At 71.2% G+C, this 55,491-nt stretch carries 58 protein-coding genes (2 of these 58 cut by a window edge); 37 read left to right on the top strand and 21 right to left on the bottom strand.

The window, feature by feature from the left end:
• The 13 genes from ABZ956_RS02630 to ABZ956_RS02690 all read left to right on the top strand — a co-directional run.
• Positions 1 to 234 carry the final stretch of a protein-tyrosine-phosphatase gene (locus ABZ956_RS02630; RefSeq protein WP_361885782.1) on the top strand. The gene continues 420 nt to the left of window position 1, outside the view, so the window shows 234 of its 654 coding nt (coding positions 421–654); its start codon lies off the left edge, out of view; its stop codon occupies positions 232 to 234.
• 73 nt (positions 235 to 307) lie between these two features.
• The gene (glyA, locus tag ABZ956_RS02635; RefSeq protein WP_361885785.1) at positions 308 to 1,633 is read left to right on the top strand and encodes a serine hydroxymethyltransferase; all 1,326 of its coding nucleotides are present in this window, start codon (positions 308 to 310) and stop codon (positions 1,631 to 1,633) included.
• Between the two features lie 112 nt (positions 1,634 to 1,745).
• Complete coding sequence (locus ABZ956_RS02640; protein ID WP_361885788.1) at positions 1,746 to 3,062, top strand: MraY family glycosyltransferase; 1,317 nt, start codon at positions 1,746 to 1,748, stop codon at positions 3,060 to 3,062.
• A 432-nt stretch (positions 3,063 to 3,494) separates the two neighbouring features.
• Positions 3,495 to 3,932, top strand: a complete 438-nt coding sequence (locus ABZ956_RS02645; RefSeq protein ID WP_361885790.1) for a hypothetical protein — start codon at positions 3,495 to 3,497, stop codon at positions 3,930 to 3,932.
• Between the two features lie 264 nt (positions 3,933 to 4,196).
• Entirely contained in the window at positions 4,197 to 5,009 is an 813-nt protein-coding gene (gene atpB, locus ABZ956_RS02650; RefSeq protein ID WP_361885793.1) for a F0F1 ATP synthase subunit A, read from the top strand.
• Between the two features lie 81 nt (positions 5,010 to 5,090).
• Complete coding sequence (locus ABZ956_RS02655; RefSeq protein WP_071964963.1) at positions 5,091 to 5,333, top strand: F0F1 ATP synthase subunit C; 243 nt, start codon at positions 5,091 to 5,093, stop codon at positions 5,331 to 5,333.
• Positions 5,334 to 5,372: 39 nt separating this feature from the next.
• The gene (locus tag ABZ956_RS02660) at positions 5,373 to 5,936 is read left to right on the top strand and encodes a F0F1 ATP synthase subunit B (protein WP_361885796.1); all 564 of its coding nucleotides are present in this window, start codon (positions 5,373 to 5,375) and stop codon (positions 5,934 to 5,936) included.
• Entirely contained in the window at positions 5,933 to 6,748 is an 816-nt protein-coding gene (locus tag ABZ956_RS02665; protein ID WP_361885799.1) for a F0F1 ATP synthase subunit delta, read from the top strand. Before ABZ956_RS02660 ends, ABZ956_RS02665 begins: the two co-directional genes overlap by 4 nt.
• A 144-nt stretch (positions 6,749 to 6,892) precedes the next feature.
• Positions 6,893 to 8,464, top strand: a complete 1,572-nt coding sequence (gene atpA, locus ABZ956_RS02670) for a F0F1 ATP synthase subunit alpha (protein WP_361885802.1) — start codon at positions 6,893 to 6,895, stop codon at positions 8,462 to 8,464.
• A gap of 2 nt (positions 8,465 to 8,466) precedes the next feature.
• Positions 8,467 to 9,387 carry a F0F1 ATP synthase subunit gamma gene (locus ABZ956_RS02675; RefSeq protein ID WP_361885805.1) on the top strand — a complete coding sequence of 307 codons (921 nt, stop codon included), beginning with the start codon at positions 8,467 to 8,469 and terminating at the stop codon, positions 9,385 to 9,387.
• Entirely contained in the window at positions 9,388 to 10,830 is a 1,443-nt protein-coding gene (gene atpD, locus ABZ956_RS02680) for a F0F1 ATP synthase subunit beta (RefSeq protein WP_361885808.1), read from the top strand.
• Between the two features lie 129 nt (positions 10,831 to 10,959).
• A complete protein-coding gene (locus ABZ956_RS02685) occupies positions 10,960 to 11,337 on the top strand; it encodes a F0F1 ATP synthase subunit epsilon (protein ID WP_360907030.1) in 378 nt (125 codons plus the stop codon).
• A 116-nt stretch (positions 11,338 to 11,453) separates the two neighbouring features.
• The gene (locus ABZ956_RS02690) at positions 11,454 to 11,918 is read left to right on the top strand and encodes a DUF2550 domain-containing protein (RefSeq protein WP_361885811.1); all 465 of its coding nucleotides are present in this window, start codon (positions 11,454 to 11,456) and stop codon (positions 11,916 to 11,918) included.
• A gap of 51 nt (positions 11,919 to 11,969) precedes the next feature.
• Here ABZ956_RS02690 and ABZ956_RS02695 read toward each other — a convergent pair whose 3' ends face one another.
• On the bottom strand, positions 11,970 to 12,548 hold the full coding sequence (locus ABZ956_RS02695; RefSeq protein ID WP_361885814.1) for a hypothetical protein: 579 nt from the start codon (positions 12,546 to 12,548) through the stop codon (positions 11,970 to 11,972).
• Between the two features lie 158 nt (positions 12,549 to 12,706).
• On the opposite strand from ABZ956_RS02695, the gene ABZ956_RS02700 reads away from it, so the two are divergent.
• From ABZ956_RS02700 to ABZ956_RS02710, 3 genes are all read left to right on the top strand, one after another.
• Positions 12,707 to 13,909, top strand: coding sequence for a histidine kinase (locus ABZ956_RS02700; protein WP_361885817.1), 1,203 nt, complete (start codon positions 12,707 to 12,709; stop codon positions 13,907 to 13,909).
• Entirely contained in the window at positions 13,906 to 14,568 is a 663-nt protein-coding gene (locus ABZ956_RS02705; RefSeq protein WP_361885820.1) for a response regulator transcription factor, read from the top strand. The genes ABZ956_RS02700 and ABZ956_RS02705 overlap by 4 nt, the downstream gene beginning before the upstream one ends.
• 144 nt (positions 14,569 to 14,712) lie before the next feature.
• The gene (locus tag ABZ956_RS02710) at positions 14,713 to 16,704 is read left to right on the top strand and encodes a glycoside hydrolase family 18 chitinase (RefSeq protein ID WP_361886660.1); all 1,992 of its coding nucleotides are present in this window, start codon (positions 14,713 to 14,715) and stop codon (positions 16,702 to 16,704) included.
• A gap of 59 nt (positions 16,705 to 16,763) precedes the next feature.
• Here ABZ956_RS02710 and ABZ956_RS02715 read toward each other — a convergent pair whose 3' ends face one another.
• Positions 16,764 to 17,336: a cob(I)yrinic acid a,c-diamide adenosyltransferase gene (locus ABZ956_RS02715; RefSeq protein WP_361885823.1), complete on the bottom strand. Its 573-nt coding sequence runs from the start codon at positions 17,334 to 17,336 to the stop codon at positions 16,764 to 16,766.
• A gap of 13 nt (positions 17,337 to 17,349) precedes the next feature.
• On the bottom strand, positions 17,350 to 17,514 hold the full coding sequence (locus ABZ956_RS02720) for a hypothetical protein (protein WP_361885826.1): 165 nt from the start codon (positions 17,512 to 17,514) through the stop codon (positions 17,350 to 17,352).
• A 64-nt stretch (positions 17,515 to 17,578) separates the two neighbouring features.
• On the opposite strand from ABZ956_RS02720, the gene ABZ956_RS02725 reads away from it, so the two are divergent.
• The 5 genes from ABZ956_RS02725 to ABZ956_RS02745 all read left to right on the top strand — a co-directional run bounded on the left by ABZ956_RS02725 (position 17,579) and on the right by ABZ956_RS02745 (position 24,070).
• Entirely contained in the window at positions 17,579 to 18,979 is a 1,401-nt protein-coding gene (locus ABZ956_RS02725; RefSeq protein ID WP_361885828.1) for a transposase, read from the top strand.
• Between the two features lie 33 nt (positions 18,980 to 19,012).
• A complete protein-coding gene (locus ABZ956_RS02730; RefSeq protein ID WP_361885831.1) occupies positions 19,013 to 19,525 on the top strand; it encodes a TetR/AcrR family transcriptional regulator in 513 nt (170 codons plus the stop codon).
• Positions 19,526 to 19,707: 182 nt separating this feature from the next.
• Positions 19,708 to 20,556: a 3-hydroxyacyl-CoA dehydrogenase family protein gene (locus ABZ956_RS02735; RefSeq protein ID WP_361885834.1), complete on the top strand. Its 849-nt coding sequence runs from the start codon at positions 19,708 to 19,710 to the stop codon at positions 20,554 to 20,556.
• Positions 20,557 to 20,693: 137 nt separating this feature from the next.
• Positions 20,694 to 21,047 (top strand): STAS domain-containing protein, encoded by a 354-nt coding sequence (locus ABZ956_RS02740; RefSeq protein WP_361885837.1) that lies wholly within the window; start codon positions 20,694 to 20,696, stop codon positions 21,045 to 21,047.
• Positions 21,048 to 21,358: 311 nt separating this feature from the next.
• A complete protein-coding gene (locus ABZ956_RS02745; RefSeq protein WP_361885840.1) occupies positions 21,359 to 24,070 on the top strand; it encodes an ATP-binding protein in 2,712 nt (903 codons plus the stop codon).
• 70 nt (positions 24,071 to 24,140) lie between these two features.
• On the opposite strand, the gene nucS is transcribed toward ABZ956_RS02745, so the two are convergent.
• Positions 24,141 to 24,812, bottom strand: coding sequence for an endonuclease NucS (gene nucS / locus ABZ956_RS02750; protein WP_360908791.1), 672 nt, complete (start codon positions 24,810 to 24,812; stop codon positions 24,141 to 24,143).
• Between the two features lie 206 nt (positions 24,813 to 25,018).
• Here nucS and ABZ956_RS02755 point away from each other — a divergent pair, with 206 nt between their 5' ends.
• The gene (locus ABZ956_RS02755; protein ID WP_361885842.1) at positions 25,019 to 25,411 is read left to right on the top strand and encodes an SCO5389 family protein; all 393 of its coding nucleotides are present in this window, start codon (positions 25,019 to 25,021) and stop codon (positions 25,409 to 25,411) included.
• An 86-nt stretch (positions 25,412 to 25,497) separates the two neighbouring features.
• Here the strand turns inward: ABZ956_RS02755 and ABZ956_RS02760 are convergent, their stop codons facing one another.
• A complete protein-coding gene (locus tag ABZ956_RS02760; protein WP_361885845.1) occupies positions 25,498 to 26,523 on the bottom strand; it encodes an LLM class flavin-dependent oxidoreductase in 1,026 nt (341 codons plus the stop codon).
• 203 nt (positions 26,524 to 26,726) lie between these two features.
• Between ABZ956_RS02760 and ABZ956_RS02765 the strand changes: the two genes are divergently transcribed.
• Positions 26,727 to 27,059 carry an ATP/GTP-binding protein gene (locus ABZ956_RS02765; RefSeq protein WP_361885848.1) on the top strand — a complete coding sequence of 111 codons (333 nt, stop codon included), beginning with the start codon at positions 26,727 to 26,729 and terminating at the stop codon, positions 27,057 to 27,059.
• A 13-nt stretch (positions 27,060 to 27,072) separates the two neighbouring features.
• On the opposite strand, the gene ABZ956_RS02770 is transcribed toward ABZ956_RS02765, so the two are convergent.
• The 8 genes from ABZ956_RS02770 to mce all read right to left on the bottom strand — a co-directional run bounded on the left by ABZ956_RS02770 (position 27,073) and on the right by mce (position 38,902).
• Positions 27,073 to 28,023 (bottom strand): ABC transporter permease subunit, encoded by a 951-nt coding sequence (locus tag ABZ956_RS02770; RefSeq protein ID WP_361885850.1) that lies wholly within the window; start codon positions 28,021 to 28,023, stop codon positions 27,073 to 27,075.
• A complete protein-coding gene (locus ABZ956_RS02775; protein WP_361885853.1) occupies positions 28,020 to 29,168 on the bottom strand; it encodes an ATP-binding cassette domain-containing protein in 1,149 nt (382 codons plus the stop codon). The genes ABZ956_RS02770 and ABZ956_RS02775 overlap by 4 nt, the downstream gene beginning before the upstream one ends.
• Positions 29,169 to 29,258: 90 nt before the next feature.
• The gene (locus tag ABZ956_RS02780; protein ID WP_361885856.1) at positions 29,259 to 30,125 is read right to left on the bottom strand and encodes a hypothetical protein; all 867 of its coding nucleotides are present in this window, start codon (positions 30,123 to 30,125) and stop codon (positions 29,259 to 29,261) included.
• Between the two features lie 72 nt (positions 30,126 to 30,197).
• Positions 30,198 to 30,968, bottom strand: a complete 771-nt coding sequence (locus ABZ956_RS02785) for an ABC transporter permease (RefSeq protein ID WP_361885859.1) — start codon at positions 30,966 to 30,968, stop codon at positions 30,198 to 30,200.
• Positions 30,969 to 30,970: 2 nt separating this feature from the next.
• On the bottom strand, positions 30,971 to 31,966 hold the full coding sequence (locus tag ABZ956_RS02790) for an ATP-binding cassette domain-containing protein (protein WP_361885862.1): 996 nt from the start codon (positions 31,964 to 31,966) through the stop codon (positions 30,971 to 30,973).
• Positions 31,967 to 32,132: 166 nt separating this feature from the next.
• Entirely contained in the window at positions 32,133 to 33,071 is a 939-nt protein-coding gene (locus ABZ956_RS02795; RefSeq protein ID WP_086568306.1) for a cellulose-binding protein, read from the bottom strand.
• Positions 33,072 to 33,194: 123 nt separating this feature from the next.
• Complete coding sequence (scy, locus tag ABZ956_RS02800; protein ID WP_361885865.1) at positions 33,195 to 38,300, bottom strand: polarized growth protein Scy; 5,106 nt, start codon at positions 38,298 to 38,300, stop codon at positions 33,195 to 33,197.
• 161 nt (positions 38,301 to 38,461) lie between these two features.
• Positions 38,462 to 38,902, bottom strand: a complete 441-nt coding sequence (gene mce / locus ABZ956_RS02805) for a methylmalonyl-CoA epimerase (protein WP_361885868.1) — start codon at positions 38,900 to 38,902, stop codon at positions 38,462 to 38,464.
• Between the two features lie 138 nt (positions 38,903 to 39,040).
• Between mce and ABZ956_RS02810 the strand changes: the two genes are divergently transcribed.
• Together ABZ956_RS02810 and meaB are read left to right on the top strand one after the other, a co-directional pair.
• Positions 39,041 to 40,252 carry an acetyl-CoA C-acetyltransferase gene (locus ABZ956_RS02810; protein ID WP_361885871.1) on the top strand — a complete coding sequence of 404 codons (1,212 nt, stop codon included), beginning with the start codon at positions 39,041 to 39,043 and terminating at the stop codon, positions 40,250 to 40,252.
• Between the two features lie 56 nt (positions 40,253 to 40,308).
• On the top strand, positions 40,309 to 41,277 hold the full coding sequence (meaB, locus tag ABZ956_RS02815; protein ID WP_361885874.1) for a methylmalonyl Co-A mutase-associated GTPase MeaB: 969 nt from the start codon (positions 40,309 to 40,311) through the stop codon (positions 41,275 to 41,277).
• Positions 41,278 to 41,350: 73 nt separating this feature from the next.
• Here meaB and ABZ956_RS02820 read toward each other — a convergent pair whose 3' ends face one another.
• The 4 genes from ABZ956_RS02820 to ABZ956_RS02835 all read right to left on the bottom strand — a co-directional run bounded on the left by ABZ956_RS02820 (position 41,351) and on the right by ABZ956_RS02835 (position 43,981).
• The gene (locus ABZ956_RS02820; protein ID WP_361885876.1) at positions 41,351 to 41,827 is read right to left on the bottom strand and encodes a MarR family transcriptional regulator; all 477 of its coding nucleotides are present in this window, start codon (positions 41,825 to 41,827) and stop codon (positions 41,351 to 41,353) included.
• A gap of 101 nt (positions 41,828 to 41,928) precedes the next feature.
• Positions 41,929 to 42,696, bottom strand: a complete 768-nt coding sequence (locus ABZ956_RS02825) for an AIM24 family protein (protein WP_361885879.1) — start codon at positions 42,694 to 42,696, stop codon at positions 41,929 to 41,931.
• Positions 42,693 to 43,343, bottom strand: a complete 651-nt coding sequence (locus ABZ956_RS02830) for an AIM24 family protein (RefSeq protein ID WP_361885882.1) — start codon at positions 43,341 to 43,343, stop codon at positions 42,693 to 42,695. The genes ABZ956_RS02825 and ABZ956_RS02830 overlap by 4 nt, the downstream gene beginning before the upstream one ends.
• Positions 43,343 to 43,981 carry an AIM24 family protein gene (locus ABZ956_RS02835; protein WP_361885884.1) on the bottom strand — a complete coding sequence of 213 codons (639 nt, stop codon included), beginning with the start codon at positions 43,979 to 43,981 and terminating at the stop codon, positions 43,343 to 43,345. Before ABZ956_RS02835 ends, ABZ956_RS02830 begins: the two co-directional genes overlap by 1 nt.
• A 173-nt stretch (positions 43,982 to 44,154) precedes the next feature.
• Between ABZ956_RS02835 and ABZ956_RS02840 the strand changes: the two genes are divergently transcribed.
• From ABZ956_RS02840 to ABZ956_RS02865, 6 genes are all read left to right on the top strand, one after another.
• Positions 44,155 to 44,499, top strand: coding sequence for a DUF3817 domain-containing protein (locus tag ABZ956_RS02840; protein ID WP_361885887.1), 345 nt, complete (start codon positions 44,155 to 44,157; stop codon positions 44,497 to 44,499).
• Complete coding sequence (locus ABZ956_RS02845; RefSeq protein WP_361885890.1) at positions 44,496 to 44,816, top strand: MTH1187 family thiamine-binding protein; 321 nt, start codon at positions 44,496 to 44,498, stop codon at positions 44,814 to 44,816. The genes ABZ956_RS02840 and ABZ956_RS02845 overlap by 4 nt, the downstream gene beginning before the upstream one ends.
• Before the next feature lie 73 nt (positions 44,817 to 44,889).
• Positions 44,890 to 45,258: a hypothetical protein gene (locus ABZ956_RS02850; RefSeq protein WP_361885893.1), complete on the top strand. Its 369-nt coding sequence runs from the start codon at positions 44,890 to 44,892 to the stop codon at positions 45,256 to 45,258.
• A 42-nt stretch (positions 45,259 to 45,300) separates the two neighbouring features.
• On the top strand, positions 45,301 to 45,810 hold the full coding sequence (locus ABZ956_RS02855) for a MarR family transcriptional regulator (RefSeq protein ID WP_361885896.1): 510 nt from the start codon (positions 45,301 to 45,303) through the stop codon (positions 45,808 to 45,810).
• A gap of 43 nt (positions 45,811 to 45,853) precedes the next feature.
• On the top strand, positions 45,854 to 46,186 hold the full coding sequence (locus ABZ956_RS02860; RefSeq protein ID WP_361885899.1) for a DUF3817 domain-containing protein: 333 nt from the start codon (positions 45,854 to 45,856) through the stop codon (positions 46,184 to 46,186).
• 132 nt (positions 46,187 to 46,318) lie between these two features.
• Positions 46,319 to 48,019, top strand: coding sequence for a methylmalonyl-CoA mutase family protein (locus ABZ956_RS02865; protein ID WP_361885902.1), 1,701 nt, complete (start codon positions 46,319 to 46,321; stop codon positions 48,017 to 48,019).
• A gap of 30 nt (positions 48,020 to 48,049) precedes the next feature.
• On the opposite strand, the gene ABZ956_RS02870 is transcribed toward ABZ956_RS02865, so the two are convergent.
• Entirely contained in the window at positions 48,050 to 48,298 is a 249-nt protein-coding gene (locus ABZ956_RS02870) for a hypothetical protein (protein WP_361885904.1), read from the bottom strand.
• On the bottom strand, positions 48,295 to 48,582 hold the full coding sequence (locus ABZ956_RS02875) for a hypothetical protein (RefSeq protein ID WP_361885907.1): 288 nt from the start codon (positions 48,580 to 48,582) through the stop codon (positions 48,295 to 48,297). The genes ABZ956_RS02870 and ABZ956_RS02875 overlap by 4 nt, the downstream gene beginning before the upstream one ends.
• Before the next feature lie 347 nt (positions 48,583 to 48,929).
• On the opposite strand from ABZ956_RS02875, the gene ABZ956_RS02880 reads away from it, so the two are divergent.
• Both ABZ956_RS02880 and ABZ956_RS02885 read left to right on the top strand, forming a co-directional pair.
• On the top strand, positions 48,930 to 49,712 hold the full coding sequence (locus ABZ956_RS02880) for a helix-turn-helix transcriptional regulator (RefSeq protein ID WP_361886663.1): 783 nt from the start codon (positions 48,930 to 48,932) through the stop codon (positions 49,710 to 49,712).
• Positions 49,712 to 49,957 carry a DUF397 domain-containing protein gene (locus tag ABZ956_RS02885; protein ID WP_361885910.1) on the top strand — a complete coding sequence of 82 codons (246 nt, stop codon included), beginning with the start codon at positions 49,712 to 49,714 and terminating at the stop codon, positions 49,955 to 49,957. Before ABZ956_RS02880 ends, ABZ956_RS02885 begins: the two co-directional genes overlap by 1 nt.
• Here ABZ956_RS02885 and ABZ956_RS02890 read toward each other — a convergent pair.
• Entirely contained in the window at positions 49,939 to 50,580 is a 642-nt protein-coding gene (locus tag ABZ956_RS02890; RefSeq protein WP_361885913.1) for a TetR/AcrR family transcriptional regulator, read from the bottom strand. The genes ABZ956_RS02885 and ABZ956_RS02890 overlap by 19 nt on opposite strands.
• A 228-nt stretch (positions 50,581 to 50,808) precedes the next feature.
• On the opposite strand from ABZ956_RS02890, the gene ABZ956_RS02895 reads away from it, so the two are divergent.
• The 4 genes from ABZ956_RS02895 (at position 50,809) to ABZ956_RS02910 (ending at position 54,879) form a co-directional block, all read left to right on the top strand.
• Positions 50,809 to 51,780, top strand: a complete 972-nt coding sequence (locus ABZ956_RS02895; RefSeq protein ID WP_361885916.1) for a tetratricopeptide repeat protein — start codon at positions 50,809 to 50,811, stop codon at positions 51,778 to 51,780.
• Between the two features lie 580 nt (positions 51,781 to 52,360).
• On the top strand, positions 52,361 to 52,993 hold the full coding sequence (locus ABZ956_RS02900; RefSeq protein WP_361885919.1) for a DUF6230 family protein: 633 nt from the start codon (positions 52,361 to 52,363) through the stop codon (positions 52,991 to 52,993).
• 130 nt (positions 52,994 to 53,123) lie between these two features.
• Positions 53,124 to 53,621 (top strand): DUF6114 domain-containing protein, encoded by a 498-nt coding sequence (locus ABZ956_RS02905; protein ID WP_361885922.1) that lies wholly within the window; start codon positions 53,124 to 53,126, stop codon positions 53,619 to 53,621.
• Positions 53,611 to 54,879, top strand: coding sequence for a hypothetical protein (locus ABZ956_RS02910; RefSeq protein WP_361885925.1), 1,269 nt, complete (start codon positions 53,611 to 53,613; stop codon positions 54,877 to 54,879). The genes ABZ956_RS02905 and ABZ956_RS02910 overlap by 11 nt, the downstream gene beginning before the upstream one ends.
• A gap of 87 nt (positions 54,880 to 54,966) precedes the next feature.
• On the opposite strand, the gene ABZ956_RS02915 is transcribed toward ABZ956_RS02910, so the two are convergent.
• Positions 54,967 to 55,491, bottom strand: the 3' portion of a protein-coding gene (locus ABZ956_RS02915; RefSeq protein WP_361885927.1) for a TetR/AcrR family transcriptional regulator. Its footprint extends 75 nt past the window's final position; only the last 525 of its 600 coding nucleotides appear in the window; its start codon lies beyond the right edge, outside the window — the gene reads right to left on this strand; the stop codon is at positions 54,967 to 54,969.

Genomic DNA, 55,491 nt, shown 5'->3' on the forward strand with positions numbered 1-55,491 from the left:
CCCGCGACCCTCCCGGACCCCGAGCGGGCCGGCGGGGTGGTCGACCGCGCCCGCGCCCTGGTGCAGGCCGCCGCCGCCCTGCGCGGCTGGCTGCTGGCGCCCACCGCGGACGCCGACGAGGTCCACGACCCCTACGGCGCCCCGATCACCTTCTTCCGCTCCATCGGCGACGAGATCAACCAGGCCCTGGACCCGGTCGTCACCGCCCTCACGGGAGTCGCGTCCCGCTCCTGAGCAGCGACCCCGCGGGCCCGGGCCTACATTGGGTGGTGAGCCCATCGCACCCGCCCACAGCTCGGAGCCCGCGATGTCCGCGACGCCTCTCACCCCCGCGCCCGCCCGGGCCGCCGGCGCGGCGTATGCCACCGAAGCGGCCGAGCGCGGCGGCCCGCACCCCGCGTGGGGGCACGGCTTCGAGGCCCTGCTGCGGCAGGACCCCGAGCTCGCCGGGCTCCTGCTGGGCGAGAGCGAGCGCCAGGCCACCGGGCTGCAGCTGATCGCCGCCGAGAACTTCACCTCGCCCGCCGTGCTCGCCGCCCTCGGCTCCCCGCTCACCAACAAGTACGCCGAGGGCTACCCCGGCGCCCGCCACCACGGCGGCTGCGAGCTCGTCGACCTCGTCGAGCGCATCGCCACCGACCGCGCCAAGGCCCTCTTCGGCGCCGGGCACGCCAACGTCCAGCCGCACTCCGGCACCGCCGCCGTGCTGGCCGCCTACGCCGCGCTGCTGCGCCCCGGGGACACCGTGCTGGCCATGGGCCTGCGGCACGGCGGCCACCTCACCCACGGCTCCCCGGCGAACTTCTCGGGCCGCTGGTTCGACTTCGTCGGCTACGGCGTCCGCGAGGACACCGGCCTCATCGACTACGCGCAGGTGCGCGCCCTGGCCGAGAAGCACCGGCCCCGGGCCATCGTCTGCGGCTCCATCTCCTACCCCCGCCACCCCGACTACGCCGCCTTCCGCGAGATCGCCGACGAGGTGGGCGCCTACCTCGTCGTCGACGCCGCGCACCCCATCGGGCTGGTCGCCGGGGGAGCGGCGCCCAACCCCGTGCCGTACGCGGACGTGGTGTGCGCCACCACCCACAAGGTGCTGCGCGGGCCGCGCGGCGGGCTGCTCCTGTGCGGGCCCCACCTGGCGGAGCAGGTCGACCGGGCGGTGTTCCCGTTCACCCAGGGCGGTGCCCAGATGCATACGGTCGCCGCGAAGGCCGTCGCCTTCGGGGAGGCCGCGACCCCGGAGTTCACCGCCTACGCCCACCGGGTGGTCGGCAACGCCCGCGCCCTGGCGGCCGCCCTGGCCGCCGAGGGGCTCGGCATCGTCACCGGTGGCACCGACACCCACCTCCTCGTCGCCGACGTCGCACCGCTGGCCCTGGACGCCGCCACGGCCCGCCGCCGGCTCGCCGCCGCCGCGATCGTGCTGGACGTGTGCGGGCTGGCCCCCGGCACCGCCCGCGGGCTGCGCCTGGGCACCGCGGCGCTCACCACCCAGGGCATGGACGAGACGGAGATGGCGCACGTGGGGATGCTGCTGGGGGCTGCGCTGCGCGGGGAGGGACGGGAGGGCCAGGTGCGCGCCCAGGTGGCGGATCTGGCCGGAAGGTTCCCGCCCTACCGGTCCCACATGTGATCATTTGCAACCACTCGGCCACGGCCGGCGTCTTCCCCTGCATTCACGGATCCGGGGCGGACGCGAATATGGTGTGGGGCTGTGATGTCCAGCGCGAACCCTGGGGCAGCCCGTGCGTGAATACCTGCTGACGTTGTGCGTCACCGCGGCGGTCACTTATCTGCTGACGGGCCCGGTGCGAAAGTTCGCGATCATCGCCGGCGCGATGCCGGAGATCCGCGCGCGCGACGTGCACCGGGAACCGACACCCCGGCTCGGCGGTATCGCGATGTTCGGCGGCCTGTGCGCGGGCCTGCTGGTGGCCGCGCACCTGTCGAACCTCAAGCACGTCTTCGCGCTCTCCAACGAGCCGGCCGCGCTGCTCTCGGGCGCGGGCCTGATCTGGCTGCTGGGCGTGCTGGACGACAAGTGGGGCGTGGACGCCCTGGTCAAGCTCGGCGGGCAGATGATCGCCGCCGGTGTGATGGTGCTGCAGGGTCTGACGATCCTGTGGATCCCGGTGCCCGGTGTGGGCACGGTCTCGCTGACGCCCATGCAGGGCACCCTGCTGACGGTCGCCCTGGTGGTGATCACCATCAACGCGGTGAACTTCGTCGACGGCCTGGACGGGCTGGCCTCGGGCATGGTGTGCATCGCGGCCGCCGCGTTCTTCCTGTACGCGTACCGGATGTGGTTCGGGCACGGCCTGGAGGCGGCCGCCCCCGCGACGCTGTTCGCGGCGATCCTGATGGGCATGTGCCTGGGTTTCCTGCCGCACAACATGCACCCCGCGCGGATCTTCATGGGCGACTCCGGCTCGATGCTCATCGGCCTGGTCCTGGCGGCGGGGGCCATCTCCGTCACCGGGCAGGTGGACCCGGACGCGCTCAAGCTGTGGGCCGGTTCGGAGCGGGCGGCCGTGCACACCATGGTGCCGGTCTACATCCCGCTGCTGCTGCCGCTGACGGTGATCGCGGTGCCGGTCGCGGACCTGCTGCTGGCGGTCGTGCGCCGGACGTGGAAGGGCCAGTCGCCGTTCGCCGCCGACCGCGGGCACCTGCACCACCGGCTGCTGGAGATCGGCCATTCGCACAGCCGGGCCGTGCTGATCATGTACTTCTGGTCCGCGCTGATCGCCTTCGGCGCGGTGGCCTATTCCGTGAACTCCGCGAGTGTCTGGATCCTGCTGCTGGTCGTCGTGCTCAGCGCGGTCGGCCTGGTCCTGCTGCTGATGCCGCGCTTCACCCCGCGTGCCCCGCGCTGGGCGGAGCAGTTCGTACCGCCCCGCTACCGCCGCCGGGCGGTGCCCACGGCCGTCGTGGAGCAGGCACAGGCCGGCCCGGAGGGCGGGCAGCAGCGGGAGCCCGTGCCGGCGGGACTGCACGGCGCGACGGCCATCGGGGACCGCTCGCGTTTCACGCACCGGGGAAAGATCGGCAGCAATCACTGAGCGGTGGAAATCGCCGCGCATAGACGATCTTGAACGGCCGAAATCATCCGTCGACGGTGATCGCGAACGGCCGGAATGGGACCCTTCTCATCGGTTGTCTTCGGTCTCCGGCAATCGCCGCCGCCGTCCCCGACGGCCGGTCGGCGGCCATCACCGAAGCGGCCTAAAGAGGGCATGCGGAGCGTTCGCAATAGCAGAGTCCCAGGGCCTCCGTCAGCCCGATGACCTGCGGATTGACCCTTCCGTGTGACATGCGGCACACGATGTAGGTAAAGACCTCATCAAATAGTTTGTGATACCGTTCACGAAACCCGGTGCTAGAGCCGAAGGACCGTAGTGCGGCGGCCCTTCGTCGCGAGCCATGTCTCATCCCCGGGGATACGCTCGTCCACGACGAATCGTTGCTTCCGACCTTCGCCGGAGAAACCCTTCATGCAGTCCAACGACGCCCGAACGCTTTTGCAGTGCGCCGTGCCGACCGCCGTTGCCGGCGTCGTCGCCGTCGTCGTCGGCTCGGTGCTCGCCGGTGGCAAGGGAGGGATCGGAGCCGCCGTCGGCGTGGTCCTCGCCGCTGGAGTGATGGCGACCGGTCTGGTCATCCTGAACCGCACCGCAAAGCACCTGCCCCACCTGTTCCAGATGATGGGCCTGGTCCTCTACCTGACCCAGATCCTGCTGGTGGCGGTCTTTCTCGTGGTCTTCAAGAACACGACGCTCTTCAGCACCAAGGCTTTCGCCTTCTCGCTGCTCGCCGCGACCCTGACCTGGATCGCGGCCCAGACCCGCGCCTACATGAAGGCGAAGATCCTTTACGTGGATCCGGAGTCCGGCGAGGCGCAGAAGTCCGCGCCGGCCGGGTCTCCGTCATGACCGGTAGGGCCGGAATAAATGCCCGAGTGCTCACCTGCTATCGTCCGGTGCCATCTGAGGTGCAGCGGACGCAGGCGGCCGAATCCCCGGGATTCCCGGGTGAGAGTCGGCTTCCCGTGCAGCTGACGCCTGCGATGACTTCCGGCCACAGGCCGACCCGCCGCATCCCCATCCGTAAGTCCAGTCCAGTGCCGTTCCGTGGCCGTGCGCCGCGCCGACACAACGAGGTTGCCGTACCTATGCGCCACGCTGAAGGAGCTCGCGGTGAGTGCTGACCAGACGCTGCTCGCCTTCGAGACCAATTGCCACATCTTTGATGGGTGCGGCTTCCCGGCCCCAGGGCTCCACTCGTTCGTCTTCGAACCGCTCTTCACGATCGGCGGATTCGAGTTCAACAAGCCGATGCTGCTGGCCCTGCTGGGCTCGCTCGTCATCGTGGGGTTCTTCTGGGTCGCGTTCGGCAAGGCCAAGGTGGTCCCGGGCAAGCTCCAGATGATCGGTGAGGCGGGCTACGACTTCGTCCGCCGCGGACTCGTCTACGAGGCGCTCGGCAAGAAGGAGGGCGAGAAGTACGTCCCCTTCATGGTCTCGCTGTTCTTCTTCATCTGGATCATGAACGTCTGGTCGATCATCCCGGTCGCCCAGTTCCCGGTGACGTCGATCATCGCCTACCCCGCCGGTCTCGCCCTGGTCGTCTACGTCCTGTGGGTCGGGCTGACGTTCAAGAAGCACGGCTTCGTCGGCGCCTGGAAGAACATCACCGGCTACGACAAGTCGCTCGGCTGGATCCTGCCGCTGGTCGTCGTGCTCGAGTTCCTCTCGAACCTGATCATCCGGCCCTTCACCCACGCGGTCCGGCTCTTCGCCAACATGTTCGCGGGCCACATGCTGATCGTGATGTTCACGATCGCCAGCTGGTACCTGCTGAACGGGATCGGCATCGCCTACGCGGGTGCCTCGTTCGTGATGACGATCATCATGACCGCCTTCGAGCTCTTCATCCAGGCCGTCCAGGCGTACGTCTTCGTCCTCCTGGCCTGCAACTACGTCCAGGGCGCGCTCTCCGAGCACCACTGAGTCAGCCCGTCTCCGCCCCCAGTCCAACAGACGTCCGGTGGCCAACCCCCACCGGTCCGTGAAAGAGAAGGAAGAACCGGCATGTCCGCTCTCCAGACCCTTGCCGCCACCGACACCGTCAGCGGCAACGTTGCTGCGATCGGCTACGGCCTCGCCGCGATCGGCCCCGGCGTCGGCGTCGGCATCATCTTCGGTAACGGCACCCAGGCCCTGGCCCGCCAGCCCGAGGCCGCGGGCCTGATCCGCGCCAACCAGATCATGGGTTTCGCCTTCTGTGAGGCGCTCGCCCTGATCGGCATCGTCATGGGCTTCGTTTACAAGTAAACCGACCCATCGACCAACTTTTCGACGAAAGGCACTGATGTGTACGCCCTGACGCACCTGGCGTCCGAGGAGATGGAAAACCCGCTCCTCCCGCCGATGCCAGAGCTCGTCATCGGCCTTATCGCCTTCCTCATCGTCTTCCTGTTCCTCGGCAAGAAGCTCCTCCCGAACATCAACAAGGTTCTGGACGAGCGCCGGGTGGCCATCGAGGGCGGCATGGAGAAGGCCGAGGCCGCCCAGGCCGAGGCTCAGCAGGTACTCGAGGACTACCGGGCCCAGCTCGCCGACGCCCGCCACGAGGCCGCGCGTCTGCGCCAGGAGGCGCAGGAGCAGGGCGTCGCGCTGATCGCCGAGATGCGGTCCGAGGGCCAGCGGCAGCGTGAGGAGATCATCGCTGCCGGTCACGCCCAGATCGAGGCCGACCGCAAGGCCGCCGCGGCCGCGCTGCGCCAGGACGTCGGCCAGCTGGCCATCGACCTGGCCGGCCGGATCGTCGGCGAGTCCCTCGCGGACTCCGCCCGCCAGAGCCGGACCATCGACCGCTTCCTCGACGCGCTCGAGAACAAGTCGGTCGACGTGAAGAAGGCCGAGGCGAGCCGATGAGCCTGGCGAGCCGGGAGGCCCTGGCCTCCGCACGCGAGAGCCTCGACGCGCTGGCGGACAACACGTCCGTGGACGCGGCGAAGCTCGCCGCGGATCTCACCGCCGTGACCGCGCTGCTCGACCGCGAGGTCTCGCTGCGTCGGGTCCTCACCGACCCGGCGCAGTCCGGCGAGGCCAAGGCCGAGCTGGTCACGCGCCTGCTGGCCGGGCAGGTCGGCGGCGAGTGCGCCGACCTGGTCGCGGGCATGGTCCGCTCCCGCTGGTCGAACTCGCGCGACCTGGTCGACGCGATCGAGGAGCTGGCCAGCGGCGCCGACCTCGTCGCGGCCGAGCGCGCGGGCGACCTGGACGACGTCGAGGACGAGCTGTTCCGCTTCGGCCGGATCGTCACCTCGAACCCGGAGCTGCGCGCCGCGCTGACGGACAAGGTCGCCGACCGGTCCGCCAAGGCGGCCCTGCTCCGCGAGCTGCTGGGCGGGCGGGCCAACCCCGTCACCGAGCGCCTCGTCGTCCGACTGGTGACCGCGCCGCGTGGCCGTAGCCTGGAAGGTGGGCTCACCGCCCTCTCCAAGCTGGCCGCCGACCGCCGGGACCGCATGGTCGCGGAGGTCGTCTCCGCGGTCCCGCTGAACGAGCAGCAGAAGCAGCGCCTCGGTGACGCGCTGGCCAAGCTGTACGGACGGCGTGTCCACCTCAACCTGGACGTCGACCCCGAGGTCCTCGGCGGCATCCAGGTGCGGATCGGCGACGAGATCGTCAGTGGCACCATCGCGGACCGTCTCGCCGAGGCGGGCCGCCGGATGGCCGGCTGACCAGCCACCAACTCAAGAGCATGTACTGACGGCCCGAGTTGGGTCGACGGTGTCCTCTGGGGGCCCGCAGCGCAGCTGCTGTGGGAGCAAGTCCCCAGACCCCCAGAATTACTTCGGGCCCAACAAGGAGAGCAGGGAACCCAGATGGCGGAGCTCACGATCCGGCCGGAGGAGATCCGGGACGCACTGGAGAACTTTGTCCAGGCGTACAAGCCGGACGCGGCCTCGCGCGAGGAGGTCGGTACGGTCAGCGTTGCCGGCGACGGCATCGCGAAGGTCGAGGGTCTGCCCTCGGCCATGGCGAACGAGCTGCTGCGGTTCGAGGACGGAACCCTCGGTCTCGCCCTCAACCTCGAGGAGCGCGAGATCGGTGCGGTCGTCCTCGGCGAGTTCAGCGGCATCGAGGAGGGCCAGCCGGTGCAGCGCACCGGTGAGGTGCTCTCCGTCGCGGTCGGCGAGGGCTACCTCGGCCGCGTCGTCGACCCGCTGGGCAACCCGATCGACGGCCTCGGCGAGATCGCGACCGAGGGCCGCCGCGCCCTCGAACTGCAGGCCCCCGGCGTCATGGTCCGCAAGTCGGTCCACGAGCCGATGGAGACCGGCTACAAGGCCGTCGACGCCATGACCCCGGTCGGCCGTGGCCAGCGTCAGCTGATCATCGGTGACCGTCAGACCGGCAAGACCGCGCTGGCCGTCGACACGATCATCAACCAGCGCGACAACTGGCGCTCGGGCGACCCGAAGAAGCAGGTCCGCTGCATCTACGTCGCCATCGGCCAGAAGGGCTCCACCATCGCGTCCGTGCGCGGCGCGCTGGAGGAGGCCGGCGCCCTGGAGTACACGACGATCGTCGCGGCTCCGGCGTCCGACCCGGCCGGCTTCAAGTACCTCGCGCCGTACACCGGCTCGGCCATCGGCCAGCACTGGATGTACCAGGGCAAGCACGTCCTGATCGTCTTCGACGACCTGTCGAAGCAGGCCGACGCCTACCGCGCCGTCTCCCTGCTGCTGCGCCGCCCGCCGGGCCGTGAGGCCTACCCGGGTGACGTCTTCTACCTGCACTCCCGTCTGCTGGAGCGCTGCGCCAAGCTCTCCGACGACATGGGCGCGGGTTCGATGACCGGTCTGCCGATCGTCGAGACCAAGGCGAACGACGTGTCGGCGTTCATCCCGACCAACGTCATCTCCATCACCGACGGCCAGTGCTTCCTGGAGTCGGACCTCTTCAACGCCGGTCAGCGCCCCGCGCTGAACGTCGGTATCTCGGTCTCCCGTGTCGGTGGCTCCGCCCAGCACAAGGCCATGAAGCAGGTCTCCGGCCGCCTCCGTGTGGACCTGGCCCAGTACCGCGAGCTCGAGGCGTTCGCCGCCTTCGGTTCCGACCTGGACGCCGCCTCCAAGGCCGCCCTGGAGCGCGGTAAGCGCATGGTCGAGCTGCTGAAGCAGTCGCAGTACGCCCCGTACTCCACCGAGGACCAGGTCGTCTCCATCTGGGCCGGCACCACCGGCAAGATGGACGACGTCCCGGTCGAGGACATCCGCCGCTTCGAGCGCGAGCTGCTGGACTACCTGCACCGCGAGCACAAGGGCCTGATGGACAGCATCCGTGAGGGCGGCAAGATGTCCGACGACACGCTGCAGTCCGTGGCCGACGCGATCACGTCCTTCAAGCAGCAGTTCGAGACCTCGGACGGCAAGCTGCTGGGCGAGGGCTGAGCATGGGTGCCCAGCTCCGGGTCTACAAGAGGCGGATCAAGTCCGTCTCCGCGACCAAGAAGATCACCAAGGCGATGGAGATGATCGCCGCCTCGCGCATCGTCAAGGCACAGCGCAAGGTGGCCGCGTCGACTCCGTACGCCAGTGAGCTCACCCGGGCAGTGACCGCGGTTGCCACCGGCTCCAACACCAAGCACGCCCTGACCACCGAGGTGGAGAACCCGACCCGGGCCGCGATCCTGCTCGTCACGAGCGACCGCGGTCTGGCCGGCGGCTACTCCTCCAACGCGATCAAGGCCGCCGACCAGCTCACCACCCGCCTCAAGGCGGAGGGCAAGGACGTCGTCACGTACATCGTCGGCCGCAAGGGCGTCGCGTACTACGGCTTCCGTGAGCGCCCGGTCGTCGACTCGTGGACGGGCTTCACCGACAGCCCGACCTACGCCGACGCCAAGAAGGTCGCCGGCCCGCTGATCGAGGCCGTCCTCAAGGACACGGCCGAGGGCGGCGTGGACGAGCTGCACATCGTCTTCACGGAGTTCGTGTCGATGATGACGCAGACGCCGGTGGAGAAGCGGCTGCTGCCGCTGAGCCTCGAGGCGACGGCCGAGGAGTCGGAGGTGGCCAAGGACAAGATCCTGCCGCTGTTCGACTTCGAGCCGTCGGACGAAGGCGTGCTCGACGCACTGCTGCCGCGGTATGTCGAGTCCCGGATCTACAACGCTCTGCTGCAGGCCGCCGCTTCCGAGCACGCGGCCCGCCGCCGGGCGATGAAGTCGGCGACCGACAACGCCGAAGAGCTCATCAAGTCGCTCACGCGGCTTGCCAACGCGGCCCGACAGGCCGACATCACCCAGGAAATCAGCGAGATCGTCGGAGGCGCCAGCGCCCTGGCCGACGCGACCGCGGGGAGTGACCGATAAATGACCACCACTGTTGAGACGGCCGCCGCGACGGGCCGCGTCGCCCGGGTCATCGGCCCGGTCGTCGACGTGGAGTTCCCCGTCGACGCGATGCCGGAGATCTACAACGCCCTGACCGTCGAGGTCTCCGACCCGGCCGACGCCGGCAAGAAGAAGACCCTGACGCTCGAGGTCGCGCAGCACCTGGGCGAGGGCCTGGTGCGTTCCATCGCCATGGAGCCCACCGACGGCCTGGTCCGCCAGGCCCCGGTGACCGACACCGGCGACGGCATCACCGTCCCCGTCGGCGACGTGACCAAGGGCCGGGTGTTCAACACCCTGGGCAAGATCCTGAACGACCCCGAGGCCGAGTCCGAGGTCACCGAGCGCTGGTCCATCCACCGCAAGGCCCCGGCGTTCGACCAGCTCGAGTCGAAGACCGAGATGTTCGAGACCGGCCTGAAGGTCGTCGACCTGCTGACCCCGTACGTCAAGGGCGGCAAGATCGGTCTGTTCGGTGGCGCCGGTGTCGGCAAGACCGTGCTGATCCAGGAAATGATCATGCGTGTGGCCAAGCTGCACGAGGGCGTTTCCGTCTTCGCCGGCGTCGGTGAGCGCACCCGTGAGGGCAACGACCTCATCCACGAGATGGCGGACTCCGGCGTTCTGGACAAGACCGCGCTGGTCTTCGGCCAGATGGACGAGCCCCCGGGCACCCGTCTGCGCGTCGCCCTGGCCGGTCTGACCATGGCGGAGTACTTCCGCGATGTGCAGAAGCAGGACGTGCTGTTCTTCATCGACAACATCTTCCGCTTCACCCAGGCCGGCTCCGAGGTCTCGACCCTGCTCGGCCGCATGCCGTCCGCGGTGGGTTACCAGCCGAACCTCGCCGACGAGATGGGCCTCCTCCAGGAGCGCATCACCTCGACCCGTGGTCACTCGATCACCTCGATGCAGGCGATCTACGTCCCCGCGGACGACCTGACCGACCCGGCCCCGGCGACGACCTTCGCCCACCTGGACGCCACGACCGTTCTGTCGCGTCCGATCTCGGAGAAGGGCATCTACCCGGCGGTGGACCCGCTGGACTCGACGTCCCGCATCCTGGACCCGCGCTACATCTCGCAGGACCACTACAACGCGGCCTCCCGCGTCAAGGGCATCCTGCAGAAGTACAAGGACCTGCAGGACATCATCGCGATCCTCGGTATCGACGAGCTGGGCGAAGAGGACAAGCTGGTCGTCCACCGCGCCCGTCGCGTCGAGCGCTTCCTGTCGCAGAACACCCACGCGGCGAAGCAGTTCACCGGTGTCGACGGTTCGGACGTTCCGCTGGACGAGTCCATCGCCGCGTTCAACGCGATCTGCGACGGTGAGTTCGACCACTTCCCGGAGCAGGCCTTCTTCATGTGCGGTGGTCTCGAGGACCTCAAGAAGAACGCCAAGGAGCTGGGCGTCTCCTGATCCACGGGCCCGCAAGGGCCCCGCGATCGGCCGTCCGGGGGCGGGGCACTCCCGCCCCCGGACGTCACGTCCCCTATTCTTTGACCCAACACCCGCCGCGCCCGGCGGGTGGAGACCCGAGGAGCCACGTTGGCTGCTGAGCTGCACGTCGAGCTGGTCGCGGCGGACCGAAGCGTCTGGTCCGGCGAGGCCACCATGGTCATCGCGCGTACCACATCGGGTGACATCGGCGTCATGCCCGGGCACCAGCCGCTGCTCGGTGTGCTGCAGTCCGGCCCGGTGACCATCAAGACCACCGACGGTTCCACCGTCGTCGCGGCGGTGCACGGGGGCTTCATCTCGTTCGCCGACGACAAGCTCTCGCTGCTCGCCGAGATCGCGGAGCTTGCCGACGAGATCGACGTCGAGCGTGCCGAGCGGGCGCTCGAGCGCGCGAAGGCGGAGGCCGACGCGGCCGCCGAGCGTCGCGCGGATGTCCGGCTGAAGGCGGTCACGGGCGTTCGCTAGCCCGACCCGCTTCGAGTACGTCCCTCAGCCGCGGACCGGCCTGGAACAATTCCAGGGCGGTCCGCGGCTGAGGCAATAACGCAGGTGCGATTGCTCTAGATGATGCGAGGAGGTCGGTGGAGATGGTCCTCGCTCTGCTCGTGAGCGGCATCGTCGTGCTGCTGGTGCTTTTGGGGCTCTTCGTCTTCGGGCTGCGCAGGCGGCTCATCCAGCGGTCCGGCGGCACCTTCGACTGCAGCCTGCGCTGGAACGTGGCCCAGGAGCCGGACACCGCCCCCGAGCCGGCCGGCAAGGGCTGGGTGTACGGGGTCGCCCGCTACAACGGTGACCGGATCGAGTGGTTCCGGGTCTTCTCGTACGCGTACCGGCCGCGCCGCACGCTGGAGCGGGACTCCATCGAGGTGCTGCGCCGCCGGACGCCGCAGGGCGAGGAGGAGCTGGCGCTGCTCTCGGATGCCATCGTCCTGGTCTGCGTGCACCGCGGTACGCACCTGGAGCTGGCGATGAGCGAGGACGCCCTGACCGGCTTCCTGGCCTGGCTCGAGGCGGCCCCGCCCGGGCAGAGAGTCAATGTTGCTTGAACAAGGCTTCTCTCTGGATGGGGGTCCCCCCGGACGGAGTCTGGGGGAGGGTCAACGTCGCTTGATCAGGTCCGGTGCGTCGGATTCCGGGCTCTCCACGGCCTTCGGCTCCTTGGGCCAGATCGTGTAGCTCAGCGCGATGACCACGTTGATGCCGATGACCCAGAGCATCTTCGACTGCCAGGTCCGCAGCGAGCTGATGTCGCCCGAGCCCACGTACCAGATGGCCGCCTGCAGCAGGCCCATCGCCACCACCGCCGCCAGCACCCACTTCCCGGCGGTCTTCCACTCGTGCACCGTGCGTGCCGTGCCGTACTTCGGCGGCTGCACCGGCGGCGGGCCCCCGGCGAAGCGGTGGGCGAAGCGCTGGTCGACCCATTTGATCGTGGAGTGACCCAGCCCCACCGAGAAGCCGATGTACACGGCGGCCAGGCCGTGCTTCCAGTCCGCGTGGGCACCGTTCTTCAGGTCCACCGCCGTGGCGATCAACAGGATCAGCTCCAGGACGGGCTCCAGCAGTAGCACCGCGGCCCCCGTGCGGGGCATGCGGGCCAGGTAGCGCAGGCTCAGCCCCCCGGCCAGCAGCACCCAGAAGCCCACTTCGCAGATGACGATCAACGTGACGATCACAGCTCTCTCCTTTCCTCGTCCTCAGCGTGACCGCCGCCACCAGCGGATTCGTCGTCGCGCGTGACGATCTGCGACTGCATCCTTCGATGTACTTCCGCCGCCGCCGAGGAGCGCGGCAGTGGACGACCGCACCCTCGGCCCCGTGCTGAGATGGACCCATGCCCGTCCGCCTCACCCTGAGCCCGCCCGATCGCGTCGCGCTGCTCATCGCCGCCGCCGGACTGGCGGGCGGCGGCCTGCTGTACGCGCTGGGGCTGCGCAGCACCCCCCTCGCGGGACTGCCGGGCCGCCTCGCGCTGGTGGCGCTGGTCGTCATGGCCGGGGCCGAGCTGCTGCGCCGCCGTGCGCCGCTGACCGCCCTGGCCATCGGGACGGCGGCGTTCGCGCTGGACGTCTGCGCGGGCAGCCTCGTCGCCAACGTCGGCATGTACACCGACCTCGTCTACGCGGCGGTGCTCTACGGCCCGCCCGCCGCCTACCGCCGGATCCCGCGCGCCACCGAGGCGATCACCGTGCTGGGGACGCTGCTGGCCGTGGCGCTGATCCGCGACCCCACCTCGCTGCTGGTCGGGATCGCGCTGGCGGTCGTCCTGGTGGCGCCGGCGTGGACGGGCGTGGGGGTGCGGGTGCACCGCGACGCGGCCCGGGCGGCGCGGCTGGCCGCCGAGCGGACCGCGCTGCTGGCGGAGCTGGACCGGCGGGAGGCGGTGGTCGCGGAACGGGCGCGGATGGCCCGGGAGCTGCACGACATGGTCGCCGGGCACCTGTCGGCCATCGCCATACACTCATCGGCCGCCCTGTCGATCGACGAGCCTGAAGCCTCCCGCGAGGCCCTCGGCGTCATCCGGCAGAACAGCGTCCAGGGGCTCGCCGAGATGCGCCGGCTGATCGGTCTGCTGAGGGAGGCGGCCGGTGCGGACGAGCCCGCGCCCACACCCCGGCTCGACGGCCTGGACGCGCTGCTGGAGCGGGCCCGCACCAGCGTGCACGACGACCGTTTCTCGTTCGTCCTGCGCGACGAGCGGGGTGCGGGGAAGCTGCCGGTGCCGGTCGAACTCGCGGCCTACCGCATCGTGCAGGAGTCGCTGACCAACGTGGTCAAGCACGCCGCGCCCGGCCCGGTGCTCGTGGAGCTGACCCGGGACGGGGACGGCGCCGGACCGCTGACCGTACGGGTGGCCAGCGTGCTGGGCGGGGACACCGGGCCGCGTGCCCCGGGGGCCGGGGCGGGCCTGGTCGGGATGCGTGAGCGCGTCGCGCTGCTGGGCGGGACGCTGGCGGCGGGCCCGGTGGCGGACGGCGGCAAGCTGTGGGAAGTACGGGCCGAACTGCCCGTGGAGAGCGAGGAGAAGACCTCATGACGGTCCGTGTTGTCGTTGCCGAGGACCAGGCCGCCGTGCGGTCCGGGCTCGTGCTCATCCTGCGCTCGGCGCCCGGCATCGAGGTCGTCGGGGAGGCGGGCGACGGCGAGGAGGCCGTGCGGCTGGCCCGGGAGCTGCGCCCGGACCTGGTGCTGATGGACGTACAGATGCCGCGTCTGGACGGGGTGTCCGCCACCCGGCTGATCACCGCCGAGCGCCTCGCCGACGTGCTCGTGCTGACCACCTTCGACCTGGACGAATACGTCTTCGGGGCGCTGCGGGCCGGGGCCGCCGGCTTTCTGCTCAAGGACAGCGAGGCCCGTGACCTGGTGGCGGCGGTGCGGACCGTCGCGGGCGGCGAGGGCCTGATCTCCCCGGCGGTCACCCGCCGCCTCATCGCGGAGTTCGCCCGCCCCACGCCCGTACGCTCCCCGAACGGCCCCGACCCGGCCGTGCTGGACGTGCTCACGCGGCGGGAGCGGGAGGTGCTGGCCCGGGTGGGGGAGGGGCTGTCGAACGCGGAGATCGGGGAGCGGCTGGGGATGGCGGAGGCCACCGTGAAGACCCATGTCAGCCGGCTGCTGGGGAAGCTGGAGCTGCGCAGCAGGGTGCAAGCGGCCGTGCTGGCACAGGAGTTGGGTCTGGTCCAGACCTCTTGACCATTGGTACGGACCTTCTTACGCTCCCCTCACAACGCGCACCCCCCACCCTGTCCGACCTCACCAGGGGAGCACCCCTTGAGCACAGGAAACCTGGGACGTTACAGACGCAGCGGACACCTCACCCGCATCACCGCCAGAGCCGTGACGGCCGCCCTCGCGGCGCTGCTGCTCCCGCTCGCCACGCTCGTCGGCCTGGCGGCGCCGGCCCATGCGGCGCCCTCCGCGACGGCGACATTTGTCAAGACCTCCGACTGGGGGACGGGCTTCCAGGGCCAGTGGACGGTCAAGAACACCGGCACCACCGTCCTCGACGGCTGGACCGTGGAGTGGGACTTCCCCGCCACCACCACGGTCGGCTCCTTCTGGGACGCCCTGGTCAGCGGCTCCGGCGGCCACATCACCGCCAAGAACCGCGAATTCAACGGCACCCTCGCCCCCGGCGCCAGCGCCACCTTCGGCTTCGTCGCCTCCGGCGACGGCGAGCCCGCCGGCTGCACGCTCAACCGCGGGCCCTGCGACGGCACCTCCGGCGGCGACAGCGTGCCGGGCGCGCCCGGCACGCCCGTCTCCACCGGCGTGAGCGCGACCAGCGTCTCGCTGAAGTGGGCCGCCGCCACGGACGACAAGGGCGTCAAGAACTACGACGTCCTGCGCGGGGGCGAGAAGGTCGCCACCGTCGCCAAGCTCGCCTACACCGACACCGGCCTGAGCCCCGGCACCGAGTACAGCTACACGGTCGTGGCCCGCGACACCGCCGACCAGACCGGCCCGGCCAGCGCCCCGCTGACCGTACGGACCACCGGCTCGGGAGAGCCCCAGCCGGGCGGCGACTACATCAGGGCCGGCTACTTCGTGCAGTGGGGCATCTACGGCCGCGGCTACACCGTGAAGTCCCTGGACACCACGGGCGCCGCCGCCAAGCTCACCCACATCAACTACTCCTTCTCCAACATCGACCCGAACAACCTCACCTGCCTCAATGGCGTCACCAAGGCCACCACCCCCAACCCGCAGGACCCCAGCCAGGGGGACGGCGCCGGTGACGCCTGGGCCGACTACGAGAAGGGCTTCGGCGCCGGCGAGTCCGTCGACGGCGTGGGCGACACCTGGGACCAGAAGCTGGCCGGCAACTTCAACCAGCTGAGGAAGCTCAAGGCCAAGTACCCCAAGCTCAAGGTCAACATCTCGATCGGCGGCTGGACCTACAGCAAGTACTTCTCGGACGTCGCCAGGACCGACGCCTCGCGCCAGAAGTTCGTGAAGTCCTGCATCGACATGTACATCAAGGGCAACCTGCCGGCGACCGGCGGGCGCGGCGGTACCGGCGTCGCGGCCGGCATCTTCGACGGCTTCGACATCGACTGGGAGTGGCCCGGCGCCGAGGGCCACGCCGGGAACCACGTCTCCAAGGACGACAAGGCCAACAACACGCTGCTCTTCGCGGAGTTCCGCAAGCAGCTCGACGCGCTGAGCGCCACGACCGGCAAGAAGTACCTCCTCACCGCCTTCACCCCGGCCGACCCCGCGAAGATCGACGCCGGCTGGGACATCACCACCAAGGACGGCACGCCCAGCGTCCTGGACTACATGGACTTCGCCAACGTCCAGGGCTACGACTTCCACGGCTCCGGCAGCGACAACAGCTGGGAGCCGAACCGCACCGGCCACCAGGGCAATCTCCACCCCGACCCCAAGGACCCGTACGACACGAAGTTCAGCGTGGACAAGACCGTCCAGACCTACCTCGACGCCGGCGTCGACCCCCGCAAGGTGGTCATCGGCCTCGCCTTCTACGGCCGCGGCTGGCAGCAGGTCGCCGACGGCGGTGCCCGCGGCGTCTGGCAGAGCGCGGGCGGCGCGGCCCCCGGCCAGTTCCCCGAGGAGGCCGGCACCCGCGGTTACGACAACCTGCTGGCCTCCGTGCCCAACCTGACCGTCCACCACGACGAGGCGACGGTCGCGACGTACGGCTACACCGGGAACAACGGCCAGTGGTGGACCTTCGACGACGCGTGGTCCATCGGCAAGAAGACCGCCTGGCTCAAGCCGAAGAAGCTCGGCGGCGTCATGATCTGGGAGATGTCCGGTGACAGCGGCACGCTGATGAAGGCTGTGGACGACGGCCTCCGCTAGCACCCGCCCCCACGGACCGGCCGGGGAGCCGGACGGCCCCCCGACTCCCCGGCCACCCGCTACCGGTTCTCGCCGGGTACCCAGAGGATGTCGCCGAGCTCCTTGTTCGCCGTCCTCGCGAGAATGAACAGCAGGTCCGACAGGCGGTTGAGGTAGGTCGCCGTCAGGGGGTTCATGATGTCGGCGTGCAGCTCCAGCGCCGCCCACGTCGAGCGCTCGGCGCGGCGTACGACCGTGCACGCCTGGTGCAGCAGCGCGGCGCCCGGCGTGCCGCCGGGAAGGATGAAGCTGCGCAGCTTCTCCAGGTCCTCCAGGAACCGGTCGCAGTCCGCCTCCAGCTTGTCGATGTAGGACTGCTCCACGCGCAGCGGCGGGTACTTGGGTTCCTCGACGACGGGAGTGGCGAGGTCGGCTCCCACGTCGAAGAGATCGTTCTGCACTCGTACGAGCACCTTGACGACCTCGGGCGCCAGCTGTCCCAGCGCGATCGCGACCCCGATCGCGGCGTTCGCCTCGTTCGCGTCGGCGTACGCCGCGATACGGGTGTCGGTCTTCACGGTGCGGCTCATGTCGCCGAGGGCGGTGGTGCCGTCGTCACCGGTGCGGGTGTAGATGCGCGTCAGATTGACCATGGTCCGAGCGTAGTCACGCCCCGGCCCGACGGAAGTACCGTGTGCCCGCCGCCACGGACGCCACCATCAGCGCGAGGGCGGCCAGGGTGCCGTGCAGCAGGGCGGGTGCGGCGTAGTCACCGGTGAAGGCGGCCCGTACTGAACGGTACGTCCATCGCTCAGGCGTCCTGCCTGTCACCCGTTCGACTGCTCGTGAGTGAAACCAAGCCTGCGGGCACCTGTGAGACCGGATGCTGTGGTGCATGGGCGATGTCGAACAACCACAGCAGCTACGCACTGGAGAACGCGCCGAGCGTCCTGTTGTGCGGCGCACGGTGAAACTGCGGTTGTATCCGACAGCTGAGCAGGAGCTCCGGCTTGCGGAGCAGGGGCATGCGGCTCGGGCGCTGTGGAACTTGCTGCACGAGTGGTACACGTTCCACGCTCCTCATCGGTGGCCGTCGTTCAAAGAGGCGGACGCGGCGATCCGGCAGGCTCGCCGCGAGGTCGAGTGGCTGGCGGCGCTCCCGGCACAGGCCTGTCAGCAGGTACTGAAGCAGTACATCCATGCCTGGCAGGCCTACTGGAAAGGGACGCGAGGGCGTCCGGGCTTTCATGCGCGGGTTCGTAGGCGGCTGTCGGTGGACATGCCACAGGCTCAAGCACTGAAGGTCGCGCGTCTGAACCACCGATGGGGTGAGACCAATCTGACGCTGGTCGGGCGGGTGCGCTTTCGGTACTCACACGAGCTCCCTGGCCTTGGCAAGCAGGCCCCGGCGGGCAAGATCACGGGGGCTCGCCTGGTACGGGAGGTCAATGGCTGGCACATTGTCTTCCGCTGTGCGTTGTGGCGAGAGCTACCGGCACCGGGGGACCACACGGGGTCCGCAGTGGGCCTGGACAGAGGCGTGGCGGTATCAATCGCCACCTCGGACCCGGACGAGCCGTATCACACTCACAAGCCGTGGTTGAGCCCCAAAGAGACGGAGAGGTTGCGCCGTCTGGAGCGGAAGGCTGCCCGGCAGCGGAGGGCTGCCCGCCCCGGCCAGGCTGTGTCGCGACGGTTGCAGCGCACGTACGCTCAGATTGCAGCCCTACGGGGTCGCGAGAAGCGGCGGCGGGCAGACTGGCAGCACAAGGTCACCACCAAGCTGGCCGCTCGCTGTGCCTTGATCGGGATCGAGCAGCTGAACGTGCGAGCCATGACCGCTTCAGCGCGAGGCACCGAGGAGCGGCCCGGCAAGGGCGTGGCCCAGAAGTCCGGCCTGAACCGGGTGATCTTGAGTGAGGGCTGGTCGCAGCTTGCGACGCTACTGGAGTACAAGTCGGCCGAACGGGGCGGGATGGTCGTTCGGGTTCCGGCTCGCTACACATCGCAGAGGTGTTCCGCTTGCGGAGAGGCGGACCCGCGGAACCGCGAGAGCCAAGCGGTCTTCGTGTGCACGAATCCCGAGTGCGGATATGGGCCGGTCAACGCCGATGTGAATTCCGCCTACAACATCAAGACCGACGCCATCCTCGCAGCCACATGGCCGCGAGGACCGGCGAGCTTGGCCGCCCTGGGAAGCAGGGTGGACGGACGCAGCGTTCCCGCCTGGCGGAAACGCAGGCCACGGCGTTGGCCGAGGCCGAATCGTCAACCGATCTGCCCGGAAGTCGCGTGATATGCGGCATACGAGCAGTGGGAGCCCCGGCGCGTGTGGCCGGGGAGACTTCACAACTACTTCGGCGCCAAGGAAGACCTCTTCCTCGACCGCGAGGACGACGCGGTCCAGTGGCTGGCCACGGTCGTCCGTGGCCGCCCCGCCGGGGAGTCGGCGGCCGAGGCCGTCCTGCGCTCCCTGCGCGCCGAAGTGGTGGCGGTCTCCCCCCGCCTCGGGCTCATCGACGGCTACGACCGCTTCATGCGCGTCATCGGCCAGTCGCAGGCGCTGCGCTCGCGGCTGCTCGACATGCGCCACAGGGCCGTCGAGGCGGTGACCGCCGTGCTCACCGAGGAGGCCGGCGCGGGGGCGGACGACCGGCTGGCCGCCCTGGTGGCCAGTCAGCTGGGCTGGATCCAGGGCCACGTCGTGGAGTTCATCCAGCGTGAGCTGATGGCGGGTCGCACGGCGGCCCAGGCGTCGCGGGCGGCGCTCGGTCTGCTGGACGAGATCGAGGCCCTGCTCGGCGACCGGCTCCTGGCCTACGCCCGCCGGCCCGCCGTGTGATCGATGAGGCCCAAGTGGCCCATCTGTGCCGTGAGGTCACGGCTCCGGGCGTCTCAGTGTGATGTCCGTCATTCGGGACGTGACGCGCATCTCTTCCTGCCCAACCGCGCGTCGGTGGGCGCTAATCTCCGGGCGGAGAACGTAAATGAACAGATACATGCACAGGGAGTAAGGGGACAGCCGTGGCCAAGAAGCTCGCCGTCATCGGTGCCGGACTGATGGGATCGGGGATCGCGCAGGTCTCCGCCCAGGCCGGGTGGGACGTCGTGCTGCGGGATGTCACCGACGCGGCGCTCACGCGCGGGACGGACGGCATCAAGGCCTCGTACGAGAAGTTCGTCTCCAAGGGGAAGCTGGAGGCCGCGGCCGCCGAGCAGGCGCTGGGCCGGATCACCACGACCACCGACCTCGACGCGGCCGCCGACGCGGACATCGTCGTCGAGGCCGTCTTCGAGGACATCGACACCAAGCGGGACATCTTCCGCACCCTGGACGGCCTGGTGAAGGACAGCACGGTGCTGGCCTCCAACACCTCCGCCATCCCGATCACCAAGATCGCCGCCGCCACGTCGCGCCCCGAGCGCGTCGTCGGCACGCACTTCTTCTCGCCGGTGCCGATGATGCAGCTGTGCGAGCTGGTGCGCGGCTACAAGACCAGTGACGAAACCCTCGCCAAGGCCCGTGAGTTCGCCGAGGGCGTCGGCAAGACCTGCATCGTCGTCAACCGGGACGTCGCCGGCTTCGTCACCACCCGCCTGATCTCGGCGCTCGTCGTCGAGGCCGCCAAGCTGTACGAGTCGGGCGTGGCCAGCGCCGAGGACATCGACATCGCCTGCAAGCTGGGCTTCGGCCACGCCATGGGGCCGCTGGCGACCGCGGACCTGACGGGCATCGACATCCTGATGCACGCCACCGGCAACATCTACACCGAGTGCCAGGACGAGAAGTTCGCCCCGCCGGAGATCATGCGCCGCATGGTCGACGCGGGTGACCTCGGCCGCAAGAGCGGTCAGGGCTTCTACCAGCACTGAGGCTGAACCGTCCACTGGGCTTCACCCTGTGGGGTGAATTCGGTATCGGTTCGCTTACAGGCGGCAACTTTGTCGTGTGAGAGGCAGTCAGTCCTTTAGAGCCACAACCACATCAGGCACCACTCCCGGGAGCGCATATGCACATCAGGGGCGACCACGCCGAACTGGTCGTCGGGGGGCGCCTCGACGTCCGCAACGCGGCGGACGCCCGTACGGTCCTGCACTCCGCCCTCGACGCCGGACGGGGCGACCTCGTCCTGGACCTGACCGAGCTGGACTCCTGGGACGCCACGGGACTGGGCGTCATCATGGGCGCCCACCGCCGCGCCGGGCGCACCGGGCGGCGGCTGGTCCTGCGCGGAGTGCCGGACCGGATGCAGCGCCTGTTGGTGGCCACCCGGCTGCACCGCATCCTCGCCATCGAGGGGGGCGAGGGCGTCGAGGGCCCCTGCCTCGACGCCGCCCCCCAGCGGCCCCGGCCCAGGGTCTGAATCCCCCGCCGGGCACCCCGGGCGGCGCTGTGGCCGACTCGCCCGGGACGAGGGGCGCCGGGCGGGGCCGGTGAGCCCCCTGCGGTGTGAGTACCCCGATCCTCATGAGACTGTGACGTCCCGCTGCGACGCGGCACCCTCCCGGTCGTAGATACTGTGCCAAGGTCTGTTCGGTTTCCCGCCGCCACGACAGCCCACGGCGGGCACCGGACCGGAACCGACGGCTTGGGCGACGCCCGGCCGGAGGTCGAAGGAGTGCGGACAGGCCGGAGGGCACGACGGCACGCCACGCATCTTGGGGGCTCTGAACCATGGACCCGACGAACAGGGGATCCGAGGAATTCCACGACGACGAGCGCACTCCCGCCGAGGACAGCGGCACGCGGCGCCCGCCCCGCGACGCCGCCCCGGCGCCGGAGGGCCCCGGCGGTGGCCAGGGCCCCGTCCGCGTCGTCCAGCTCGTCTCGGGTGACTACCTGCTCACCGTCAACCCCCTCGACGGCAGCGAAATAGAGCCCTGCCCGCCCGGCGCCCTCCCCGGCCGCCCCGAGCGCCACGGCGCCGAGCAGCGCGCCGAACTGCGCCGCGCCGCCGCGCCGCCCGTGCCCGCCCGGCAGGCCGGCCCCCAGCTGCCCCTGCTGCACCGTGAGGAGGAGCGCGAGAGACTGGGCCGCCTCCTCTCGCGCGGCCGCTCCGTGCGGCTGACCGGCCCCTCCGGCTCCGGGCGCAGCATGCTGCTGGACGCCGTCGCCGAGGACTGCGCGGACCTCGCGCCCGACGGCGTCGTACGCCTCAGCGGCTACCACCGCACCCCCACCGACCTGCTGCACGAGCTGTTCGCGGCCGTCCACCACGCGCCGCTGCACCGCCTGGACCGCACCGAACTGCTGGCCGCCGTCCACGAGATCGGCGCGGTCGTCGTCGTGGACGACCTCGAGTTCGGCGGGGCCACCCTCGACGAGCTCCTCGACGCCACCCCCGAGTGCGCCTTCCTGCTCGCCGCCACCCCCGACGTCGCCGCCCCCTCCGCCGACTCGCACCTGGAAGAGGTCTTCCTCGGCGGGCTGGACCGCACCGGCTGCCTGGAGCTGCTGGAGCGGGCCGTGGACCGGCCGCTCACGGACGAGGAGGCGGACTGGGCGGCGGACCTGTGGTTCGAGTCCGAGGGGCTGCCGCTGCGCTTCGTCCAGGCCGGTGCGCTGCTGCGCCAGCGCGACGCCCAGGCCCTGGGCCCGGCGGCCGTCGACGAGCACGGCGTCTTCGCCGAGCGGCCTTACGCCGATACCGCCGATGCCGCCTCCGGCGAGGCGCGGGACGGCGCCCACGACATCCCGCTGCCGAGCCTCGCGCAGGCCGCGGCGCCCGCCGTCCTGCTCTCCTCCCGGCTCTCCAAGGCCGCCCGCGAGACCCTGCGGTTCGCGGTCGCCCTCGGCGGCGAGGTCCCCCACCAGGCGCACCTGCCCGCGCTGGCCGGGGACACCCACGCCGACGCCGCCGTCGGCGAGCTCCTGGCCTGCGGCCTGATCACCGCCGTCGGCGCGCACTACCGGCTGGCCGCCGGCATCGCCGACCAGCTGCTGGCCGCGGACTACGGCAGCGACGCCGCCGCCAAGGCGCACGCCGCCGCCCAGCACTACGCCTGGTGGGCCGGGCACCCGTCGGTGACCCCCGAGCGGATCGCCGTCGAGGCCGACGCCATCCTCGCCGCGATGAGCGCCCTGATCGGCGACACCGAGGCCGGGCACCGCGCCGCCGCCGTACAGCTGGCCCGTACCGCCGCACCGGCGTTCGCGGCCTCGCTGCACTGGGGCGCGTGGGAGCGCAGCCTGCGCTGCGGTCAGGAAGCCGCCCGGCTGGCGGGTGAAGTCGGCGAAGAAGCGTATTTCCACCACGAGTTGGGCGTGCTGGCCCTGTGCAGCGGCAACCTCGACCGGGCCCGCGCCGAGCTGGAGGCGTCCATCGGGCTGCGCGGTGTGCTCGCCGACAAGCGTGGCGCCGTCGCCGGGCGGCGGGCGCTGGCGCTGGTCGCCGACCGCTCCGGCCTGGCCATGGGCGCCCGCCCGGTGCCCGGTGGCTCCCCGCAGCGCACCGGCTCCGCACCGGTCCCGCCCCTGCCGCCCCTCCCGTCGATTCCGCCCCTCCCGTCGGCCCCGTCGAACCCCTCGCATCCGTCGATGGCGTCGATGCCGTCCCCGCCGGGCGGCACGAACGGGCGGCTGCGCGGCGCCGGCGACGGTCGCACGTCGGCCGGCGAGGAGGTCCCGGACGCCCGCAGCGAGGAGTCGGCCGCGCCGCCCGCGAAGGTGCCCCCGGTCTTCGCGGCCCGGCTCCCGGACGACGCCACGACCGCCGTCGTCCCCAAGATCCTGGCCCCCGGAGCATCGGCCCACCCGCCCGCCGCACCGCCCCGGCCCGCCGGGGGACCGCGCCAGTCGTGGGCGCAGAAGCTGATGTCCGGCGGCAACCGCCGCAACCTCCTCGCCGCGTGCGCGGGCGCCGTCCTCGCGGCCGTGCTCGGCACCGTCGTCACCCTCGGCGCCACCACCGGCGGCAAGGGCGGCCCGCAGACGGACACGGTCCAGCCGGGCCGGTCGGCGACCCAGCGGGACGGCGACGGCGGGCTGAGCGCCGACGAGCCGGCGGCGGGGGAGCCGGGAGCGCCGCAGGTGCAGGACAGGCCGCGCCGGCCCGGGCAGACGCCCGGCCCGGGCGGTTCACCGGGCGCGCCCGCCCCGTCCGGCAGCGCCTCGCCGTCCGCGTCGCAGCCCGGCGGCGATCCGGTGCCCCCGTCGCCGAGTAGCCCGGGCCGGCCCTCGTCGAGCCCCACGCGGCCCTCGCCCGGCGGCGGGGAGACCCCGACGGCCAAGCCGACGCCGACCCGGACGGACGGCGGCGCCACCCCGACGAAGCCCGCGGAGACCCCGCCGACGCCGTCCCAGCCGACCCCGGGCGGCAGCTCCAACTCGGCGAGCGGACCGGCGCCGGCCAACCCGTCGCCGGGTACCGGCACGCCGGTCGTCTAGGCCCGAGTACGCACAACGCCGGGCGGGCCGGAGACATCCGGCCCACCCGGCGTTCGCGCAGCCGGATCCGTCAGAACAGCCGCAGCTTGTCGTCCTCGATGCCGCGCATCGCGTCGTAGTCCAGGACGACGCAGCCGATGCCGCGGTCCGTGGCCAGCACCCGCGCCTGGGGCTTGATCTCCTGGGCGGCGAAGATGCCGCGTACGGGCGCGAGGTGCGGGTCGCGGTTGAGGAGCTCCAGGTAGCGGGTGAGCTGCTCCACACCGTCGATCTCGCCGCGGCGCTTGAGCTCCACGGCCACCGTCGCACCGTCCGCGTCACGGCAGAGGATGTCCACGGGGCCGATGGCCGTGGGGTACTCCCGGCGGATGAGGGTGTAGCCCTCGCCGAGGGTCTCGATGCGGTCCGCGAGGAGCTCCTGCAGGTGCGCCTCGACGCCGTCCTTGATCAGGCCGGGGTCGACGCCGAGCTCGTGCGAGGAGTCGTGCAGCACCTCTTCCATGGTGATGATGAGCTTCTCGCCCGCCTTGTTGATCACCGTCCAGACGCCGACGCCCCCTTCGACGTCCTCCTTGAGGGTGCACGGCGGAGACATCCAGTTGAGGGGCTTGTAGGCACGGTCGTCCGCGTGGATGCTGACGCTCCCGTCCGCCTTGACCAGAATCAGTCGGGGGGCGGAGGGCAGATGGGCGGTGAGCCGGCCCGCGTAGTCCACGGAGCAACGGGCGATGACGAGACGCATGGTGTGTCACGCTACTCGACTTCCGCCACTCCACGCGATTCGCCCTGGACCGTCCCTCGGGCTTTGGCCAGTTGTCGGTGTTCTCCTGGTGGGGCAGCAGTGGCCGGATTACCGTTGAAGCGGGCGGTCGTCGTACGGGCACAGGGCGTCGTCGTCCGCTCGCCCATCCCTGAGACCCCGCCCGCGGGGTCGCGAGAGGAGAACCCATGTCGCTCGACGTCTCACCGGCCCTCCTTGAACAGGCCGAGCGAGGCGAGGTCGACGAAGCCGACTTCGTCGACTGCGTCCGGAACTCCCTGCCCTACGCGTGGGAGATGATCAGCTCTCTGGTGGACCGGCTCGAGGTCGAAGGCGGAGAGTTCGCCGACAACCGGACGCCGCCCCCGGACGAGCAGGCGCGCGGTCAGCTGCTGCGCGCCCTGGCGAGTGACGCGATCCGTGGTGCGCTGCAGCGACACTTCGGGGTCCGACTGGCGTTCCAGAACTGCCACCGGGTGGCGGTCTTCCCCGTCGACCGCTCGGTGGACGAGCGCCTGGCCCGATTCACCTCGGTCCGTGGCCAGCTGCTCAACCAGTCGCCGGAGCTCCGCGACTGCTGACGCGTTCGTGCTGCCGCTCCGAGTCCGGGAGGTGGGGAAGTGAGCGGGGGGCGGCAGCTCCGCCGGGCGACCGGCAACGGGCGGGGTCAGACCAGCAGCGGCAGCACGTCGGCGCCGAGCCGGCGCAGGTTCTCCTCGGTGGCCGCGAGGTCGCCGGAGCCCTCGGCCAGGAGGGCGAAACGGCTGATGCCCGTACGCTCGGAGGTGGCCGCGAGCCGGTCCGCGCACAGCCGCGGCGAGCCGACGGGATGCAGCTCGCACAGCAGCTCCGTGTACGCGAGGGGATCACGCATCGGGCGCGCTCTGCCGTCGACCGTCACATGCGCCGACAGGCCGTAGTGGAACCACCCCGGCATCGCCTTCAGCAGCGTCTCCGCCGCCTCCTCGCGGCGGTCCGCGACCTGCACGACGCCCGCCGCCACATGACCGGCCGCGGCCACCGATTCCGGCGAACTTCCCGCCTCCAGGGCGCACTTGCGCCAGTAGGCGACCATCTCGGCCTTCTCCTCGTCGGTGCTGTGCATGCCGAGCAGCATCGGCAGCCCGTGCGCCGCGGCCAGCCGGACGCTCGCGGGCGAGGTGCAGGCGACGATCACCCCGGGACCGGTGGAGCCCAGCGGGTCGTCCGGGCGCGGTACGACGGGCACCTCGCGGAAGGCGAACCGCTCGCCGTCGCTGCCGACCCGGGGTTCACGCAGCCACCGCATCAGCAATTCGAGCGATTCGGGGAACCCCTCTTCGTACGCCCCCAGGCCTGAGTTGAACACCTCCAGGTCGACCCACGGGCCGCCCCGACCCACCCCGAGGGTGAACCGGCCGCCCGACGTCAGGTGCAGCAGCGCCGCCTGCTCGCCCAGCGCCACGGGGTGCGTGGTGGGCAGCACGCTCACGGCGGTGCCGACCTCGATGGCGCGGGTACGGCCGAGCAGCAGGGCGGCGAGAGTGACGGCGGACGGGCAGACCCCGTACGGGACGAAGTGGTGTTCCGCCAGCCAGACGGCCGCCAGCCCCGCCTCCTCGGCGACCTCGGCCGACCGCACGGCCCGGTACAGCGCCTCCTCGTGGCCCTGGCCCGGGAACTGGGCGGCCAGGACAAATGCTCCAACGCGCATCGCTCTTGTTCCTCCTAGCGACCGACGCGGCACCCCCCTGGAGGCAATAACGGCTGACACGTGCCAAAGGTACGGCCGAGCGTGAAGTTTTCATGATGATCGGAGCGCGGGCGCCATAGGGCCGCGAGGATGCCGAACCGGGGCGGTGACCGTCCCGCGTAGGCTGTTCGCGACCCGTAGCCCCAGACCTTCCGAGGTGCCCCGTGTCCCCGCGCCGAAACCGCCCGCGAGGCGGCGCCGACAAACACACCCCCTTCCCGCGCGACGAGAGCGGCGAGCGGTACGGCCTGGAGCGCACGGAGAGCTGGCAGGGCGAGGAGTGGGCGGTCCGCATGATCGGCGGCGGCGCGGCGGCCAAGCACTACCGCTGCCCCGGCTGCGACCAGGAGATCCCGCCGGGGGTGCCGCACGTGGTCGCCTGGCCGCAGTACGGCGCGGGGGTCGACGACCGGCGCCACTGGCACAAGTCCTGCTGGAACGCGAAGGACCGCCGGAGCGCGCGGCTCCAGCGGTCCCGTAACGCGCCGAGATACTGAGACGGCCCGGCGGCTAGGCGTCGCGCCGCAGCAGCGAGGCGTACGCGCCGGCCAGGGCGGCCGCGGCCACACCCAGCATGATCCACAGCGGGTCCCAGCCCGTGGGGCCCTCGGTGACCGCGTCGGCCGCGGAGGTGTAGAACGCCGACATCTGGTTGGGGATCGAGTACTGGAACAGGGCCTTGCGCAGGCCCTCGAGGGTCTCGCCCATCATGAACATCGCGATGACCAGCGGCAGCAGCACCACGCCCAGCATGACCGTGATCGCCCCGGCGGAGTGACGCAGCAGCGTGCCGACGGCCAGCGCCAGCAGGCCCAGCGTCGCCACGTACAGGCTCACGCCGACCGTCGCCCGCAGCCACTCGGCCCCGCTCGGCTCGACGGCGGACCGGTCGCCCAGCATCGCGACGTCCACCATCGCCACCATCACGGTCGACACCAGCGTGATCACGAACGTCAGCAGGAAGAAGACGACCGCCTTGGCCGTCAGCACGCGGCCGCGGTTGGGGCAGGCGGTCAGCGTCGTGCGGATCAGGCCCGTGCCGTACTCGGACGAGATCGTCAGCACCCCCAGCGTGATCACGCAGACGATGCCCAGCAGGATGCCGAAGAACCCCAGCGACAGCGGGGAGGTGTGCTCCAGCGAGCTGTTCGTGCTGCTGTACGCCACCGCGATCAGCAGGCCGATGCCGACGACGAGCAGGATCATCACGCCGAGTGTCCACATCGTCGAGCGGACGGAGCGGATCTTGGTCCACTCGGAGAGCAGGGCGTCGGCGAGGGTGGCCCTGCGGATCGGGATCGGCGAGACGTACCCGACGGGGCCGCCGGCAGGCGCCTGGCCGGGCCAGTAGCCCGCCTGCGGGGCGTGCTGCGGGGCGTACGCGGGTGCGCCCTGGGGCGCCTGCTGCGGGTGCTGCGGGGCGTTCTGCGGGGGCGCGGGGGGCTGCTGCGGGGTGGTCATCGGGCGTCCTCGCTGTCGCGCTTGGTCAGGTCGGCGGGGGCGGTCACGGGAACGGGGGGCGCGGCGGCGGGCCGCTGCTGCGGGGGCTGGGCGGCCTGGGCGTAGGGGTTCGGCTGCTCGCCCGGCAGGACCGGGTACGCCTGCTCGGGCCAGCCCTGCGGGAGCGCGGCGGGCTGCTGCCACGGCTGGGCGGGCTGGACGGGCGGCTGGAGGCCGGCGCGCTGGTCCACCGTGGAGCGGTAGTCGACCGCGCCCTGCGTCATCCGCATGTACGCCTCCTCCAGGGAGGCCTGGTGCGGGGAGAGCTCCCACAGCCGGACGTCCGCGCCGTGCGCGAGGTCGCTGATCCGCGGCAGCGCCAGACCGGTCACCCGCAGGGCGCCGTCCTGCTCGGGCAGCACCTGCGCACCGGCCTCGACCAGCGCGGCCGTGAGCTTCTCGCGGCCCTCCGGCTCGCCGTCGGGCGTGCGGACGCGCGCGAAGTCCGCTGAGTTCGCGGAGATGAAGTCCTTGACGCTCATGTCGGCCATGAGCTGCCCGCGCCCGATGACGATCAGGTGGTCGGCGGTCAGCGCCATCTCGCTCATCAGGTGCGAGGAGACGAAGACGGTGCGGCCCTCCGCCGCCAGCCGCTTCATGAGATTGCGGACCCAGAGGATGCCCTCGGGGTCGAGTCCGTTGACCGGCTCGTCGAAGAGCAGCACCTGCGGGTCGCCCAGCAGCGCGGCGGCGATGCCCAGGCGCTGGCCCATGCCGAGCGAGAAGCCCTTGGAGCGCCTCCTGGCGACGTCCTGCAGGCCGACGACGCCGAGGACCTCGTCCACGCGGCGGGCCGGGATGCCGGAGAGCTGGGCGAGCGACAGCAGGTGCTGGCGGGCGCTGCGCCCGCCGTGCACGGCCTTGGCGTCGAGCAGGGCGCCGACCTGGCGCGGGGCGTTGGGGAGCTTGTGGAAGGGGTGGCCGCCGATCGTGACCCGGCCGGAGGTGGGCATGTCCAGGCCGAGGATCATGCGCATGGTGGTCGACTTGCCGGAGCCGTTGGGCCCCAGGAAGCCGGTGACGGCGCCCGGCCGCACCTGGAACGTCAGGTTGTGCACGGCTGTCTTGGCGCCGTAGCGCTTCGTCAGACCGACTGCCTCGATCATTCTCCGCCCCTTGCGAGCTTGGTCAGGGCGATAGCCCCCGTAAGGGTTAGGAGGATAGACGAGGGATTGACGGTTCCCGATATGCGTGAGTTATGGCGGCGGTAAGGAGGAGGCCCCCTCCAGATCGTCGTAGGAGCGGGCCGGGGCACCCTCGCCGTCCCCGTCCGCCGCGAATCCCTCCGCCCGGCGCACCCAGCCCTCGGCGGCGAACACCCGGGCCCCCGCGGCCCGGACCTCCGGGTCGGCCGCCGCCCGTGCCACCCAGCCCGCCGGGTCGGGACCGAGCAGGGCCCGCAGCCGCGCCGAGCCCAGCAGCAGGGCGGCGAGCAGCGCGCTCTGGTCCCCGCCGCCGGGACGGGCCAGCCCGGTGCCGGGGTCGGTGAGCACCCCCCACCTGCTGACGTACAGATACGCGCCCGCCAGCCGCAGCCCCGACGGCAGGGTCATCGCGAACGCGTCGCCGGGCAGCAGGACCCGCCGGTAGTTGAGCTCCGTGGCGTCGACGACCGCGAGCTGCTCCGCGTCCAGCCAGCCGGCCACGAGCACGCGCTCGGCGGCCGGGTCCGCGTACGGCGCCGCCGCCACGTAGCCGAAGCGGCCGATGTGACCGGAGCAGCCGACCGCGATGCCGCGCGTACGGACCGGCACCATGGGGACGGTGGCCGCCAGGCGCTTGCGGGTGAGCTTGTGGGCGAGCTGGGCGGGGGAGGCGTTGGACCCCACGGCGAGGACCGGGTGGCGGCGGCCGGTGGTCACGCCGCCGAGGGAGACCAGGGCCTGGTCGAGGGTGCCGGCGCCGATGCGCCATGTGCCGAGCCGGCCCGGGCGCGGGGTCAGCGCCAGCAGCTCCTCGCCGGCCAGCAGGGCGGGCTCGGTGACCGGCCGCCCGGGATAGCTCAGCGGATGACGCGCGGGGGCGACGTCGAGACCGAGAGCCCGCAGAGTCCGCCGCGTCATGCCCTCTTCCCTCCCCGGCCCGGGCCCACCCCGAAACCGCGGCCCCGGCTCACGAGACGCGTCCCCCAGGACCTACGCGTCCCGCTTCTTCAGCAGGACGTACCCTCCGATCAGCGCCGCCACCACCCACAACACCATGATCATGAAGCCGCCCCACGGCCCGTACGGCGCGTCGTCCCCGACCGTGACGACCTGCATCACCTTCTGTCCCGCCTGGTCCGGCAGGTACTGCCCCACCTTCTTCGTGGCCGGCACATTGCCGAGGATGGCGGAAATGAGAAAGAAGAACGGCATCAGAATGCCGAGCGAGAGCATGGGGCTGCGCAACATCGTCGCGACGCCCATCGAGAACACCGCGATCAACGTCATGTAGAGACCGCCGCCGACCACCGCGCGCAGCACACCCGGATCGCCGAGCTGCGCCTTGTGGCCGCCGAGCATCGCCTGACCGACGAAGAACGTCACAAAGCTGGTGACCATGGCGACGACGAATGCGAGCAGCGTCGCGATGGCGATCTTGCTGAAGAGAAAAGTGCCCCGCTGGGGAACGGCCGCCAGCGAAGTGCGGATCATTCCGGTGCTGTATTCGTTGGAAACCACCAGCACACCGAAGACGATCAATGCCAGCTGGCCCAGTCCCATCCCCGCGAAGCTGATGAACGTGGGATCGAATTGGATCTTGTCTTCGGGTGACAGTTTGTCGAAGTCCTTCTTGCTCAAAGCGCTGATCAGCGCGCCGAGCGCCACGGTGACGACCACGGCGATCCCGAGCGTCCACACCGTGGAACGCACCGATTTGATCTTCGTCCATTCCGACGCGAGAACCTGATTCACCACCGTCATCGTCAGGCTCCCTTCCGCTTCCGCTCCCAGTCGGCCCCCCAGGCCGCCGCCGGGGCGCCCTCCTGAGGTGGCGCCCCCGCCGGCGGCCGGTGGTTCTCGTGCGCGTGGTACTCCACCGACCCGGCGGTGAGCCGCATGAACGCCTCCTCCAGCGAGGCCCGCTGCGGGCTCAGCTCGTGCAGCACGATCTGGTGCCGGGCCGCCAGCTCGCCCAGGTGGGGGGCGTCCTCGCCCTCGACCTCCAGGCAGCCGTCGGCGCCGGGCGTGAAGTCGATGCCCGCACCGTGCAGCACGTCCCGCAACCGCTCCTGGTTCGGCGTGCGGACCCGGACGTACGAGCGGGAGTTCTCCCTGATGAAGTCCGCCATGCTGGTGTCCGCGAGCAGCCGCCCCTGTCCGATGACCACGAGATGGTCGGCCGTCAGCGCCATCTCGCTCATCAGGTGCGAGGAGACGAAGACCGTACGGCCCTGGGTGGCCAGGTTCTTCATCAGGTTGCGGATCCAGTGGATGCCCTCGGGGTCGAGTCCGTTGACCGGCTCGTCGAACATCAGGATCCGCGGATCACCCAGCAGCGCGGCGGCGATGCCCAGGCGCTGGCCCATGCCGAGGGAGAAGCCCTTGAAGCGCTTTCCGGCCACCGACGTCAGGCCCACGGTGTCCAGGACTTCGGCAACACGCGTACGGGGGATGCCGTTGCTCTGCGCCAGGCACAGCAGATGGTTGTAGGCGCTGCGACCGCCGTGCACCGCCTTGGCGTCCAGCAGGGCACCGACGACCTTGAGGGGGTCGCGCAGTTCGCGGAAGTGCCGGCCGTCGATGCGGACCGTGCCGCTGGTCGGATTGTCCAGATCGAGCATCATCCGCATGGTCGTGGACTTGCCCGCGCCATTGGGACCGAGGAAGCCGGTGACGATGCCGGGCCGCACCGTGAACGTCAGGTGGTCCACCGCGCGCACGTCGCCGTAGTACTTGGTCAGACCCGCCAGCTCGATCATTCAGCCACGGTAAGGGCGCCCCGCGCCGCCCGCCACCGGTGGCGGGAACTCCGGCGGAAGCGGCGGGAAGCACTCAGCGCGCCCGGCCGCCACCGGGGCGGCGGCAGGGCGCGCTGAACACAGGATCCCCCGAACGAGCGACGTACGTTCCGTGCCCCGTGCCGCGTCAGCGGCTCTGCTGGGCCGGGACGCCGCGCGAGATCGGCTCGTCATCACCCGGAACCCCGGCCGCGGCCACGGCCGCGCCGGTCAGCGTGGCCAGCATCTCGCGGACGTTGGTCAGCTGGGCGTTGATGCTGTCGCGGCGGTTGGTGAGCGCCGCCAGCTCGCGCTCGGATTCGCTGCGGATACGGTCGGCCTTGGCGTTGGCGTCGGCGACGATGTCCTCGGCCTGACGCTGCGCGGTCTCCACCGTCTGACGGGCCCGGCGCTCCGCGTCCGTGCGCAGCTTCTCCGCCTCCAGGCGGAGCTGCTCGGCGCGGTGCTCGATCTCCGCCAGCCGCTTCTCGGCCTTGGCCTGACGCGAGGCCAGGTCGCGCTCGGACTGCTCGCGGCGCTTGGCCAGGTTGGTCTCGAAGTCCGCGGCGGCCTGGGCGGCCTTGGCACGGGTCTCCTCGAAGAGGGCGTCCGCCTCCTCGCGCTTGGACTGCGCGTCCTTCTGCGCCTCGCTGCGCAGCTGGGCCGCGTCACCCTTCGCCTTCTCGACGATCCGCGCGCCCTCGTCCTCCGCCTTCGCCTTGCGGTCGGCGGCGAACGACTCGGCGTCGTTGCGCACCTGCTGCGCCGCCGACTCGGCCAGCTCACGGTGCTGCTCGGCGGCGCGCCGGGCCTCTTCCCGCAGGTCCTTGGCCTCTTCCTCGGCCAGCCGGAGAATCTTCTCGACCCGCGCGCCGAGCCCCGCGTACGACGGCTCCGCGTCATTGATCTGTGCCTGAGCGTTCTGCGTCTCGAGGTGGAGCTCCTCGATGCGCTTTTCCAGCGAGGTGATCCGCGCCAGGGCGCTGTCACGGTCCGCTACGAGCTTGGTAATGCGGTCGTCCACCTGGCCGCGGTCGTATCCACGCCGCACCAACTCGAAGCCGAAGGGGGAGGAAGTGTCGCTCATGGGGTTCCTGTCATAAGAGACCGGTGAGGTGATAGAGGGAATCCTAGGGGCGTGAGCGGCGTCTCATCGAGCAGATGGAAGTAGACAGTTGAGGATTCCGGAAACCGACCCCTCGATTGAGTGTTACTTCTGTGACTGCTTGCCACCCGATCGAGTTGCGCCGGCCCCGGCCGCCGCCTTCACCCCGCCCTCCTTGGAGCCGCCTGCCCCAGGGGACTCAAATGATTCCAACGCTTCCAACACGTCCTGGACACGGGAAATCTCGGCCTGAATGTCCTCACGACGACGGACCAGGACCTCCAACTCCCGCTTTCCCTCCTCGAGAAGGCGCGTGGCCTCCTGCTGAGCCTCGGTGCGCAGGCGCTCCGCCTCGCGTACGGCGGCGGTCTTCTTCTGCTCCGCCTCCTTGATCAGCGCGTCCGCCTTCTTCACGGCGGTGATCCGCACCTTGCTCGCCTCGCTCTGGGCGTCCGAGACCAGCTTCTCCGCCTTCTCCTCGGCGTTCGCCAGCTGTTCGGTGGCCGCCGCGACCAGCTTGTCGCAGCGCTCGCCCGCGGACTGCATCGCCTCGGCCGCCTCCCGGCGCGCCCGCTCGTGCAGCTCCTCGACCTCGCCCTCGAGCCGCGACCGCAGCTCCTCGGCCCGGTCCCTTATGGCCGTGGCGTCCCCACGGGCCTCGGCGAGCATGGTGTTGGCGTCCGTACGCGCCCGCTCCACCAGCGCGTTGCCCTCGCCGGTGGCCTCCTTGACGATCCGTTCGGCCTCCTTGCGGGCCGCCCCGACCATCGTGTCGGCCTGCTCCTCGGCCGCCGCGGCGGCCCGTACGGCCTCCTCCTGGGCCCCCGCGATCAGCGCGTCCGCCTGCTCGGCGGCGTCCGCCAGCCGCTTGGCGCCCGCGTCCCGCGCCTGGTCCACGGTCCGCTCGGCCTCGGCACGGGCCTCGGCCCGCAGCCGCTCCGCCTCCAGGACGGCATCGGCCTTGATCTTCGCGGAGTCGGCACGCGTGCTGTTGGCGTTCTCCTGCGCGGCGGCGAGGGCCTCGGCGGCCTCCGCGGCCATCCGCTCGGCCTCCGCCGTCGCCTCGGCGATCAGCGAGTCCGCCTGCTCGGCCGCCTCCGCGCGGCGGGCACCCGCCGCCTCCCGCGCCTCGTCGGTGGTCCGCGCCGCCTCCTCACGGGCGCTCTCCAGGGCCGCGTCGGCGTCCGCCCGCAGCCGCTCCGCCTCCGCGACGGCCTCGGCCAGCACCCGCTCGGCCTGCCCCTCGGCCTCCGCCCGGCGGGCCTCGGCGGCCTCGGCCGCCTCCGCCAGCGCGCGGGCGGCCTCGGCGGCCATCTTCTCCGCCTCGTCCGTCGCCTTGGCGATCAGCTCGTCGGCCTGCTGCGCGGCCTCGGCACGACGGGCGTTCGCCGCCTCGCGCGCCTTGTCCACGATGCGGTCGGCGTCGTCCTGCGCGGACGAGGTGAGCTCGGCCGCCTCGTCGACGATCCGCTCGGCCTCGGCCCGGCCCTCGGTCCGGATCTTGTTCGCGTCCTCGCGGGCCTCGGCGCGCGTACGCGCCGCGTCCTGCTCGGCCGACGCCAGCGCGTCGGAGGCGTCCGTACGCATCTGCTGCGCCCTGGCGGACGCGTCCGCCACCACCCGCTCGGCCTCGGCCGTCGCCTTGGCGAGGACGGCCTCGGCCTGCTCGTCCGCCTTGGCCTTCTTCTCGGCGGCCGCGGCCCGCAGCCGCTCCGCCTCCGCGGTGGCCTCGCCCAGCGTGCGATCGGCCTGCCCCTCGGCCTCGGCCCGGTGGGCGTCGGCCTCCTCGCGGGCCTCGGTGACGATGCGGGCGGCCTCGGCGGCCATCTTCTCCGCCTCGGCCGTGGCCTCGGCGATCAGTTCGTCGGCCTGCTGCGCGGCCTCGGCACGCCGGGCGTTCGCCGCCTCGCGCGCCTCGTCCACCGTGCGGGCCGCCTCGGCCCGCAGCCGCTCGGCATCCGCGGCGGCCTCGGCCCGGTGGGCGTCGGCCGCCTCGCGGGCCTGCTCCTCGAAGCGGGCCGCCTCCAGCCGGGCGGCCTCGACCATCTCGGCCGCCTCGGCGATCAACCGGTCCGCGTCCGCGGACGCCTCGGCCCGGTGCCCCTCGGCCTCCTCACGGGCCTCGGTGACGATGCGGGCGGCCTCGGCGGCCATCTTCTCCGCCTCGGCCGTGGCCTCGGCGATGAGCTCGTCGGCCTGCTGGGCAGCCTCCGCACGCCGGGTACCGGCGTCCTCGCGGGCCTCGTCCAGCACCCGGGCCGCCTCGGACCGCAGCCGCTCCGCGTCCGCGTCGGCCGCGGCCCGGTGCGCCTCGGCAGCCTCGCGCGCCTCCTCGACCGTCCGGGCGGCCTCGGCACGCAGCCGCTCCGCCTCCTTCGCGGCCTGGGCGATCACCCGGTCCGCGTCGGCGGACGCCTCCGCCCGGTGCGCGTCGGCGCTCTCCCGGGCCTTCGCCACGGTGCCGGCCGCGTCCGCGGCCATCTTCTCCGCCTCGGCCATGGCCTCGACGATCAGCTCGTCGGCCTGCTGCGCGGCCTCGGCACGACGGGCGTTGGCCGCCTCGCGCGCCTCGTCCAGCACCCGGGCCGCCGCACTCTCCACCCGCTCGGCCTCGGCCGTGGCCTCGGCGACCGTGCGCTCCGCCAGCTCCCGCGCCGCGTCGGCGGCCGCCTTGGCCTCCGCACGGAGGCGCGCGGCGTCCTCGTCCGCGCGCTCTCGCTCGGCGTAGGCGTCGGCACGGACCCGGTCCGCCTCGATCTGGGCGTCGGTGACGGTCCGCTCGGCGTTGTGCTCGGCGGCCGACCGCAGGCCGGCGATCTCCTCCTCGGCCTGCTCGTGCAGCCCGGCCACGGAGTCGCGCACCTGCTGCGCGGTCTGCTCGGCGGCGGCCACGAGCTCACCCGCCCGCCGCTCCGCCTCCTCGACCAGGCGCCGGCCCTCCTCCTGCGCCTCGGCGACCCGCTTGCGCGCCGAAGCCAGCAGCTCCTCGCTCTGCTCGCGCGCCGCCTCACGCTCGGCCTGCGCCTCGGTACGGGCGTCCCCGAGCAGCTCCTCCGCCTCGCGGCGGCGCCGGGCGGCCTCCTCCTGCGCCGCGGCCAGCGCCTCGGCGGCCTCGGCGGCCGTGCGCTCGGCGGCGGCGTTCGCCTCGGCCCGGACCCGGTCGGCGCTCTCCTGCGCCTCCGAGCGCAGCCGCTCGGCCTCCTCCTCGGCCTCGCCCAGCAGCCGCGCGGCCGTGGCCTCGCCCTCGGTACGGGCCTCCGTCGCCTCCGCGGCAGCCTCGGCCCGCAGCCGCTCGGCCTCCTCCTCGGCCTGCGCCCGCAGCGTGCGCACCCGCTCCGCGGACTCCGTGCGCAGCCGCTCGGTCTCCTCGGCCGCCTCGCGGCGCAGCCGCTCGGCCTCCGTACGGGCCTCGCGCAGCGCCTTCTCCGCCGACTCCAGGCGCTGCTCCGCCTCGGTGCGCAGCCGGGTCAGCTCCCCGGCGGCCTCCTCGGTGCGCGCCCGTGCGGCGCGTTCGGCCTCCTCGCGCAGCCGGCGGGCCTCCTCGGCGGCCTCCGCGCGGGTGCGCTCGGCGTGGTCCTCGGCCTCCTCGGCCATCTCCTCGGCCTCGGCGCGGGCCCGCGCCAGGGCCTCCTCGGCCTGCTTGCGCAGGGCGGCGGCGCGCTCGGCCGCCTCGGCCCGTACGCGCTCGCTCTCGGCACTCGCGCCGCCGCGGGTCTCCTCGGCGTCGGCCTTCGCCTTGACCAGGAGTTCCTCGGCGGTGCTGGCCGCCTCCTCGATCTGCTGGACCGCCTCGCGGCGGGCCTCGCCACGGATCCGCTCGCCCTCGGCGACGGCCTCGGCCCGCAGCTGCTCGGCCTCGCCCCGCAGCCGCCGCGCCTCCTCCTGGAGCTCGACGGTCCGGGCGCGGTACTCCTCGGTGTCGTCCTTCGCCTCGCCCTTGAGCTGCTCGGCGGTGTCCGCGGCCTGCGCGCGCAGCCGCTCGGCCTCGGCCTCGGCCTCCCGGCGGATCCGCTCGGCCTCGGCCGCGGCGGCCTTGGTCGTGGCCTGGGCGTCCTGCGACGCCTTGGCCAGCACCTCCTCGGCCGTACGGGCGGCCTTGGCGAGGGCGGCGGCGGAGTCCTCGGCGACGGCGCTGCGCGCCTTCTCGGCGGCCTCGGCCAGCAGCCGCTCGGCCTCGGCGGCGGCGTCGGCCCGCAGCTGCTCGGCCTCGGCCCGCAGGGTCTCGGCCTCCTTGGTGGCCTCGCTCACCAGACGGGCGATCTCCGCCCGGGCCGTGCGGGTGCGCTGCTCGTTGTCCGACTCGGCGGCGGACAGCCGCCGGGTGGCGGCCTCCTTCGCCTCGGTGACCAGCTTCTCCGCCTCGGCGCGCGCCTCGCGCAGCGCCGCGTCGGCCTCCTGGACGCGGGCCTCGGCGGTACGCGTCATCTCCGCGGCCGCGGTACGGGCCTGGTCGGACTCGGCGCTGGTGCTGGAGCGCAGCTGCTCGGCGTGGTCGGTGGCCTCCTGCGCCTGCGCGGAGGCGGCGGTCAGCAGCCGCTCGGCGTCCGCGCGCGCCCGGCGCAGGATCGCTTCGGCTTCGGCACGGGCCTCCTCGGCGGCCGCGCCCAGCCGGCTGCCGGCCTGCTCGGTCAGCCGCTGGGCCTCCGCGCGGGCGGCGGCGAGCGCCTGCTCGGCCTCGGCCCGGGACTCCTCCAGCAGCCGGCGGGCCTGGGACTCCGTACGGGCCCGCAGCTGCTCGGCCCAGGCGACGTTCTCGTTGACGTGCGACTCGACCGTGCGGCGGCGCTCGTTGAGCTCCTCGTCCAGGCGCTGGCGCCGGGCCACCGCCTCGGCGTGCAGCTCCGCCTCCATCCGGGCCTGCTGCTCGGCGTGCTCCTGCAGCAGCCGCTGCGTCTGGGCCCGGGCCTCGCGCACCTCGCGCTCGGCGTCGGAGCGCAGTTGCTCGGCCTGGATCTGGGCATTGCGGAGCAGCTGCTCCGCCTGGTACCCGATGTCCGCCGAGTCATAGGCGGGACGGTGGGCGAGGGTGCGACGCGCCTCGTGGAGCTTGGCGCGCAACACCTCGACCTGGTAGCCGAGGTCGTCGGCGTGCTGGACAGCCTTTTCCCGCTCGGTCTTCAGCCGCTTCATCTCGGCCTCGAACTTCGCGAGGTGGTCGGCTTCCTCCAGCTGACTCTCCTGGCGCTCGTAGCCCCGCACAGCGCGGTCCATCCGTCCCCTGGTCGCGTCGGCGGCCGGCCCCGTACTGCGTCGGTGGTGGAACCCGGAGCCCGCCCTTCCGAAGAAATGGTGTCAGATCATCGGTACAGCCCGGTCCGGGGGCCACCCGTACCCGGCCGAACCTGCACTCTACCGGCCGGGGAAGGGGAGGGTCAGTGCTCCGTCGTCCCGTGAGGCGCGGAGGTGACCAGTTCCGTCAGCACTCCATGACAGTCCTTCGGGTGCAGGAAGGTGATGCGCGAGCCCATGGATCCGGTGCGCGGCTCGTCGTAGAGCACCCGCAGGCCCTTCTCGCGGGCGGCCTGCGCGTCGGCGTCGACGTCGGGCGTACCGAACGCGATGTGGTGAACGCCTTCGCCGTTCTTGGCAAGCCACTTGCCGACCGCGGAGTCCTCGCGGGTGGGCTCCAGCAGCTGCAGATAGGAGGCCCCGCCGTCGGAGGTCTCGTTGATTTTCAGCATGGCTTCGCGGACGCCCTGTTCCTCGTTGACCTCGGTGTGGAACACCTCGAAGCCGTACGTGGCACGGTAGAACTCGACAGTCCTGTCGAGGTCGAAGCAGGCGATCCCGATGTGGTCGATGCGCGTCAGCATGGCTCCAGTGCACCGCCGGACGGGGTGGTTACGCAACGTGCGCGCGATCACACCTTCCGCCCGGTGACCCGGTGCGGTACCGCTCAGTACATTGACGGAAACCCTCGTTAACATCCTCCGCTCGAAGGGGCAGCGCCCATGTCTGGTACGAACGGAACATCCGGCACCACCTCCGTCATCGTCGCGGGCGCGCGTACGCCCATGGGCCGGCTGCTGGGCTCGCTGCGCACCTTCTCGGGCGCCGACCTGGGGGCCGTGGCCATCAAGGCCGCCCTGGACCGGGCCGGGATCGGCGGCGACCAGGTGCAGTACGTGATCATGGGCCAGGTGCTGCAGGCCGGCGCCGGGCAGATCCCCGCCCGCCAGGCGGCCGTCAAGGCCGGCATCCCGATGAACGTCCCCGCGCTGACGGTCAACAAGGTCTGCCTGTCGGGCCTGGACGCCATCGCGCTGGCCGACCAGCTCATCCGCGCGGGTGAGTTCGACATCGTGGTGGCCGGTGGCCAGGAGTCGATGACCAACGCCCCGCACCTGCTGCCCAAGTCCCGCGAGGGCTTCAAGTACGGCGCGGTCGGGATGCTCGACGCCATGGCCCACGACGGTCTGACGGACGCCTTCGAGAACATCGCGATGGGCGAGTCCACCGAGAAGCACAACACCCGCCTGGGCATCCGCCGCGCCGAGCAGGACGAGATCGCGGCCGCCTCCCACCAGCGGGCGGCCGCCGCTCAGAAGAACGGCATCTTCGAGGCGGAGATCACCCCCGTGGAGATCCCGCAGCGCAAGGGCGAGCCGGTCATCTTCAGCAAGGACGAGGGCATCCGCGCGGAGACCACCGTGGAGTCGCTGGCCAAGCTGCGGCCCGCCTTCGCCAAGGACGGCACGATCACCGCCGGCACGTCCTCGCAGATCTCCGACGGCGCGGCCGCCGTGGTCGTGATGAGCAAGGCCAAGGCCGAGGAGCTGGGCCTGGCGTGGATCGCCGAGATCGGCGCCCACGGCAATGTGGCCGGCCCCGACAACTCCCTTCAGTCGCAGCCCTCCAACGCCATACGGCACGCGCTGGGCAAGGAGGGACTGACCGTCGAGGACCTCGACCTCATCGAGATCAATGAGGCATTCGCCGCCGTTTCGGTGCAGTCAATGAAGGATCTGGGCGTATCCCCGGAAAAGGTGAACGTCAACGGTGGGGCCATCGCGCTCGGCCACCCCATCGGCATGTCGGGCGCCCGCATCGTGCTCCACCTCGCGCTGGAGCTGAAGCGGCGCGGCGGCGGCGTCGGGGCCGCGGCCCTGTGCGGCGGTGGCGGCCAGGGTGACGCACTGATCATCCGCGTCCCCGGCAACTGACCCCGCGCGACGGACCCGAGCGGGACCCGAACGGACCGGAACGAAACGGAGCAGTCATGGTGGACGTCCCCACACTGGTCGAGCAGGCGCGGGAGGGCCGGCCGCGGGCCGTGGCCCGGCTGATCTCACTGGTGGAGGGGGCGTCCCCGCAGCTGCGCGAGGTGATGGCCGCCCTGGCCCCGCTCACGGGCCACGCCTATGTCGTGGGCATCACGGGCTCGCCCGGCGTCGGCAAGTCCACGTCGACCTCGGCGCTGGTGAGCGCGTACCGCCGGATGGGCAAGCGGGTCGGCGTGCTGGCCGTCGACCCCTCCTCGCCCTTCTCCGGCGGCGCCCTGCTGGGCGACCGGGTGCGGATGTCCGAGCACGCCTCCGACCCGGGCGTCTACATCCGCTCCATGGCCACGCGCGGCCACCTCGGCGGCCTCGCGTGGGCCGCCCCGCAGGCGATCCGGGTGCTGGACGCGGCCGGCTGCGAGGTGGTGCTCGTGGAGACGGTGGGCGTGGGCCAGTCGGAGGTGGAGATCGCCTCCCAGGCCGATACGTCCGTGGTGCTGCTCGCCCCCGGCATGGGCGACGGCATCCAGGCGGCCAAGGCCGGAATCCTGGAGATCGGCGACGTCTACGTCGTCAACAAGGCCGACCGGGACGGCGCCGACGCCACGGCCCGCGAGCTCAACCACATGCTGGGCCTGGGCGAGGCCCGCGCCCCGGGCGACTGGCGGCCCCCGATCGTGAAGACGGTGGCGGCGCGCGGCGAGGGCACGGACGAGGTCGTCGAGGCCCTGGAGAAGCACCGCGCGTGGATGGAGGAGCGCGGGGCTCTGACCGAGCGCCGCCGGCTGCGGGCGGCGCGCGAGGTCGAGACCATCGCGGTCACCGCTCTGCGCGAGCGCATCGGGGACCTGCGGGGGGACCGCCGCGTGGGCGCTCTCGCGGCCCGGGTGGTGGCCGGTGAGATCGACCCTTACGCGGCGGCGGACGAGCTCGTCGCGGGTCTGACGGAGAACGCGGCGAGCGCGTGAGGCGGTATGAGTGAGGCGGCGGCACCGGATGGTGCCGCCGCCTCACTCACTCACACGTCACGCGGTGCTGTGCTCAGACCTTGCCGCGCGTGGAGCGCAGGTGCCGGGCCACCGGGGCCAGGGACTCGTGGAGCGCCTTGAGCTCCTCCGGGCTCAGCAGGTCGACGAAGTGCTCGCGCACGGAGGCCACATGGTGCGGGGCGACCTTGCGCATGGTGTCCCAGCCCTGCTCGGTGAGGACCGCGAACAGCCCGCGCCGGTCGGACTCGCAGTTCTCGCGGCGGACGAGCCCGGCGTTCTCCATGCGCGTGATCTGGTGCGACAGACGGCTCTTGGACTGCAGGGTGGCGGTCGCGAGATCGCTCATCCGCATCCGGTGGTCGTCCGACTCCGAGAGGTTGACCAGGATTTCGTAGTCGTTGTTGGTGAGGCCGAACGGCTGCAGGTCCCGTTCGAGCTGATGCATCAGCAGCCGGCTCACGTCCAGGTGGGCGCGCCAGGTGGCCTGTTCCTCGTCGCTGAGCCAGCGAGTGCCGTTCTCGGTGTCCATGGATGGATTCTACCTAAGAAGTTGAAAGATTAACTAAGGGCGGTTACGGGCGAGCGTAAGGAGAGGTCATGCGTTCGACGTCACACTCCGCAGGGTACCGCTCACAGCCCGAAGCGGCGCTGGAGGTCGCCGAGCTGGCCCGGCAAACGTGGTGTCATTGTCTGATTCCCGGCACTTGCGTGCGGAACGCCGGCCTGCTGTGGCGGCCCGTCGCCCGTGGCGATCTCCTCCATCAGCTGCTCGGTGGACTGCAACAGCACCGTCCCGGCCCCGACGAACTCGAACTGGTGCTCCTCGCCCGAGGCGCCGCCGATGCCCGTCAGGCGCCGGACACCGCCCATCACGCCCCGCATGTACTGGTGGTCGTAGTGGTGGCAGGGCGAGGGGCAGTCCGCCCACCCCACCAGCGCCTGCGGGTCCACGCGCACCGGCGGCTCGACGAAGACGACCGGACCGTTGGAGGCGGCCACGAACTTGCCCGTGCCGATCAGGGTCAGGAAGCCCGGGACGATGGACTGCTTCAGCGACAGCGTCGGCTCGAAGGCCAGCAGATTGCCCGAGCGGACGGCGAGGTTGCCGTCCTCGAGGTCATAGGAATTGACGTCGAAGGACCGGTCGGCGAGCAGCATCTTGCCCTGCCCCTCCGCCACCACCCAGTCGGCGGCGTGCAGGGGGGAGTGGAAGCTGCCGGAGATCAGCCGGTCCAAAGGCCCATGGCCGATGCCGTGGAAGTCGATCCGCCCGTAATAGGCGATCATCTTCCCCTTCTGCAGGAACCACTGCCCCTTGAGCTCCACGCTGAAGGCGTACGGGTTGACGTTGTCGTCGACCGGCAGGGTCGCCGCGTCATGGATGACCGGGGCGTTCACAGCTTCTCCTCCGACGCCTGTACGTACACCGTGCCGCTGCCCGAGAGTTCGAGCCGGAACGCCTCGCCGCTGCCACGGCCGACGACCTCACGCCAGCCCAGGGCCGCCGTCAGCTTGTTGCGGACGTCGCCCCGGTGGGCGACGTAGGCCTGCGGGTCGACGGTGACCGGGCGCTGCGGATTGATCGGCAGCTCGATGAAGCCGCCGTGCGCCATCACGGCCACCGCGCCATGTCCCTTGAGGGTGGTCGTGAACAGCCCCTGCCCGGTGACCTGACCGCGCACCATGCCCATGACGCCGCCCTGCGACCCCATGAACATCGTCCCCTGCTGCAACGTCCCGTCGAAGGCCAGCAGCCGGTCCGCCTCGACGTAGAGGGTGTCGCCCGAGAGCTCGATGACGTGGACATAGTGGCCGCCGTGGCCGAACATCACGGTGCCGCTGCCCTCCACCGTCATCAGCGGCGTCGCCTCGTTGGCGATGCGGCGGCCGATCATCCCCATGACGCCGCCCTGGCCGCCGGTGATGCTCGGGGTGAAGGAGACGTCGCCCTTGTAGGCGAGCATGGCGCCGCGCTGGCTGAACAGCCGCTGCCCCGGAATCACCTGGGCCTCGACCATGCGCGAGTTGAGCAGCCGGAACGGCATCAGATGTCACCCCCGATCGTGTTGCGCTCGCTCGGCTGTACGTACACGAGCCCCTCGCCCTCGAAGCGGATCTGGAAGGCCTCTCCCGAGCCCTCCCCGATGAACGTCCGGAAGTTCACGCCGGACTGGAAGTGCTGCTTGAGCCGCCCGGTGTGCGCGATGTACGCGCCCGGGTCGACCTGCAGCGGCATCTGCGGGGTCACGCGCAGCACGATCGCCGTGCCGCCGGAGAGGATCGCCGCCTGGCCGGAGCCCTCGACGGTGGTGGTGAACAGCCCGTTGCCCTGCGAGGCGCCGCGCAGCCCCGTGAACGTGGTGCCGGTCCGCAGCGCCGAGTCCGTGCAGAGCAGATTGCTGGCCTCGACGTACAGCGTCTCGCCGCGCAGCGTGACGAGGTTGATCTCGCTCGCCCGGTCGGCGAAGTAGCAGGTGCCGTGCCCCTTCACCTCCATGACTTCCATCTGTTCGCCGGTGAGCCGGCGCGTGACCATGCCGCGCAGGCCGTCACCGCCGCCGGTCATCTTCTTGAATGCCATATCGCCCTCGTACGCGACCATCGAGCCGTTCTTGGCCTTGACCGCGTCGCCCGCCATGTCGACGGCGAGAACTTTGCTCCCGTGGAGCCGAAACTGAGCCACGCCTCCGACGCTAGCGGGCGGACATACGCCTCCAACAGGCCCCATGGCCCCTGAACCCTTCCTGAACGGACCCGGATCCGCTGATCATTTCGGGGGCTGCAAGAATGGGGCGGCTTGTGAATGCCGTCACAAGCTGTGACCGTCCCGCCACGTCGAACCGAAGGTGTGCCCCCGTGGACCTCAAGACTGCCTCCGCCCTGCGCCGGCTCCGCCTGGTCTCCGCTCCGGAGGCCGTGTCCTTCCTGCTGCTGATGGTGTGCTCGGTCCTGAAGCGGACCACCGACTTCAACGCCGTGCCCGTGATGGGCGCCGTGCACGGCGTGCTCTTCATCATCTACGTGATCTTCTGGGTCGACGCCTGGGTGACCGCCAAGTGGCAGCTCAAGACCGCCGCCCTGTACTTCGTCCTCTCCGTCCTGCCGACGGGCGGCTTCTTCGCCGACCGCATGCTGCGCCGCGAGGCCGAGGCCAGCGTCATCGCGGCCCGCGCCCGTAAGGAAGGCGTGATCAACGCGTGATCGTCGCCTTCTCCGTCTCCCCGATCGGGGCGGGCGAGGACGTCGGCGAGTACGTCGCCGACGCCGTCCGCGTCGTCCGTGAGTCCGGGCTGCCGAACCGCACGGACGCGATGTTCACGTCCGTCGAGGGCGAGTGGGACGAGGTCATGGACGTCGTCAAGCGTGCCGTCGCCGCCGTCGAGGCCCGCTGCGGGCGGGTCTCCCTCGTGCTGAAGGCGGACATCCGGCAGGGCGTCACCGGAGGACTGACGTCCAAGGTCGAGACCGTCGAGCGCTACCTCGCCGAGGGCGGATCCGGAGCCGGCGCCTCCTCCTGACGGAGGCCCCGGCACCGTGTCGTACGCTCGGCTGCCTGAAGAAGATCGACAGATCGACAGGGGGAGCCGCGCGATGTTCGAACTCTTCAAGGGCGGAGCCAAGCACTCCGGGCCCGACCTCGGCGTCGTCGTCCTGCGCGACTCGCACGCCGTCGCCGAGGCCGTCCGCGAGGCGCTCGCCGGTGCGAGCGCGGAGGACCGGCCGGGCCTGGAGCGCGCGGCCGCGCTGATCGCCGAACGGGCGGCGCGGCCGGAGAGCGAGATCCGTGGCGAGTGGGTGCGCGGCATCGTCGCGGCCCAGGGCGTGGACCTGCACACGCAGGAGGTGGACGCCATCCGGGCGCTGCGCAAGGCGCAGCCTCGGCTGAGTCTTTCGGAGGCGGTCCATCTGGTGCGTGAGGCGGCGGCGGACGACCCCGCACGGCCCGCGTCCGAAGTCTGAGATAGCCCCGGCCGGGACAGGGCCGAACTGTAGGCTCGTCACGTGCCCAAGCCCCTCAGCCTCCCCTTCGATCCCATCGCCCGTGCCGACGAGCTCTGGAAGCAGCGCTGGGGATCGGTGCCGTCCATGGCCGCGATCACCTCGATCATGCGGGCCCACCAGATCCTGCTCGGGCAGGTCGACGCGGTCGTCAAGCCGTACGGGCTGACGTTCGCGCGGTACGAGGCGCTGGTGCTGCTGACCTTCTCCAGGGCCGGCGAGCTGCCGATGTCGAAGATCGGCGAGCGGCTGATGGTGCACCCCACGTCGGTGACCAACACAGTGGACCGGCTGGTCAAGGCGGGCCTGGTCGACAAGCGGCCCAACCCCAACGACGGGCGCGGCACGCTCGCCTCGATCACCGACAAGGGCCGCGAGGTCGTCGAGTCGGCCACGCGCGACCTGATGGCCATGGACTTCGGGCTCGGCGCCTACGGCGCGGAGGAGTGCGGGGAGATCTTCCGGATGCTGCGGCCGCTGCGGGTGGCGTCGGGCGACTTCGCCGAGGAGTGACCCGCGCGAAGATCGTGCAAATCGGACGGTTACCCTCGGGGGCATGAAAAAGAGCGTGCTGACCCGCTACCGGGTGATGGCCTATCTGACCGCCGTGATGCTGCTCGTGCTGTGCACCGCCATGGTGTTCAAGTACGGCTTCGACACAGGCGCGGGCGCCACGCTCGTGATCTCCCAGATCCATGGCGTGCTCTTCATCATCTACCTGGTCTTCGCCTTCGACCTGGGCTCCAAGGCCAAGTGGCCGCTGGGCAAGCTGCTGTGGGTGCTGGTCTCCGGCACCATCCCGACGGCCGCCTTCTTCGTCGAGCGCCAGGTCGTCCGCGAGGTCGAGCCGCTGATCACGGACGCGGCCCCGGCCGCCGCCCGCGCCTGACCGAGCCCGATCCGCCCCGGACACGCCGCCCCTTGTGTCCGGGGCGTTCTTGCGCGAAAATTTAGTAGGACGTCCTACTAAATTCTTGAGCTTGGGCCTTGGACGGGGCGCGGAGAGGCAGACGAGATCATCATGGACGCAGCAGCCATCGAGGCGGGGCGCAGCCGCTGGCAGGCCCGGTTCGACAAGGCCCGCAAGCGCGACGCCGACTTCACCACCCTGTCCGGCGACGAGGTCGCCCCGGTCTACGGCCCCCGCCCCGGCGACGCCTACGAGGGCTTCGAGCGCATCGGCTGGCCCGGGGAGTACCCCTTCACCCGCGGCCTGCACGCCACCGGCTACCGGGGGCGTACGTGGACCATCCGGCAGTTCGCCGGCTTCGGCAACGCCGAGCAGACCAACGAGCGCTACAAGATGATCCTCGCCAACGGCGGCGGCGGGCTGTCCGTGGCCTTCGACATGCCGACCCTCATGGGCCGCGACTCCGACGACCCCCGCTCCCTCGGCGAGGTCGGCCACTGCGGCGTCGCCATCGACTCCGCCGCCGACATGGAGATCCTCTTCGGGGACATCCCGCTGGGCGACGTCACCACGTCCATGACCATCAGCGGCCCGGCCGTCCCCGTCTTCTGCATGTACCTCGTGGCCGCCGAGCGGCAGGGCGTCGACACCGGCATCCTCAACGGCACGCTGCAGACCGACATCTTCAAGGAGTACATCGCGCAGAAGGAATGGCTCTTCCAGCCCGAGCCCCATCTGCGCCTGATCGGCGACCTGATGGAGCACTGCGCGCGCTCCATCCCCGCCTACAAGCCGCTGTCCGTCTCCGGCTACCACATCCGCGAGGCCGGGGCGACGGCCGCGCAGGAGCTCGCCTACACGCTCGCGGACGGCTTCGGCTACGTCGAGCTGGGCCTCTCGCGCGGCCTGGACGTCGACACGTTCGCCTCCGGCCTGTCCTTCTTCTTCGACGCCCACGTCGACTTCTTCGAGGAGATCGCCAAGTTCCGCGCGGCCCGCCGCATCTGGGCCCGCTGGATGAAGGAGGTCTACGGCGCGAAGACCGACAAGGCCCAGTGGCTGCGCTTCCACACCCAGACGGCGGGCGTCTCGCTGACCGCCCAGCAGCCGTACAACAACGTGGTCCGTACGGCGGTGGAGGCCCTGGCGGCAGTCCTGGGCGGCACCAACTCCCTCCACACCAACGCCCTGGACGAGACCCTCGCCCTGCCCAGTGCGCAGGCCGCCGAGATCGCCCTGCGCACCCAGCAGGTGCTGATGGAGGAGACCGGCGTCGCCAACGTCGCGGACCCGCTGGGCGGCTCCTGGTACGTCGAGCAGCTCACGGACCGGATCGAGGCCGACGCCGAGAAGATCTTCGAGCAGATCAAGGAGCGCGGACTGCGCGCCCACCCCGACGGCAAGCACCCCATCGGCCCCGTCACCTCCGGCATCCTGCGCGGCATCGAGGACGGCTGGTTCACCGGCGAGATCGCCGAGAGCGCCTTCCGCTACCAGCAGGCCCTGGAGAAGGGCGCCAAGCGCGTCGTCGGCGTCAACTGCCACGAGGGTTCGGTCACCGGCGACCTGGAGATCCTCCGCGTCAGCCACGAGGTCGAGCGCGAACAGGTGCGCGTCCTGGCCGCCCGCAAGGCGGCCCGCGACGAGGCGAAGGTACGCGCCTGCCTCGACGCCATGCTCACCGCCGCGCGGGACGGCTCGAACATGATCGAGCCGATGCTGGAGGCGGTACGGGCGGAGGCGACGCTGGGCGAGATCTGCGGCGTGCTGCGCGAGGAATGGGGGACGTACACGGAGCCGGCGGGGTTCTGACGGGGCACGTTGCCCCGGGCCGGTTGGTGATCAAGGCAGTGGTAAGAGCTTGACCACGGTGACGGTCACCACCGCGGAGCTGACCAGGTAGGTGATGAAGGCGATGTTGCCGACGGTCGCGTCGCGTCGGTCATGGTCGCCGCGAACCGGGCTGGAACCACAGCCGTACGGGTCCAGCGCCAAGGCGGTCATGCCGTTCTCGAACAATTTGCGCCGTTCGGCCGGCAGGCTTCGACGCTCGGTGTCGGCGTCATCGGTGTAGGCGATGCGATGGCTCAACCGGCGCTCCTGTACTCGTCACCCGACTCGTCGTCGAAGCGGACGCCGGAGAAGTCCCCGGCCTTCAGGCGCGCGATCAGGGCCGCCTCCTCCGGGTCGTGCGCCTGCGGCGTCCGGAGGGCCCAACGAGCAAGGACGCCGGAGATCTCATCCGCGCCCGCCTGCTCCGCCTCGTGCTCGAACTCTGCTCGCAGCGACACGGGCAGCGCCTCTCGGATGGTGTGGATAGTGCCGGGCAGCTCCACCGTCCGGCCGCCGATGGTGGTTGTGAAGGTCTTCGCCATGTCCTGCCCCTTCCTCGATGCCCATGTCGCTGATGCCGACGTGGTCCTTCGAACTATGCCTGCCGCTTGGTGCGGGTGGTGAGCGAACACTCAGGAAACGTGTCACTCGCGGACGCGGCGGCGCACGTAGGGCTTCACTCGTAGGCGTGGGTTTGTTCGAAACGTTGGCGCCGGTGGCTCGGATGTGAGAGGGGTTCGCGGATGCCGTAGAGCATGGCTTTCACTCACACGTGCGAAGGGGGTTCGAACTCGGCTCGTACGCGGCTTGTGCCACTTAGCCTCCGTTGGTACCGACAGAGGTACGGAGAGGGGCGGGTGCCGTGACGGGTGAGACTTCTCAGCCACCGATGGCCTGGCGGTTGTGCGGGAACCAGGTCAAGTTGTGGCGCATGGACGCCGGTGTCAGCCGGGAGGCGCTGAGCCAGGAGGCCGGGTACGGGTACGAGACCCTCAAGTCGATGGAGCAGGGTCGGCGCAAGCCGACGCAGCGGTTGCTCGAGGTCGCCGATGAGATGTGCGGGGCCAAGGGGAAGCTCGCTGCTGCGCTGGCTTACCTGGAGCCGGAGCGGTTCGCTGTGCGGGCGCAGGAGTACATGACGCTTGAGGCTGAAGCGATCGCCCTGCACTGGTACGAGACGTTGCTCATTGCGGGTCTGTTGCAGACCGAGGATTACGCGCGTGCGCTGATGAGCAACCACTGTCCACCTGTGGACGACCAGGCCATCGAGGCGCGCGTGGCCGCTCGGGTTCAGAGGCAGGAACTGCTGGAGAAGCCGACCGTGCTGTTCAGCTTCGTGATCCACGAGGCGGCCCTGCGGAGCAACGTGGGCGGACCCGAGGTGATGAAGGCGCAGCTTCGTCGTTTGGTGGAGGTCGGCGAGCAGCGCAACGTGTCGGTCCAAGTGCTGCCCATGGGCTTTGGCGTCACCCCGGGCCTCGGCGGGCAATTCATCGTGGTCGAAACGGCTGACCACAGGCACTACGGCTACGAGGAGGGTCAGGAAACCGGCATGTTGCATGCGGATGTGGAGAGGGTGAGTGCCCTGATGAAGCGGCATGCCATGATCCGCATGCATGCCCTCGGCGACGCGGAGTCGGCAAGATTCATCAGAGAGTTGGCGGAAGGGTAATGAGCACCGACCTGACATGGCACAAGTCCAGCTACAGCGGCGGTGACGGCAGCGCCTGTGTCGAAGTCGCGCTTTCCTGGCACAAGTCCAGCTACAGCGACGGTGAGGGGGGCGGCGAATGCCTCGAAGTCGCCCGCACGCCTCCCACCGTCCACCTCCGTGACTCCAAACGGAAGGACGGCCCCCATCTCTCCATATCCGCCACCGCCTGGGCCGACTTCCTACGCTACGTACCCGACGTCTGACTCATCGCCCCCAGGCCGCCCACCAGCAACGCCGTAAGCCCCCGTGCCCACTCCTCGTCCACCGGTTCCGCGCTCACCAGCGTGCGGTGGACTACCGCGCCGGCGATGACGTCGAAGACGAGGTCCGCGTTGCGGTGGGCCGTCGTGGGGTCGTCCTCTTGGGGGAGTTCGCCGCGGGACTGGGCTCGGGAACGGCCCAGGAGGACCAGGTGTTTTTGGCGGTCGACGATCGCCGAGCGGATGCGTTCGCGCAGGGCCTCGTCGCGCGTGGATTCGGCCACGACCGCCATCAGGGCCGTCTTCGTCTCCGGGCGTTCCAGGAGCGACGCGAACTGCAGCACCATGCCCTCGATGTCCGCCGGCAGGCTGCCCCGGTCGGGAAGCTCCAGGTGCTCGTCGAAGAGGGCCGCCACCGCGTCCACGACGAGTTCGTTCTTGCCCGCCCAGCGGCGGTAGAGGGTGGTCTTGGCGACCCCGGCCCGGGCCGCCACGTCGCCCAGGGTCAGCTTGCCCCAGCCCAGCTCCACCAGGGCCTCGCGTGTCGCGCCGAGGATCGCGCGGTCCGCCTCGGGGCTGCGCGGCCGGCCCGTACGGCGGTGTGTGGGGGGAGGAGCGGAGGGCATGCAAGGGACCTTACCGCCGGGTAGGCAGGCTGGTATGACTCAGATCACAGCGCCGGGGGTGGTGTCTCCAGTTACGCTACGACCCGTAGCGAAAGAGCTGAGAGCGACAACCACGCATGCCGGGTGGGGACCCGGCGTCATGAGCGAACCGCTACGGGTTCACGGTACGGAAAGCACGCTGTCGGCGTACTTTTCCGGTTCACCGCGCCGAGGGGGGAGGATAGGCCCATGCAGCCACGGAACATGTCCATGAGTGGAGTGGTCGACCTCGCCGCGGTGAAGGCGGCCGGCGAAGCGAAGCAGAAGGCGGAGCAGGCGCGGGCGGAAGCGGCGCGCCAGGGCGGCGTGCCTGCCGCCGGTGCGGGCCGCCTCGTCTTCGACGTCGACGAAGCGGGTTTTGACCAGGAAGTCCTGCAGCGCTCCGCCGAGGTGCCCGTCGTCATCGACTTCTGGGCCGACTGGTGCGAGCCGTGCAAGCAGCTCGGCCCGTTGCTGGAGCGGCTGGCGCAGGAGTACGCGGGCCGGTTCGTGCTCGCGAAGGTCGACGTCGAGGCCAATCAGCTGCTGTTCCAGCAGTTCGGGGTGCAGTCGATCCCGGCCGTCTTCGCGGTGGTGGCCGGGCAGGCCCTGCCGCTCTTCCAGGGCGCGGCGCCCGAAGCGCAGATCCGGCAGGTCCTGGAGCAGCTCATCGCCCTGGCGGAGCAGCGCTTCGGCATCGTGGGAGCGCCCCTGGAGGGCGGTGCGGCGGAGGGTGAGGCCCCTGTGCCGCAGGCGCCGGCGAGCCCGTACGACAGCGCCCTGAGCGCGGCGCACGACGCGCTGGACGCGGGTGACCTGGGCGGCGCGATCCGCGCGTACCAGAACGTCCTGTCCGACGATCCCGCCAACGTCGAGGCCAAGGCGGGCCTCGCCCAGGCCGAGCTGCTGCGGCGCGTGCAGGGCGTGGACCCCCAGCAGGTCCGCAAGGCCGCCGCGGAGGCGCCCGGCGACGTCCGGGCGCAGATCGCGGCAGCCGACCTGGACCTGGTCGGCGGGCACGTCGAGGACGCCTTCGGGCGTCTGATCGACACCGTGCGGAAGACGGCCGGCGAGGACCGCGACGCGGCCCGCGTGCGGCTGCTGGAGCTGTTCGAGGTGATCGGCCCCGACGATCCGCGGGTGACGGCCGCGCGTACCGCGCTGTCGCGCGCGCTGTTCTGACGAGGCCCCGCCTCACCCTGTGTCCCAGGCGGCACAGCCGCCGCGCTTTACCAAATCTTGGTAATCGCGGCCCCTGTTACTGCAAGTAAGAAGAGCCCGGGCTTTCGCCCGGGTTCTTCTGTTTCCTCCGCCTCTTCCCGGACACGCTGCGGCACCTTCGCGTGGGGCGTCGATGCCGACCGGTCTCCCGTCGGTTATCCGCCCGTTACTCGCGAGTAATCAACCTCTTGTGCCCCGGCCGTGAATGCATCACGATCGGCCCAGCCCGGTCCATCCCCACCGCCCGGCCATCCGGTCGCGCACGGGGTCGTGGGTCCCCACCGGGCCGGCCGGTGCGCAGGCGCCGGCCAGTGGGACAGGGGGGTCTCCGCCGCCAACGGCGGTGCCTGTCCCGGCGGTTGCGCGACAAGGCGTGGCCAGTGGTTGTCGCTCGGGGGTGAACGCCGGTGTGTATCGGGCGCGTTTGGCGCCGCCGAATGCGACGGCGCTCTTCTTCCCGAGGACGTAGCGCTTCTCCCATCCCGGGGGCACGGGCCGCACGGCCCACCCCGGAGATGTACGTCCGAGAAGGAGGAAAGTCGTGAAGTCCCAGACTCGTGGCGGGACCAGATGGCGCCGGTTCGCCGTCGTCATGGTTCCCAGCGTCGCGGCGACGGCCGCGATCGGCGTGGCCCTCGCCCAGGGCGCCCTCGCGGCGTCGTTCAGTGTGTCGGGCCAGCAGTTCCAGGTGACGGCGAAGAAGATCGAGGGCAAGGGATTCGTCCAGTACGGGGCGATGGACCAGACCAAGAAGGGCGCCAAGCCCGTCGCGGTCGTCGGCCTCGACAGCGCGAAGATCACCAAGCTCTGTCAGGCGGTGACCGTTCCGACGCCCTTCGGGAACGTGTCGCTGAAGCTGGAGGCCGGCGGCGGCGGTGACAGGGTCGAGGCGACGAAGCTCTACATCGACGCCGACGACATGAAGGCCAACGCGAAGTTCACCAACGTCGACATCGGCGTATCGGTCAACGACACCACCAAGGGCCCCGGCCCCGCCGCGCCGGGCAAGGACGGCCGGGGCGCGTACGTCCCCGGCTCCTTCGCCCAGCAGGCGGACGAGGTGGAGTTCACCGACGTCGACCAGCGCGCCTGGGCGACCTCGGCGGGCACCTTCACCCTGCCCGGCCTGCACATGGGCGTCAGCATGGGCGGCGCGGAGTGCAAGAGCGGCTGACGCGCTGAACGGGCGGGTACGGGGCGGAAGTCGGGCCCCCGTGCCCGTACCGTCCCGCGCGCCGCTCCGCGCCCCCGCGTGCTTCTTTGCGTACCACCGATTTCGCCAGTCCCGAGGAGCTGTACACAGCATGAGCGCCGACACGCGACCACGGCTGATCGACAACTTCGGCCGCACCCGCCGTTCGTTCTGGGACTGGCGGGGCCGTCGCCCGTTCTGGGGCGGGCTGCTGTGCGTCCTGGCCGGGGTTCCGATCATGTACATCCCGTACCAGACCATGACCCTGGGCGACCTGCACATCCGGATGGCCACGACGGCCGGCGCCGGCTCGCTGATCATCGGCGTGCTGCTGGTCGTGCTCGGCCTGACCATGTGGTTCCAGCCGCAGTCGAGGGTCTTCGCGGGTGTCGCCGCGATCCTCCTCGCGCTGGTCTCGCTGGTCGTCTCGAACTTCGGCGCCTTCCTGATCGGCTTCCTGCTCGCCCTCGTCGGCGGGGGACTCGGCGTCTCCTGGATGCCGGGCAGGCCGCTCCCCGAGGCGCCGGCCGACAGCGGCGGGGACACCGCCGCCACCCCCGCCGGCCCCAGCCTGGTGAAGGGGAACGACGGGAGGCATCGTGCCGACTGACGAGCAGAACCTCGCGAGAACGGGCCCGCGCCACGCCGCACCGCGCAAGCCCCTGCTGTCCCGGCTGCACATGCCGGCCGGCAAGGCCATCGCCCTGGCGGCGATGCCGAGCGCGGTGCTGATGGGCATGGGCCTGACGCCGACGCTGGCGCAGGCCAAGCCCGTCCAGCCGCCGAAACCTTTCGGCGACGCACAGTGCGCGACGGTGCCGGACACCGAGGCGGATACGGATACGGATACGAATCCGGATGCGGAGGGTGCCGGGAAGCCCGCGCCGGACGGGGATTCACCCTCCCCGTCGCCGTCGCCGGGCGGTGCCGGCAGTGACAGCGGTACGAGCCGGGGTCGCGAGCCCTCCGCCTCGTCGCCGGTGAAGCCCTCGCCGCGTACGAAACCGGCGCCCGCGCCGGCACCGGTGACGCCCTCGCCGTCCCCCTCGCCGTCCAAGAAGACGAATCCGCTGGACCCCCTGGGTCTGGGCGAGAAGCTGACCGACATCCTGACGGGCGGCGGGAAGGGCTCGACCGGTCCGTCCGCGTCCCCGTCACCGTCCCCCTCCCCGTCCCGGTCGGCGTCCCCGGCCGCGCCCGGGCCGGCCCAGCCGCCGCCGGCCGGCGACGAGGCCAAGGCCAAGGCCAAGGACGGGCCCAGCCCGGCGCCCAAGCCCTCCGGCGGGCCTGCCGCGGGGACGCCGTCGCCCAAGCCCTCGCCCAAGCCCACGGCCGGGGTTCCGGCCACCCCCACCCCGTCACCGGACGCCGACAAGGCGCTGCCCCCGTGCCCGGCCGGGCATGTCCTCGACGAGAACGAGAAGCGCGCCTTCCCGAACCAGCCCTGGTACCTGGAGGCGAGCAAGCTCACCCTGACGGGTCTGACCTATGAGGGCGTCAAGCGCATCACCATGGTCAACGGTCAGCAGAAGTCGGTCCTGAAGTTCACCGCCGACTCACTGGCGATCAAGGATCTGCATCAGATCGTCAACAACCAGGGGAAGCAGTCTCACGTCACCGGGTCCGGGACGACGTCCACGGTCTCGGGCGCCAGGATCACCATGTACACCGAGGAGTTGAAGGGCAAGCTGCTCGGTGTGCTGCCGGCGACGCAGTCGCCGACCAGCCTGCCGCCGCTGATACCCGGCGTGAAGCTGCCGATCCCGATCTTCTTCACTGACGTGAAGCTCCGTCAGGCGGGGCAGTTCGGGGGGACGTTGCAGATCCCCAACCTGCATCAGTACCTGACGGACGGGACGTATCCGTAAGGCGTCGTTTCTTGTCCTCAAGCGCCGGACGGGCTGCAAATGCAGCCCGTCCGGCGCTTGAGGACCGGGGTCCGGGGCGGAGCCCCGCTACAGGAAGAGCCGGTCCAGCTGGTGGCCGAGCGCCGCGGCGGCCGACTCCGGGCTGCGCTGGCCGGCCAGGACGGCGGTGCCGAGGCCCGCGGCCATGGCGAGCAGGCCGATCGCGTCCGCGCGCGCGTCCACGCCCGGGGCGGTGAGCCCGGCCTCCCCGGCCTCCCGCAGCAGCCGGGCCACGGTGTCCTCGGCGGCGTCGGGGTCGTCCAGGAAGGGCTGCGCGGCGAGTTGCCCGTCCGTCATGGCCAGGACGGCGTACGAGGTGTGGACGAGGTGGAAGCGGCGGCTCTCCTCGTCGGTCGGCAGCGACACTGTCAGCAGTGCCTCGATCAGCGCGCGCGGCCCCGGGTCGTCCCCGGCGGCCCGGACCCGGGCGGCGACCCGCTCGGTGAATCCGCCGGTCAGGTGCCGCAGCCCGTGGAGCAGCAGCTTTTCCTTGGTCTCGAAGTAGTACTGCACCAGCCGCAGCGACACGCCCGCCTCGGCGGCCACGTCACGCATCCCCACGGCATGCAGTCC

Origin of the sequence: Streptomyces sp. NPDC046261 (assembly GCF_040646235.1) — a bacterium.
Taxonomy (GTDB): domain Bacteria; phylum Actinomycetota; class Actinomycetes; order Streptomycetales; family Streptomycetaceae; genus Streptomyces.

Coding starts and splice junctions, on each gene's coding strand:
- ABZ956_RS02810 (WP_361885871.1), top strand. CDS start 39,041: ATGTCTGGTACGAACGGAACATCCGGCACCACCTCCGTCATCGTCGCG.
- ABZ956_RS02790 (WP_361885862.1), bottom strand. CDS start 31,966: ATGATCGAGCTGGCGGGTCTGACCAAGTACTACGGCGACGTGCGCGCG.
- ABZ956_RS02745 (WP_361885840.1), top strand. CDS start 21,359: ATGGACCCGACGAACAGGGGATCCGAGGAATTCCACGACGACGAGCGC.
- atpD (WP_361885808.1), top strand. CDS start 9,388: ATGACCACCACTGTTGAGACGGCCGCCGCGACGGGCCGCGTCGCCCGG.
- ABZ956_RS02895 (WP_361885916.1), top strand. CDS start 50,809: ATGCAGCCACGGAACATGTCCATGAGTGGAGTGGTCGACCTCGCCGCG.
- ABZ956_RS02715 (WP_361885823.1), bottom strand. CDS start 17,336: ATGGTCAATCTGACGCGCATCTACACCCGCACCGGTGACGACGGCACC.
- nucS (WP_360908791.1), bottom strand. CDS start 24,812: ATGCGTCTCGTCATCGCCCGTTGCTCCGTGGACTACGCGGGCCGGCTC.
- ABZ956_RS02740 (WP_361885837.1), top strand. CDS start 20,694: ATGCACATCAGGGGCGACCACGCCGAACTGGTCGTCGGGGGGCGCCTC.
- scy (WP_361885865.1), bottom strand. CDS start 38,300: ATGGACCGCGCTGTGCGGGGCTACGAGCGCCAGGAGAGTCAGCTGGAG.
- ABZ956_RS02785 (WP_361885859.1), bottom strand. CDS start 30,968: ATGACGGTGGTGAATCAGGTTCTCGCGTCGGAATGGACGAAGATCAAA.
- ABZ956_RS02770 (WP_361885850.1), bottom strand. CDS start 28,023: ATGACCACCCCGCAGCAGCCCCCCGCGCCCCCGCAGAACGCCCCGCAG.
- ABZ956_RS02820 (WP_361885876.1), bottom strand. CDS start 41,827: ATGGACACCGAGAACGGCACTCGCTGGCTCAGCGACGAGGAACAGGCC.
- ABZ956_RS02645 (WP_361885790.1), top strand. CDS start 3,495: ATGCAGTCCAACGACGCCCGAACGCTTTTGCAGTGCGCCGTGCCGACC.
- ABZ956_RS02860 (WP_361885899.1), top strand. CDS start 45,854: ATGAAAAAGAGCGTGCTGACCCGCTACCGGGTGATGGCCTATCTGACC.
- meaB (WP_361885874.1), top strand. CDS start 40,309: ATGGTGGACGTCCCCACACTGGTCGAGCAGGCGCGGGAGGGCCGGCCG.
- ABZ956_RS02850 (WP_361885893.1), top strand. CDS start 44,890: ATGTTCGAACTCTTCAAGGGCGGAGCCAAGCACTCCGGGCCCGACCTC.
- ABZ956_RS02775 (WP_361885853.1), bottom strand. CDS start 29,168: ATGATCGAGGCAGTCGGTCTGACGAAGCGCTACGGCGCCAAGACAGCC.
- ABZ956_RS02865 (WP_361885902.1), top strand. CDS start 46,319: ATGGACGCAGCAGCCATCGAGGCGGGGCGCAGCCGCTGGCAGGCCCGG.
- ABZ956_RS02890 (WP_361885913.1), bottom strand. CDS start 50,580: ATGCCCTCCGCTCCTCCCCCCACACACCGCCGTACGGGCCGGCCGCGC.
- atpA (WP_361885802.1), top strand. CDS start 6,893: ATGGCGGAGCTCACGATCCGGCCGGAGGAGATCCGGGACGCACTGGAG.
- ABZ956_RS02795 (WP_086568306.1), bottom strand. CDS start 33,071: ATGAGCGACACTTCCTCCCCCTTCGGCTTCGAGTTGGTGCGGCGTGGA.
- ABZ956_RS02905 (WP_361885922.1), top strand. CDS start 53,124: ATGAGCGCCGACACGCGACCACGGCTGATCGACAACTTCGGCCGCACC.
- ABZ956_RS02705 (WP_361885820.1), top strand. CDS start 13,906: ATGACGGTCCGTGTTGTCGTTGCCGAGGACCAGGCCGCCGTGCGGTCC.
- ABZ956_RS02780 (WP_361885856.1), bottom strand. CDS start 30,125: ATGACGCGGCGGACTCTGCGGGCTCTCGGTCTCGACGTCGCCCCCGCG.
- mce (WP_361885868.1), bottom strand. CDS start 38,902: ATGCTGACGCGCATCGACCACATCGGGATCGCCTGCTTCGACCTCGAC.
- ABZ956_RS02725 (WP_361885828.1), top strand. CDS start 17,579: ATGGGCGATGTCGAACAACCACAGCAGCTACGCACTGGAGAACGCGCC.
- ABZ956_RS02675 (WP_361885805.1), top strand. CDS start 8,467: ATGGGTGCCCAGCTCCGGGTCTACAAGAGGCGGATCAAGTCCGTCTCC.
- ABZ956_RS02830 (WP_361885882.1), bottom strand. CDS start 43,343: ATGCCGTTCCGGCTGCTCAACTCGCGCATGGTCGAGGCCCAGGTGATT.
- ABZ956_RS02760 (WP_361885845.1), bottom strand. CDS start 26,523: ATGCGCGTTGGAGCATTTGTCCTGGCCGCCCAGTTCCCGGGCCAGGGC.
- ABZ956_RS02655 (WP_071964963.1), top strand. CDS start 5,091: ATGTCCGCTCTCCAGACCCTTGCCGCCACCGACACCGTCAGCGGCAAC.
- ABZ956_RS02875 (WP_361885907.1), bottom strand. CDS start 48,582: ATGGCGAAGACCTTCACAACCACCATCGGCGGCCGGACGGTGGAGCTG.
- ABZ956_RS02885 (WP_361885910.1), top strand. CDS start 49,712: ATGAGCACCGACCTGACATGGCACAAGTCCAGCTACAGCGGCGGTGAC.
- ABZ956_RS02665 (WP_361885799.1), top strand. CDS start 5,933: ATGAGCCTGGCGAGCCGGGAGGCCCTGGCCTCCGCACGCGAGAGCCTC.
- ABZ956_RS02880 (WP_361886663.1), top strand. CDS start 48,930: ATGGCCTGGCGGTTGTGCGGGAACCAGGTCAAGTTGTGGCGCATGGAC.
- glyA (WP_361885785.1), top strand. CDS start 308: ATGTCCGCGACGCCTCTCACCCCCGCGCCCGCCCGGGCCGCCGGCGCG.
- ABZ956_RS02755 (WP_361885842.1), top strand. CDS start 25,019: ATGTCGCTCGACGTCTCACCGGCCCTCCTTGAACAGGCCGAGCGAGGC.
- ABZ956_RS02700 (WP_361885817.1), top strand. CDS start 12,707: ATGCCCGTCCGCCTCACCCTGAGCCCGCCCGATCGCGTCGCGCTGCTC.